We start from the raw sequence: 56,668 nt of genomic DNA on the forward strand, positions 1-56,668 counted from the left end.
TTGGCGGCCTGCGCCGTGAGATCCGCGGCGATCCTGCCGACGGCCCCGTCGGGGAGCGGCGCGACGGTGTGGGTGGCGTCGCCCTCCAGGGTCAGCCCGATGGGCAGTGCGGTGACGAGGTCGACGTAGCTGATGTTGGCGTAGAGCTGCTGGGGGTTGAAGGTGAACTCGCAGAACGACCAGGTGCGGCCGTAGTTGGGGTCCGCGGGGGTCGCGAAGGCGGGCTCGACGAGCGCGGGGCCGGGGTTGAGGAAGAAGTCCAGCTTGTCGTCGCGGACGAAGTAGACGCGTGCGCCGAACATCTGAGGGAGCGTCAGCACTCTGGGCGCCGAACCGGCGGCGCCGAGCGGGATGGCGCAGTCGACGGGCAGCGGGGTCTGCGGTGCCGAGGGCGATTCGGGGCGGTAGACCCCGCCGTCGGCCCGGAGCAGCAGCCAGCGGCCGGTGCCCTGCTCATGGCCGGTGACGTAGGCGCGCACCTGGCCCGGGAGCGACTTGTTCCGCAGGGCCAGCTCGCAGGTGGCGGGCGCGGCGTTGGCGCCCGCCCGGGCGTGCGGGCTGAGAGCGCTCCCCCAGAGGGGATAGGTGAGGGCGCCCGCGGCGCCGGCGGCGGTGGTCAGGAACGTTCGACGCGATATCACGGAAGTCTCCTGAGGGGTGTGGGGGCTTCGGAGGGGGCGGCTCCAAGGCGAGCGGGGGAGGGGAGCCACGGGGGATGTGGGGGGTGGTGCCCCACTGTCCCGATGAGTGATTGAGGCGTCAAGAGATGTGACTGAGAGCGCTCTCAGAAATGTCACTCCTTCAGGAAATGACAACAAGCGGATTGTCAGTGCCGGGTGCCAGACTCAAAGGAACGGCAGAGAGATACGACAAAGGAGTCGATCATGCTCAGTACCCGTTTCGTCCCGGGCGCTCCGGTCTGGGTGGACATGTGCGCCCCCGACCTCGACGGCGTCAGCGCCTTCTACCGCGAGCTGTTCGGCTGGGAGTTGCAGCAGGGCGGCCCGGACCTCGGGGGCTACAGCCAGTTCCAGATCTCCGGCAGGACCGCGGCGGGCGCGATGGCCATGCCGGCCGAGGAGGCCCCGCCGGCCTGGACGCTCTACTTCCGCGCGGCGGACGTCGACGCCACGGTCAAGTCGGTCGAGCAGGCGGGCGGCGGCACGCTCTTCGAACCGGTGGACGTCCGCGACCTGGGCCGCATGGCGGGCCTCACCGACTCGGCGGGCGTGCCGTTCTCGGTGTGGCAGCAGGGGGAGCTCAAGGGGCTCGATGTCCTGAACGAGCCGGGCGGCCTGGTCTGGACCGAGCTGTACACCCCGGACGTCTCCGCGGCCACCTCGTTCTACGGCTCGGTGTTCGGCTGGCAGACCACCGACATGACCTTCCCCGGCGGTTCGTACACGATGGTGAGCCCCGCCGAGGGCACCGAGGAGGACATGTTCGGCGGCATCGCGCCCCTGGAAAGCGACCCCGCGGAGCAGGGGGCGTACTGGCTGCCGTACTTCCAGGTGGACGACTGCGACGCCACGGTCGCGAAGGCCGAGCGGTCCGGCGGCGCGGTGCGGATGGAGACGGTGGAGATGGCGGGCGTGGGCCGCTTCGCCAAGCTCGCGGACCCGGCGGGCGCGCGGTTCGCCGTGCTCCAGCCGGCCCCTCCCGGAGAGCAGATGGAGGCGTAGCCGTCGAGCGGGCGGTTTCGGGACGGCCACCGAGGGGCAGCGCTTAGCGGGGCGCCGCGTCGGTCAGCGCGGCGGGGCGCCGGGCCGCGCGGGGCCGCGCCAGAACGCACGGGACCGCCCGCGCCGGACCGAGCCGGGGGCGCGAGCGGATAGGCGCGGAAAACGGCGCCCGGGAGGTCGTTGATCGTTCGTTGATCGGTTGTTTCGCGCGGCGGGGCAGTATCGGTGCCATGCAGATCGACATCACGGCTCAGCCCGAACTCGCCTGGCAGGAGCAGGCGCTGTGCGCGCAGACCGGAGCGGACTTCTTCTTCCCCGAGCCCGGCAGTTCGGTGCGCGAGGCGAAGGACATCTGCCGGATGTGCGCGATGCGCCCGGCCTGTCTGGAGTACGCACTCGCCAACGACGAGCGGTTCGGCGTCTGGGGCGGCCTCTCCGAGAAAGAGCGGTACGCCCTCAGACGCGTGCCGAACGGTTCACGGTGACGTACGCCTGAGCGCGTACGTCACCGTGAACCCCTGAGTCCCCACCGGGGCCCGACCGCGCAGGCCGGGGCCTGACCGCGCGGAAGGACGCTGCGGTCAGGCGCCCCGCGCCGCCATCCGCGCCTTGCGGGCCGCGAGCTTCTCGTCGAACTTGGACGCCTCCGCGTCCAGCCCGCTCATGTAGAAGCCCAGCTCCTCCTGGGCCTTGAGCCCGTCGGGGCCGAGGCCGTCGATCTCCAGCACCTTCAGGTGCCGCAGCACGGGCTGGAGCACGTCGTCGTGGTGGATGCGCATGTTGTAGACCTCGCCGATGGCCATCTGGGCGGCGGCCCGCTCGAAGCCGGGCATGCCGTGACCGGGCATCCGGAAGTTGACCACGACGTCCCGCACGGCCCCCATGGTGAGGTCGGGCGCCAGCTCGAAGGCGGCCTTCAGGAGGTTGCGGTAGAAGACCATGTGGAGGTTCTCGTCCGTGGCGATGCGCGCCAGCATGCGGTCACAGACCGGGTCGCCGGACTGGTGTCCCGTGTTGCGGTGCGAGATGCGGGTCGCCAGCTCCTGGAAGGCCACGTACGCGACCGAGTGCAGCATCGAGTGGCGGTTGTCCGACTCGAAGCCCTCGCTCATGTGGACCATCCGGAACTGCTCCAGCTGGTCGGGGTCGACGGCCCGCGAGGCGAGGAGGTAGTCACGCATCACGATGCCGTGCCGGCCCTCCTCGGCCGTCCAGCGGTGCACCCAGGTGCCCCAGGCGCCGTCGCGCCCGAAGAGGGAGGCGATCTCGTGGTGGTAGCTGGGGAGGTTGTCCTCGGTGAGCAGGTTGACCACCAGGGCGATGCGCCCGATGTCGGTGACCGGGGACTGGCCCTTCTCCCACGCCTCGCCGTCCTCGAAGAACCCGGGGAAGTTGCGGGCGTCGGAGAACGGGACGTACTCGTGGGGCATCCAGTCCTTGGCCACCTTCAGGTGGCGGTTCAGTTCCTGCTCGACCACTTCCTCCAGCGCGTAGAGCAGCCGGGCATCGGTCCAGCTGTCCGAGCTGCTGCCGAGGTGGGGAGAGGTGATCGTCACGTGGGCTCCATACGGGGACGGGGGGTGCTTACGGGCGGTGCGAGCGGTGCACTACCTACGGTCTCGTAGGTTACGTTGCCGTAGGTTAAACCCTCCGTAAAGAGGCTGTGAGACCGGCCCCCACCCGGGTCCCCGGCAACAAAGGCCTCATTACTGGTCAGGCGTACAGTTCACGGAGCCGGACTGAGAGGCACGTCACACAGCCTTCGAGCTTCTCGAACTCGCCGATGTCGACCGGAACGGGGTCGAAGCCGAGCCCGGCGAGGAGTTCCGTGCTCTTCGGGGCGCTCGCCGCCATCAGCAGCTTCGCGCCGCCGAGCAGCACCACGTGCGCACCGGCCTCCTCGGGGACGGCCAGGAAGCGCGGGAACAGCGAGGCACTGTCGACCAGCGGCTCGTAGCCGATCACCGTCCCGTCGGGCAGCGCCGTCACCGCGGACTTCAGATGCAGCACCTTGCTGACGGGGACGGCGACCACGCGCGCGCCGAGCGGTTCGAAGACGGCCCGCAGCTGCCGCACCCCCTCCGCGTTGGTCCTGCCGCCCCGCCCCACGTAGATCGTGTCGCCGATCTTGAGGACGTCACCGCCGTCGAGCGTGCCGGGCTCCCGGATCCGGTTCACCGAGCAGCCGAGCCGGGCCACCGCCTCCTCGACGGCCGGCGTCTCGCCCCGCCGGGCCTCGGCCCCCGGCCGGGCGATCAGCGCCACGTTCCGGAAGACGACCACCGCGTCCTCCACGAACACCGCGTCCGGGCAGTCGTCGGCGGGCTCCACCTCCAGCGTCTCCCAGCCGTGGGCGTCCAGCGCCGCGACGTACGCCTCCCACTGCCGCAGCGCCATCTCCACATCGACGGGGGTGCGCTCCAGGTGGGTGAGCAGGCCTTCGGCGAGGCGTGGGCCGGGGCGGCGGATCAGGGCCTTCTTGCTGGGCACGGCGTACTCCTCACGGGGCGGGGCACCGCCGCACGTCCTGTGGGGCGGTGCCGCACATCATGCAGCCCGTTCCCCGTCCAGGCCCAGGGCGCCCCGGAGGTGATCCGCCGTGAACGACCCCCGCGCGCGAAGGAGCAGCTCCGGGGTCCCCTCGAAGACGATCCGCCCGCCGTGCTTGCCGCCGTCGGGGCCGAGGTCGATGACCCAGTCCGCGTGCTTGACGACGTCCAGGTTGTGCTCGACGACGACTACCGTGTTCCCGGCGTCGACGAGCCGGTCGAGCAGCGCGAGCAGCCCGTCGACGTCCGCCATGTGCAGGCCGGTGGTCGGTTCGTCGAGTACGTACGTCGTCCCGGTCCGGTGCAGTTGCGTGGCGAGCTTGATGCGCTGCCGCTCGCCGCCGGACAGGGTGCTGAGCGGCTGCCCGAGCGTGAGGTAGGTGAGCCCCACGTCCCGCAGGGCGCCCAGGCGCCGGCGTACCGCCGGGTCGCCGAAGCGTGCGGTGAAGTCGAGGGCGTCCTCGGCCGTCATGGCCAGTACGTCCACGACGGAGTGGCCGTCGACCGTGAGGCGCAGCACCTCGTCCTTGAACCGCCGCCCCTCGCAGACCTCGCACGTCGTGGTCACCGGGTCCATGAACGCCAGGTCGCTGTAGATGACCCCGCGCCCCTGGCAACGCTCGCACGCGCCGTGGGAGTTGAAGCTGAACAGGCTCGCCTTCGCGCCCGTCTCCCGCGCGAAGAGCTTGCGCACGGTGTCCATGATCCCGAGGTACGTCGCCGGGGTGGAGCGGCCCGAGATGCCGATGGACGACTGGTCGACGACCACGGCGTCCGGGTGCGCCGCGGTGAACGCCTTCGACACCAGCGTGCTCTTGCCGGAGCCCGCGACTCCGGTGACCGCGGTGAGCACCCCGGTCGGCACCCGCACGCTGACGTTCTTGAGGTTGTGCAGGTCGGCGCCCTTGATCCAGTGTCCGCCCGTCGCCTCGCGCGGCTTCTCCTTGACGCCCCGGACGCGGCGCAGGTGGCGGCCGGTGAGGGTGTCCGCCCGCCGCAGCTCGTCCGGCGTGCCCTCGAAGACGACCAGGCCGCCGTCGGTGCCGGCCGCCGGGCCCATGTCGACGACGTGGTCGGCGACCGCGATCACGTCCGGGTCGTGCTCGACGACCAGCACGGTGTTGCCCTTGTCGCGCAGCCGCAGCAGCAGGTCGTTGAGGCGGCCCACGTCGCGCGGGTGCAGGCCGACGCTCGGCTCGTCGAAGATGTACGTCATGCCGGTGAGGCTGGAGCCGAGATGGCGCACCATCTTCAGCCGCTGGCCCTCGCCGCCGGAGAGGGTCGACGTCTCACGGTCCAGGCTGAGGTAGCCGAGGCCGATCGCCTCGATCCGCTCTAGGGCCGCCATGGCGGCCGCGGCGATCGGTCCCGCCACCGGGTCGTCGACACGGGCCAACTCCTTGATGAGGTCGGTCACTTCCATCCGGGTGCAGTCGGCGATGGTCAGGCCGTTGATGCGGGTGGCGAGCGCCGCCTCGTTGAGCCGCGCCCCCTGGCAGGAGGGGCAGGCGCCCTCGATGAGGAAGCCCTGCACCATGTCGCGGGTCTTCTGGGCGAGCGCGGACAGATCGCGGTTGAGGTACAGGCGCTCGAAGCGGTCGGCGAGGCCTTCGTAGTCGATGTCCCGTGCCCCGCCGGTGTTGTCGACGCTGACCTTCCGCCTGCCGCGCCCGCCGCGCAGCAGGAAGTGCCGCTCGGTCTCGGTGAAGCGGCCGACCGGCTTGTGCGTGTCGAGGTCGGGCGTGTTCGTGTACGTCTGGCCCTGCCAGGTCCCCGCGGCGAACGGCGGGAAGAGGATCGCGCCGTCCGCCAGGGACTTGTCGGGGTCCAGGATGCGGTCGTAGTCGGGCCGCACGGTACGGCCGAGGCCGTCACACCGCGGGCACATGCCCGAGGGGTCGTTGAAGGAGTACGCCGTCGCGGGGCCCGCGCTCGGCGTGCCGTGCCGGGAGAAGAGCACCCTGATCACGGAGTAGACGTCCGTCATGGTGCCGACGGTGGAGCGGGAGTGGCCGCCGATCGGCTTCTGGTCGACGACGATCGCGGGCGAGAGATCCTCGATGGCGTCCGCGTGCGGCCGCTCGTGCTTCGGCAGCCTGTTGCGCACGAACCAGGTGAAGGTCTCGTTCAGCTGGCGCTGGCTCTCGACCGCGATCGTGTCGAAGACGACCGACGACTTTCCCGACCCCGACACCCCGGTGAAGACCGTGAGACGGCCTTTCGGGATGCTCAGGCTGACCTCCTTGAGGTTGTTCTCACGGGCTCCGGTGATGATGATGCGGTCGTGTGTGTCCTGGTGCATGCACCGGACGCTAGTCCTCATACCAGACAGCTTCTGTCTTCTTTTCCTGGGTGATTTCCTTCAGATCCCCGTCCAGGAGCAGCCAGCGCGTGATGCCGATGGACTCCAGGAACGGCAGGTCGTGACTGGCCACGATCAGCGCGCCCTTGTACGACTCCAGGGCCGACGACAGCTGCCTCACGCTCGCCATGTCGAGGTTGTTCGTCGGCTCGTCGAGCATGAGCAGCTGCGGCGCGGGCTCGGCGAGGAGCAGCGCCGCGAGCGCCGCACGGAACCGCTCGCCGCCCGAGAGGGTCGCCGCCTGCTGGTCGGCCTTGGCGCCCTTGAACAGGAAGCGGGCCAGGCGCGCCCGGATACGGTTGTTGGTCGCGTCCGGGGCGTACGCCGCCACGTTCTCGACGATGCTCAGCCCGTCGTCGAGCACATCGAGCCGCTGGGGCAGGAACCGCAGCGGCACATGGGCCAGCGCCTCGCCGGAGACCGGCTCCAGCTCCCCGGCGATGGTGCGCAGCAGCGTCGTCTTGCCCGCGCCGTTGCGGCCGATCAGCGCGACCCGCTCGGGGCCGCGCAGCTCGAACTCGCGCAGGACACGGGTGCCGTAGCGCAGCCCGAGGCCGCTCAGGGTCAGGACGTCGCGCCCCGGGTGCACCAGGGTCCGCGGGAGGTCGACGCGGATCACGTCGTCGTCCCGCACCGCCTCCACGGCGTCGTCGAGGCGCTCCTTGGCCTCGGCGAGCTTCTCCTCGTGCATGACGCGGTGCTTGCCCGCCGACTCCTGTGCGGCCCGTTTGCGGGCGCCCATCAAGATCTTCGGCTGGCTCCTGCTGTCCTGGATCTTCTGGCCGTAGCGCTTGCGGCGGGCCAACTTGACCTGAGCGTCGGCCAGATCGCGCTTCTGCCTGCGCAGATCGGACTCGGCGACGCGCACCATGCGCTCGGCCGCCTCCTGTTCGGTGGCGAGGACCGCCTCGTACGCGCTGAAGTTGCCGCCGTACCAACTGACCTCGCCCTCGTGCAGATCGGCGATCTGGTCGACGAGGTCGAGGAGTTCACGGTCGTGACTGACCACGACGAGGACACCGGACCATGCCTCGACGGCCGCGTACAGGCGCCGACGGGCGTACAGATCGAGGTTGTTGGTCGGTTCGTCGAGCAGCAGGATGTCGGGCCGGCGCAGGAGCAGCGCGGCGAGGCGCAGCAGCACGGACTCGCCGCCGGAGACCTCGCCGGTGGTGCGGTCGAGGCCGATGTGGCCGAGCCCGAGCTGGTCGAGGGTGGTGAGGGCGCGCTCCTCGACGTCCCAGTCGTCGCCGACGGCCGCGAAGTGCTCCTCGCGCACGTCGCCCGCCTCGATGGCGTGCAGCGCGGCGCGCGTCGCGGCGATGCCGAGCACCTCGTCGACGCGCAGCGCGGTGTCCAGGGTGACGTTCTGCGGGAGATAACCGACCTCGCCGACGATCTTGACGGCGCCTTCGGTGGGCGACAGCTCTCCGGCGAGCAGCTTCAACAGGGTTGATTTCCCTGAGCCGTTGACGCCGATGAGTCCGGTCCTGCCGGGGCCGAAGGCCACCTGGAGAGCGTCGAAGACGCTGGTCCCGTCGGGCCAGGCGAAGGTGAGCGACGTGCAGGTGAGAGAGGTGGGGGAGTGTGACATACAGGCCTCGCGGTCGCGTGGTGTGGAGCGCGGTCAGGGACAACGCGTTCGAGACACCGCGGCGGGGTGAGGCCGGAAAGGGAAAAGGCCTGCGCCGGGGGACGGGACGGCTCGTATGCCGAGGTCGCACGCGACGTACACGGCAGCGCGAGAGCTGCGTGACGCGGTGTCTCATGACCTCAGACGAGCAACGTCCTTCTCCTATCGACGGCAACAGAACCGCTGTCGACGTTAGGAGGCTCCCGTGGGCCCTGTCAACGCTTTATCGCGCCGCCGCTCGGCGGGGTAGGCGGGATGGGCGGGACGGGGCGTTCGAAGAAGGTCTCCAGGGAGACCGTCGCCTGGGTCCCGCTCACGCCGTCGATCGCGTACAGCCTGCGCAGTACGTCCTGGAGCTGCTCCGTCGTCGCGGCGCGCACCTTCACGAGGACCGCGGCGCTGCCCGCGATGACATGCGCCTCCTGGATCTCCGGGATCGCCGCGAAGGCCTCGGCCGAATCCCCCATCCAGGCGTTCGAGTCGACCATCACGAAGGCCAGGACGCCGCGGCCGAGCGCCGCCGGGTCCACGTCGATGGTGGTACGCCGGATGACGCCCCGCTCGCGCAGCTTGCGCACCCGCTCATGGGCGGCGCCCGCCGACAGGCCGACCGCCTTGCCGAGCGCGGCGTACGCGGTGGTCGCGTCCTGCTGGAGGACCGCGATCAGCTTGCGGTCGATGTCGTCCACGTCATTCACCATCCCCATGGCGTCACCATATACGGTTCTGGCATAGTCCATCTCGGCTGTACGAGATTCAGTCCGTGACCACTTGGGGGTAAGCATGTCCGGTTCCGACGACACCGCGCTGTACGAGATCCTGGACGACCGGTTCCGCACCGGCCGGTGCGCCAACGGAGACAGCCGCCTGGAGAAGCTGTACGGCGACTGCCGCTGGGCCGAAGGTCCCCTCTACCTCCCCGCCTGGCGCCAGCTGATCTGGAGCGACATCCCCAACGACCGGATGCTGCGCTGGGACGAGGCGACCGGAGCGGTCTCCGTCTTCCGCTCCCCGGCCGGATACAGCAACGGCAACACGCTCGACCGCGAGGGCCGGCTGATCTCCTGCGAGCAGGGCAACCGCCGCGTCACCCGCACCGAGCCGGACGGCACGATCACCGTGCTCGCCGACCGCCATGAGTGCAAGCGGCTCAACAGCCCGAACGACGCGGTCGTACGCTCCGACGGCTCGGTGTGGTTCTCCGACCCCGACTTCGGGATCACCAGCGACTACGAGGGCTTCCGCGCGGAGCGCGAGCAGGACGGCCTCCACGTCTACCGGATCGACCCGGCCACGGGTGAGGTGCGCCGGGTCGCGGACTGCTTCGGGGCGCCGAACGGGCTGGTCTTCTCCCCCGACGAGCGGCAGCTGTACGTCTCGGACACGCGCGACCGCGTCATCCGCGTCTTCGACGTGCGCGACGACGGGACGCTCTCCGACGGGGAGGTGTTCACCAAGGCCACGGACGACGTCAGCCGCTTCGACAACCTCCGGTTCGACGACGGAGGACGGCTGTGGGCGGCGGCCATCGACGGCGGAGTGCACTGCTACGACCCGGACGGCACCCTGATCGGCCGTCTGAACATCCCCGAACCGGTCTCCAACATCGCCTTCGGAGGCCCCAAGAACAACCGCCTGTTCATCACCGCGTCGACCTCGCTGTACTCGCTCGTGATGGGAATCACCGGGCTGCCGCGCGTGCGGAGCTGACCCGCGGGCACCCTTCCCCACCCGACCAGGATCTCTCCACCCCGAACCAGGATCTCTCTCCACCCCGACCAGGATCTGCAAGCAGGAGTGACCATGAACGACCGCGCGTCCCTCTCCGTCCAGCAGGAGATCGCCCGGGCCCTCCAGGTGAGCGAGGACTTCGACGTACGTACGGAGATCGAGCGCCGAGTGGCCTTCCTCGCCGACCAGTTGACCTCCAACGGCCTGCGCTCCCTGGTGCTCGGCATCAGCGGCGGCGTGGACTCCACGACCGCGGGGCGGCTCTGCCAGCTCGCGGTCGAGCGGGCCCGGGCCACCGGGAGCGAGGCGGTGTTCTTCGCGATGCGGCTGCCGTACGGCGCCCAGGCCGACGAGAAGGACGCACGGTCGGCGCTGGACTTCATCCGGCCAGACAAGGTCCTGACCGTCGACGTGAAGCCCGCGGCCGACGCCGCGCTGGCGGCGGTGGCGGCGGGCGGCGCGCTCTTCCGCGACGCGCACCACCAGGACTTCGTCCTCGGCAACATCAAGGCCAGGCAGCGCATGATCGCCCAGTACGCGGTGGCGGGGGCGCACGACGGCCTGGTGGTGGGCACCGACCAGGCGGCGGAGGCGGCCTCCGGCTTCTTCACCAAGTTCGGCGACGGCGCGGCGGACGTCGTCCCGCTCACCGGCCTCACCAAGCGGCGGGTCCGGGCCCTGGCGCAGGAGCTGGGCGCACCGCCCGCGCTGGTCCAGAAGGTGCCGACGGCGGATCTGGAGTCGCTGAACCCCGGTCTGTCCGACGAGGAGGCGCTCGGCGTCACCTACGACGAGATCGACGACTTCCTGGAGGGCAAGCCGGTCGCCGAGGCGGCCCGCGCCGCCATCGTGGAGCGCTACCACCGGACCGCGCACAAGCGGGAGCTGCCGATCGCCCCCTGACGCGCCGAGCCGTCCGGTCCGGGCGTCAGCGGCTCAGCACGCGTCCCGCATCAGCTCCGCGAGATCCTGGTCCAGGTCGACGTGGCGGTGCTCCTGGCCGACCGGCACGAGCGCCGTCGTGCGGAGCAGGAAGCGGCGCAGCTCCCCGGTGCGGATGTGGACGATCGCGGTGCCCTCGGGCGCGTGGAACTCCACGACCGTGCGGTCGAAACCGTACGGCCGCACCCGCACGTCGCCGTCGCCCACCGCGCGCTCCACGCCGACGGTGAGCAGTTCGCGGGCGAAGGTCCAGTAGACCTCGACGCCCTCCAGCGTCGCGGGGGCGGGAAAGCTCATCCGTACGGCGAAGGGGTCCCGCCGGTCGTAGTGGAGCGTTGCGGGGATGGTCGGCATCCGCGGCGCGGCGGCGACCAGGCGGGCCTCTACGGCTTGCTCGATGACGGTGGACAACGCCTGCTCCCTCACTGACTGCTGGACGACTGGGGTCGGCACTTGAATAGACGACGGAAAGACGGGATCCGTGCACACCCGAGGTGGGTGGGACCGAGTGACCTCTGTCACCGAGAGACCGTGGAGGCGCCCGCGGTTCCCGGCGCCCGTCTTCCGGGGGAGCCCTTCCGGCCATCTGGACGAGGCCCGGCGCGTCGGCTAGCTTCGCCCGCCATGAGGGCCATGGGGAAGTCGAAGACGGTGGGGCGAGCGGTACTGGCGGGCCTGTGCGGGGCGGCACTCGCCGGAGCCGTCCTCGCGGCGCCCGCGCACGCCCGGCCGGACGGGCGGGACCACACCCCTGGCCGGGCCCTGAGCTGGCAGCTCAAGGAGAGCGGCACCGACGCCCGCTTCCGCGGCCTCGCCGCCGTCAGCCGGGACACGGCGTGGGTGGCCGGGTCGAAGGGGACCGTGCTGCGTACGTCGGACGGCGGCAGGAGCTGGCGCGATATCTCCCCACCGGGAGGCGGCTCTCTCGAACTGCGGGACGTGGAGGCCTTCGACGGCCGGCGCGCGGTGGTCCTCGCCATCGGCGAGGGCGAGGCCTCCCGGATCTTGCGCACCGACGACGGCGGCAAGACCTGGACGGAGTCCTTCCGCAACACCGACGCCCGGGCCTTCTACGACTGCGTGACCTTCTTCGACCGCCGCCACGGCCTGGCGATGAGCGACCCGGTCGACGGCAAGTACCGCATCCTGTCCACAGCCGACGGCGGCCGCTCCTGGAAGGTCCTGCCGAGCGCCGGCATGCCCGCGGCGCAGGAGGGCGAGGCGGGATTCGCGGCGAGCGGCCAGTGCCTGGTCGCCTCCGGCCCGCGCGATGTGTGGCTGGCGACCGGGGGAGCGGCACGCGCGCGTGTCCTGCACTCCGCCGACCGCGGCCTGACCTGGACGGCCACCGACGCACCGATCCCCGCGGGCGACCCGGCCCGCGGGGTCTTCGGCCTCGCCTTCCGCGACCGTACGCACGGCATCGCGGTCGGCGGCGACTACCGGGCCGGCCAGGCTTCACCGAAGGCGGCGGCCGTCACCGGGAACGGCGGCCGCACCTGGACCCCGGCCGGACAGCCGCCGCCCGCCTACCGCTCGGGCGTGACGTGGTTCCCGCACAGCCGCGCCACGGCCCTCGCCGTCGGCCCGACGGGCACCGACGTCACCACGGACGGCGGGCGGACCTGGCGGACGGTCGACACGGGCTCGTACGACACCGTGGACTGCGCCCCCGACCGGGGCTGCTGGGCGGCGGGCGAGAAGGGGCGGATCGCCCGCCTGGAGCTCTGAGGGCGCCGGTCCCGGGGTTACGCGGGCAGCTGCTCGCGGTACGCGGCGAGCGTCGGGACCGTCTTCGTCGCGTAGAACTCGGTGATCCGGTACTCGCAGACCCCGGCCAGGACGAACGGGTCCGCCGCGGTGATCTCCTCGATCCGCGCGCGGTCCCGGGCCACGGCGATGATCACTCCGCCGTCGCGCGGGTTCTTGCGCCCGGAGGCGAGGAAGACCCCGGCCTCGTACTGCTCGTCGAGCCAGGCCACATGGGCCGCCAGCTGCTCGTCGACGGCGGAGACGGGCGCGGTGTAGGTCAATTCGAGAAGGAACATGACCGCGAGGCTACTAGGCGGTCAGTCGGTGACATCCATGCGGCCGTTCGCCGGGACGGGCGCCGGGGAGGGCGCCGGAGAGGGCGTCTTGCCTCCGGTGATGCCCTTGAGGAGTTCGGCGAGGTCGACTCCCGTGGTGGAGCTGAGGAGTTCGACGCCCTGGGCGACGTTGTCGGCGACCGTGCGGGAGAGCTGGCTCGCCCCGTCCGTGGAGATCACCGTCATCTTGTCCACCGCGCTGAGCGGCTCGGACGCCTTCGCGACCACGCTCGGCAGGACCTCGACGAGCATCTGCAGGACCGCCGCGTCGCCGTAGCGCGCGAACGCGTCGGCCTTCTTGTGCATCGCCTCCGCCTCCGCGGCGCCCTTCGCGCCGATCGCGGCGGCCTCGGCCTCGCCCTCGAGGCGTACGGCGTCGGCGAGCGCGGCGCGGTGCGCCTTCTCGCCCTCACCGGTGAGGCGGGCCCGCTCGGCGTCGGCCTCCGCCTGCTTGACCAGGCCGATCCTGCGGGCCTCCGCCTCCTGCTCTGCCTGGTAGCGCGCGGCGTCGGCGGGCTTGCGGACCTTCGTGTCCAACTCCCGGTCGGTCAGCGCGGCCTGGCGCTGGGCGACCTTCTCCTGCTCGGACAGGACATCCTGCTGCCGGGCGGCCTCGGCGAGCGGACCCGCGGCGGCGGCGCGGGCCGACGCCTCGTCCGTCTCGGCCTTGATCTCGGCCTGCTTGAGCGCGAACGTCCGCTGGGCGATCGCGATCTCCTCCTCGGCCTTCAGCCGCGCCTGCTCGGCGGCGCGGCGCGCCACGGCCTCGGCGATGTCCGCCTCCTGCTTGGCGCGGGCGGCCTCGGGGCGCCCGAGGTCCTCCAGGTAGGAGCCCTCGGTGGTGATGTCCTGGATCTGGAAGGCGTCGAGCACCAGGCCCTGCCCGGAGAGGCTGGCCTCGGCCTCCTCGGCGACCTGCCCGGCGAACGCGGCGCGGTCCCGGATGATGTCCTCCACCGACATCCGCCCCACGATGGAGCGCAGCGCTCCGGAGAGCACCTCCTGGGTGAAGCCGACGATCCCGTCCTGCTGCATGAGGAAGCGCTGCGCGGCGGCGCGTATGGAGTCCTCGGTGCCGCCAACCTTCACGATGGCCACGCCTTCGAGGTTGGCCTTCACGCCCCGCAGGGTGACGGCGCCGCGCACCGCGATCGGGATGTGCCGCGAGGACAGGTCGAGCGTGAACTTCTGCTGCACGAACGGCACGACGAAGACGCCACCGCCGACCACGACCTTCTGGCCGCTGTTGTCGGTCATCACGCGGCCGGTCTCCGGATCGGTGGACCTCTTGCCGCGCCGCCCAGTCACGATGAAGGCCTCACTGGGCCCGGCGACCTTGTAGCGGGTGATGACGACGAGCGCCAGCAGGACGAGGAGTACGACGACTCCGATGACGGCGGTCAGGACTGGACTCATGGCGCTTTTCCCCCCTGCCGCCCGGGGACGGCAGATCGGTTACGTGTGGGTGGTGAGGTGGGTGTGGTGAGGTGGGTGTGGCTCGGCCGGCACGCGCGCGGGGTCAGCGCTCCACGGGCCGTACCGCCACCGAGGTCGGCGTAAGGGCCGCGTCGACCCAGATCTCGGTGCCCCGCGCCACGGCGGCGGAGCTGCGGGCCGCGAACTTCACGCGCTGGCCCGCGAGGTGCAGCAGCACCTCGCCGTAGCCGTCGGCCGGGATCGCGGTGACGACGGAACCCGCCGTGCCGACGAGGTCGTCGCCGCGCGGTGTGGCCGTGGTCTGGTCGCGCATCAGCGCGCGGGTCACCTTCCACGTGAGCCAGCCCGCCCCGAGCCCGGCGCAGGCGCCCGCGATGGTGGCGGGGCCCGCGCCGAGACCGGTCGTGCCGAGCACGATGGCTCCCCCGAAGCCGAGCATGGACACGAACCCGGCGACGACCGGCAGTGAAAGGAGCCCGTCGAAGAGCCCGTCCAGCACGCCCGCGCCCCCGAAGAGCCCTTCGAGCACTCCGTCGAGGACGAGCGAGAGCACCAGCAGCACGATCCCCGCGATGCCGAGACCCAGAAAGACCGTCATCGGATCACTTCCCCCGTCATGCCGTTCACCTCGGTACGGGAAGATCATGACATGCCGGTACGACACGCCACATTGCTTGCTTCCGGCAATCTTTACGCGCCCTTGATGCCGGTCGGCGCCGGGCGGGGACGGCGGCCCGGGCGCGATTCAAGGTTTTCCGCAGGTTTCCCCTTGGCGGCACCGACACGGTCGATACCACCAGGCCCAGACACCCGGCGGGACTGGCACGACCGACTCACCAATGGAGGCAACGGTGCTCACTGCGAAACGCACGGCAACGGCGACGATCGTGTCCCTGGCGGTCGCCACCGGCTTCTTCACGGCGTCTGCCACCGCCTCGACGGCCCCGAGCGCGCCTGCCGGGACCGACTCGTCCAAAGCCCAGGCCCTTCCGGCGAGGATCACGGCGCTGACCTGGAACATATGCGGTGCCATCAAGGAGTGCCCGGAAGCGGAAGCGACACCCGAGAAGAAGATCGACGAGATCATGCGGCAGGTGAACGCGGACCGCTCCATCGGCGTGATCATGATCCAAGAGGCCTGCAAGAGCCTTCATTCGGACAGGCTCGCCGACCGGCTGGGCTCCGACTGGATCGTGCGTCACCGCACCGGCAAGACAGTCGGCACGAACAACCTGATCGAGTGCCCGAGCAGCACGGCGGTCCCCAAGACCAAGGACGCCGGAACCGCCGTCGCCGTGAAGAAGATCCCCGGCACCACACCGATGGCGTGGGATGTCACTTTCCCCGGCACCAGAGGTCTGGAGCACGTCGAAGGGAAAGGCGACAAGCCGCGGACCAACCACACGACTCAAGGAATGGCGTGCGCGGGGCTCCGGTCGAGCAACGCCGCGAACCGTCTGGTGGCGTGCAGCAGCCACTTCGTCCACCGGGGGGTCCACAACCAGGAGCGCATACGCGCCGTTTCGGCAAGGGACATGGCGGCCTGGGGGCGGCTGTGGCAGCGCCAGGGTTTCCGTACCGTGCTCGGCGGAGACCTCAACACCCTTCCCGGGGGCGGCGGTCGTCTCAAGCCCTTGTACGACATGAGCTTCGAGGGCGACTGGAACGACGAGTGCGACACCACCGGGTATCCGTGGCTCACGGGCTGCTCGGCGGTAGCCGGGAGCAAGTTCGACTACCTGTTCTTCGGTGACCGGGGTCTGCGCTACGTCGGCGGCGACGTGGTGAACGGCGCGGACCCGGTCGCGTCCGACGCGTACAAGAGCGCGGATCTGAGCGATCACTGGATGCTCAAGGCCACGGTCAGGCCGGTGCCCATGCGCTAGGGGGAGGCGCCCGCAGCACCGGTCGAGCGCCCGCGGACGGGGGACCGCGGGCGCTTCGGCATGCGCGAAGGGCACTCCGCGCCGCCAACTAGGCTGGCCCGCACCATGATCAGCTACCCACTGCCGCCCGACTGGCCCACCGACGAGAAGGCGGCCCGCGCCGTTCAGGACGAACTGCGCGCCCGCGTCGTACTCGACGAGACGGGGCCGCCGCCCGGCACCGGACACGTGACCGGGGTGGACGTCGCCTACGACGACGAGCGGGATGTCGTCGCCGCGGCCGTCGTCGTGCTCGACGCGGCCACGCTCGACGTGATCGAGGAGTCCACGGCCGTCGGCACCGTGGCGTTCCCCTACGTGCCGGGCCTGCTCGCCTTCCGGGAGATCCCGGCCGTCCTCTCCGCGCTCTCCCGGCTCGACGCCGACCCGGGCCTCGTGGTCTGCGACGGCTACGGCGTCGCGCACCCGCGCCGCTTCGGCCTCGCGAGCCACCTCGGCGTCCTGACGGGGCTGGCGACGATGGGCGTGGCGAAGAACCCCTTCACCTTCGCGTACGAGGCTCCGGCCGCGCCCCGCGGCAGCGCCTCGCCCCTGCTGGACGGCGCCGAGGAGGTGGGCCGCGCGCTGCGCACCCGCGAGGGCGTGAAGCCGGTCTTCGTCTCGGCCGGCCACCGGGTGACGCTCGACAACGCCTGCGCGCACGCGCTGCGCCTCACACCCCGCTACCGCCTGCCCGAATCCACGCGCCGCGCGGACGCGCTGTGCCGGGCCGCCCTGCGGGAAGCGGCCAGGTGAGGGGCGTGGAGCCGCCGGGTGAGGACCGGTATGCGGCCGGGTGAACGATCAAAAGAAGAGCGGGTTAGCATATGAGCGCCGCCTAGCTCGAAAGAGAAACCTGTGACTGTCAACGACGACTCGTTCACCAACTGGAAGCACCGCGAGGAGATCGCGGAGTCGATGATCCCGATCATCGGGAAGCTGCACCGCGAGCGGGACGTGACGGTCCTGCTGCACAGCCGCTCCTTGGTGAACAAGTCGGTGGTCAGCATCCTCAAGACCCACCGGTTCGCCCGCCAGATCGCCGGCGAGGAACTGTCGGTCACCGAGACGCTGCCCTTCCTCCAGGCTCTCGCCGCGCTCGACCTCGGCCCGTCGCAGATCGACATCGGCATGCTCGCCGCGACCTACCGCGGCGACGAGCGCGGCCTCTCGGTCTCCGAGTTCACCGCCGAGGCCGTCGCGGGCGCCACGGGCGCCAACAAGATCGAGTGCCGCGAGGGCCGCGACGTCGTCCTCTACGGCTTCGGCCGCATCGGCCGCCTCGTCGCCCGCCTGCTCATCGAGAAGGCCGGCTCCGGCAACGGCCTGCGGCTGCGCGCCATCGTCGTACGCGGGGGAGGGGAGCGGGCCGCCGAGGACATCGTCAAGCGGGCCTCGCTGCTGCGCCGCGACTCCATCCACGGCCAGTTCCAGGGCACCATCACCGTCGACGAGGCGAACAGCAAGATCATCGCCAACGGCAACGAGATCAAGGTCATCTACGCGAACGACCCCTCGGAGGTCGACTACACCGCGTACGGCATCAAGAACGCCATCCTCATCGACAACACCGGCAAGTGGCGCGACCGCGAGGGCCTCTCCAAGCACCTGCGCCCCGGTGTCGACAAGGTTGTCCTGACCGCCCCGGGCAAGGGCGACGTGCCCAACATCGTGCACGGCGTCAACCACGACACGATCAAGCCGGACGAGCGGATCCTGTCCTGCGCCTCCTGCACCACCAACGCGATCGTCCCGCCGCTGAAGGCGATGGCGGACGAGTACGGCGTGCTGCGCGGCCACGTGGAGACCATCCACTCGTTCACCAACGACCAGAACCTCCTGGACAACTACCACAAGGCCGACCGCCGCGGCCGCTCCGCGCCGCTCAACATGGTGATCACCGAGACCGGCGCCGCCTCCGCCGTCGCCAAGGCGCTGCCGGACCTGAAGGCGCCGATCACCGGCAGCTCGATCCGCGTCCCCGTGCCGGACGTCTCGATCGCGATCCTCAGCCTGACGCTCGGCCGCGAGGCCACCCGCGAGGAGGTCCTCGACTACCTCCGCAACGTCTCGCTGACCTCGCCGCTCAAGCGCCAGATCGACTTCACCAGCGCCCCCGACGCGGTCTCGAACGACTTCATCGGCTCGCGCCACGCCTCGATCGTCGACGCGGGCGCCACCAAGGTCGACGGCGACAACGCGATCCTCTACCTCTGGTACGACAACGAGTTCGGCTACTCCTGCCAGGTCATCCGCGTCGTCCAGCACGTCTCCGGGGTGGAGTACCCGACGTACCCCGTGCCGGTCGCCTGATTTCCCTCCGCGGTCCGCGCGCCGCCCGTTCTCCGTACCGGCCTGGCATGGCAGTACGGAGGGCGGGCGGCTACTGCCGATGGGCGGCCAGTACTGCCGCGAGGCCGTCGCGCAGATCCTTGACGAAGTACTCGGGAACCTCCAGCGACGGGAAATGGCCCCCGGTTCCGGCCGTCCTCCAGCGGACGATCCGCCGGAACCGCTCCTGTGCCCAGGCGCGCGGACACTTCTCGATGTCGCGGGGGTACGTGGTGATCGCCGCCGGGACGTCGACCCGAAGGCCGGGGTCGAGCGAGTCGTGGCTCTCGTAGTAGATGCGGGCCGCCGACGCGCCGGTCCGGGTCAGCCAGTACAGGGTGACGTTGTCGAGAACCCTGTCCCGGGAGACCGTCTCGAACGGGCTGTCCTCGGTATCCGTCCACTCGGCGAACTTGTCGAGGATCCAGGCGAGCAGCCCGACCGGTGAGTCGACGAGCGAGTAGCCGATGGTCTGCGGCCGGGTCGCCTGTTGCCTTGCGTACGCCGCGCGGTGGCGCCAGAAATCGCGGGTCTCCTCGGTCCACTCGCGCTCGGCCGCCGTCAGCCCGTCCGTCGTCAACCCCGGCGGTGCCTGCGCCAGCGTCGTGTGGACGCCGAGCACGTGCTCGGGGAACCGGCCGCCGAGGATCGTGGTGATCACGCCTCCCCAGTCGCCGCCGTGGGCCGCGAACTTGTCGTAGCCGAGCCTTCCCATCAACTCCACCCACGCGGCCGCGATCCTCTCCGTCCCCCACCCGGTGGTGGCCGGCTTGTCGCTGTGACCGAAGCCCGGCAGCGACGGGACCACGACGTGGAACGCCGGCGCGTCCGCGTCCTTCGGATCCGCCAACTCGTCCACCACATCGATGAACTCGGCGACACTGCCCGGCCAGCCGTGCGTCAGGATCAGCGGAGTGGCATCCGCGCGCGCGGACCGGCGGTGCAGGAAGTGGATTCCCAGGCCGTCGACGGACGTGCGGAACTGGCCGATCCGATTGAGCCGCGCTTCGAACGACCGCCAGTCGTACCCGGTGCGCCAGTACTCCACCACGTCGACGAGGTCGGCGAGCGGAACGCCCTGCTCCCACCGGCGCGGGCCGGGTGCGGCGCGTTGGACCGTCTCGGCCTCCGGCAGCCGCGCCGCGGCCAGCCGCGCGCGCAGATCGTCGAGGTCGGCGTCGGTCGCGTGGGCTTCGAATGCGTGCACGTCGTCGGTCGGACGGGGCATGAGACCTCCTGGCCGTCGGGGAGCCGGCTGGGGACCACCGCGGACGACCGCGGTCTGCCGCGATCTACGGAGAACCGGCTAAGACGGTTCTACCGTGCCCTCGCGTCGGCATGCAACCGGCTAAGGTGGTTCCATGCGTGCTGAGTTCCCTGACTTCCGCCTCGGAAATGTGCTGGCGACCAGCTTCACGGGGACTCTGTCGGAGCGTCATGGCAACGCCGTGGAGCGCATTCCCACGCCGCACCGGCTCGTCGACTGGCTGGCGGTGAACGGCCTCGCCGTGGCGTCCTGCACCACGGCGCAGCTCGACCTCGCCCGGGAGCTGAGGGAGTCGATTCACGTCGCCGCGACAGCCGCCGCGGTCCAGGACGCACTCCCCGCGTCCGCTCTCCGCGTCATCAATGACCGCAGCGCTCAGGGGCGGGCCGCGGCCGTCCTGACGCCCGAGGGCGAGCGGCGATGGCTGCTCGGCTCGGCCTCCCCCGTGGAGGACGCCCTCGGCGTGATCGCCGCCGACGCGATCAGCGTCATCGCGGGCGAACGCGACGGAAAACTGGCCCTGTGCGCCTCGCCGACCTGTCGAGCCGCCTTCTTCGACACCAGCCGGAGCCGCACCCGCAAGTGGTGCGACATGAACACGTGTGGGAACCGTCAGAAGAAGGCGCGCTTCCACGCGAACCGACGCGCCGCCCCCGGATCGGCGGACTGAGCGGACGCGGCCCCCTCCCGAGGGGCTCTGCTCATACCCCTCGGGAGGGGGCCACCAGCCGCGGGCTCTAGCGCACCGCCGCCACCCGGAAGACGAGCCCCGCCGCCTCCAGCCGCGCCAGCAGCGCGTCGCCCATCGCCTGGGCCGTGGTCACCTGCCCGGCGGACGGCGGCAGCGTGTCCAGCGCCAGGCACAGCGCCGACTCCGCCAGCATCTTGGCCGTCTCGTCGTACCCGGGATCGCCGCCCGAGACCTCGGTGTAGACCCGCTTGCCGCCGCCCTCGCCGACGAACCGCACCGAGAACCACGTCTTGGCCCGCCGCTCCTGGCTCGGCCCGGCACCGGGCTCCAGCCGGCCCGAGAGCCACCGCCGCGCGGGCGCCCACTGCGCGGCCGCCAGCAGACCGCCGACGGCGAGCGTGCCGCCCAGAGCCATGGGCAGCGTCCGCACGGCCGCGTAGTGCCGGTAGCGGAAGTCGGGCCCGTACCGGTCGATGGCCCGCGCCGAGCGCTGCACCACCTGCGGGTCGATCGTCGGCAGCGGCAGCGCCCAGGCGCCGACCTCGCCCGCGTACCGCGGCGGACTCGGCGGCGCGTACGCCTTGCGGTCCGCCGGGCGGGGCTCGTGGCGCCGCCGTTCCTTGGCGGCGGCCAGCATCTGCGGGCCCCGGCCGAACTGGTTCAGCGCGGAGGCGAAAGTGCCGCCGGAGAACTGCCCGTTGGTCCGTACGAACCCGTCGACCCGCAGCGGTACACCTTCCGGCAGCCGCTTCACCGTGAAGTACACGCCCAGGTCGTGCGGGACCGAGTCGAAACCGCACGCGTGCACAAGCCGGGCGCCGGTCTCCCGCGCGCGGGCGTCGTGCCGCACATACATCAGGTCGACGAATTCCGGCTCGCCCGTCAGATCCACGTAGTCCGTGCCCGACTCCGCGCACGCGGCGACCAGTTCCTGCCCGTACGTCAGATAGGGGCCGACGGTCGTGGCGACCACGCGCGCGTGGGCGGCCATCTCCCGCAGCGACTCCGGGTCGGCCACATCGGCCCGCACCAGGGGGAGTTCGGCGCAGGCCGGGTCTATGGCGGCCAGGCGCTCACGCAGCTTCTCCAGCTTCGTGGTGTCGCGCCCCGCGAGCGCCCAGCGCACCTCCTTGGGCGCGTGCGCGGCCAGATACTCCGCGGTGAGCACCCCCACGAAGCCGGTCGCCCCGAAAAGCACGACGTCGTAGGGGCGACCCTTCTTCCCGCCGGTCGTGGTGTCGCCACTGGTCTCGCTCTGGTGAGTGTTCATGGCACCTCTCGCCGTACGTCCGTCCGGTCGTGGTGGCCGAGGCTAGCGCGCACCACCGGGGCCCGGCGCGTGTGCCCCCGGCGCGGAGCACGTCCGCCGAGCCGACCGGAGCCTCCGCGGTCCAAGATTGGCTAAGCGCTTGCTCGTCAGGGGCTTGTGCACAGTGGAACACGTTCTTAGCATCACTGGTGTTACATCAGTTGTGTCATAGCGGCTGGGGGCTCAATGGCAGTGCCGGACAGGGGCGTTAACGGGCCGCTCGCCGGGGTGCGCGTGGTGGAGCTGGCGGGTATCGGGCCCGGCCCGTTCGCGGCCATGCTCCTGGCCGACCTCGGAGCCGATGTCGTGCGCGTGGACCGCCCGGGCGGCGGCGGCCTCGCCATCGACCCGGCCCACGACATCACCAACCGCAACAAGCGCTCGGTGATCGTCGACCTGAAGGCCGACGGCGGCGCGGCACACGTCCTCGACCTGGCCGAGCGCGCCGACATCCTCATCGAGGGCTACCGCCCGGGCGTGGCCGAGCGCCTCGGCGTCGGCCCCGAGGCCTGCCACGCGCGCAATCCGCGGCTCGTCTACGGCCGGATGACCGGGTGGGGCCAGGAGGGGCCGCTCGCCCAGCGCGCCGGGCACGACATCGCGTACATCGCGATCACCGGCACCCTCGGCATGATCGGCAACCCCGGCGAGCCGCCCGCGGTCCCCGCGAACCTCGTCGGCGACTACGCGGGCGGCTCGCTCTACCTCGTCGTCGGCGTCCTCGCCGCGCTCACCCACGCGCGCGTGCACGGCGAGGGGCAGGTCGTGGACGCCGCGATCGTCGACGGCGCGGCCCACCTCTCCTCGATGATCCACGGCATGCTCGCGGCGGGCGGCTGGCAGGACCGGCGCGGCGCCAACCTCCTCGACGGCGGCTGCCCCTTCTACGGCAACTACGAGACCTCCGACGGCGGCCACATGGCCGTGGGCGCCCTGGAGCAGCAGTTCTACGACGAGTTCATCGCGCTGATCGGCCTCGCCGAGGTGGCGCCCGCCCGCAAGGACCTGGCCCGCTGGGGCGAGCTGCGCGAGGCCGTCGCCGCCCGCTTCAAGGAACGTACGCGCGAGGAGTGGACGGCCGTCTTCGAGGGCTCCGACGCGTGCGTGGCGCCGGTGCTGTCGCTGCGCGAGGCGCCCGCCCACCCCCACCTCGCCGCCCGCGGCACCTTCACCGACCACGGCGGCATCACCCAGCCCGCCCCCGCGCCCCGCTTCTCCGCGACCCCGACGCGCGTGCGCACCGGCCCCGCGCAGCCGGGCGCCGACACCGCCGACGTGGCCCGCGACTGGGACGTACCGGCCCTCGCACCGCCGTCGCAGCCAAGTTGACCGAAACCGCAAAGGGCTGGCCCTGAGATGGGGCCCCAGGAGGCCACGTACAGATGAAACGGCAGATCTTCTCCGCCGAGCACGACGCGTTCCGCGAGACCGTGCGCACCTTCCTCGCCAAGGAGGTGCTCCCGCACTACGAGCAGTGGGAGAAGGACGGCATCGTCTCCCGCGAGGCGTGGCTCGCGGCCGGCAGGCAGGGGCTGCTCGGGCTCGCCGTCCCGGAGGAGTACGGCGGTGGCGGCAACGACGACTTCCGTTACTCCGCCGTCCTCGCCGAGGAGTTCACGCGCGCGGGCGCCGCCGGGCTCGCGGTCGGCCTGCACAACGACATCATCGGCCCCTATCTGACCTCGCTCGCCACCGAGGAGCAGAAGCGCCGCTGGCTGCCGGGGTTCTGCACCGGCGAGACCATCACGGCCATCGCCATGACCGAGCCGGGCGCGGGCTCCGACCTCCAGGGCATCCGCACCACCGCCGAGGACCGCGGCGACCACTGGGTGCTCAACGGCTCCAAGACGTTCATCTCGAACGGCATCCTCGCCGACCTCGTCATCGTCGTCGCCAAGACCTCCCCCGAAGGCGGCGCGCACGGACTCTCCCTGCTGGTCGTCGAGCGGGGTATGGCGGGCTTCGAGCGGGGCCGCAACCTCGACAAGATCGGCCAGAAGGCCCAGGACACCGCCGAGCTGTTCTTCCACGACGTACGCGTCCCGAAGGAGAACCTCCTCGGTGAACTCAACGGCGCGTTCGTGCACCTGATGACGAACCTCGCCCAGGAGCGCATGGGCATCGCCGTCGCCGGGATCGCCGCCGCCGAGCACCTGCTGGAGATCACCACGACGTACGTCAAGGAGCGCGAGGCCTTCGGGCGGCCGCTGGCCAAGCTCCAGCACATCCGCTTCGAGATCGCCGAGATGGCCACCGAGTGCGCCGTCACCCGCACGTTCCTCGACCGGTGCATCGTCGATCACTCGAACGGGGAACTCGACGCGGTCCACGCCTCGATGGCGAAGTGGTGGGCCACCGAACTGCAGAAGCGGGTCGCCGACCGCTGTCTGCAACTGCACGGCGGATACGGCTATATGACGGAGTACCGCGTCGCGAAGGCCTTCACCGACGGACGCGTCCAGACCATCTACGGCGGCACGACCGAGATCATGAAGGAGATCATCGGTCGCTCGCTCCTCGGCTGACCTCTCAGGCCCCTGAACCCTCCCGGACACCCCCGAAAGGCACTCGCGTGACCACCGAAGCGTACGTATACGACGCGATCCGCACCCCGCGCGGACGCGGCAAGGCCAGTGGCGCCCTGCACGGCACCAAGCCGATCGACCTGGTCGTCGGCCTGATCCACGAGATCCAGGCCCGTTTCCCCGGCCTCGACCCGGCCGCCATCGACGACATCGTCCTCGGTGTGGTCGGACCCGTCGGCGACCAGGGCTCCGACATCGCGCGGATCGCCGCCATCGCCGCGGGCCTGCCCGACACGGTCGCGGGCGTCCAGGAGAACCGCTTCTGTGCCTCGGGCCTGGAGGCCGTCAACCTCGCCGCGATGAAGGTCCGTTCGGGCTGGGAGGACCTCGTCCTCGCGGGTGGCGTCGAGTCGATGTCCAGGGTGCCGATGGCCTCCGACGGCGGCGCCTGGTTCAACGACCCGATGACCAACTTCGAGACGAATTTCGCGCCGCAGGGCATCGGCGCCGACCTGATCGCCACTGTCGAGGGCTTCTCACGGCGTGACGTCGACGAGTACGCGGCGCTCTCCCAGGAGCGGGCCGCCGCGGCCTGGAAGGACGGCCGCTTCGAGAGGTCGGTCGTCCCGGTCAAGGACCGCAACGGCCTGGTCGTCCTCGACCACGACGAGCACATGCGCCCCGGCACCACCGCGGACTCCCTCGCGGGGCTCAAGCCGTCCTTCAAGGACATCGGCGACATGGGCGGCTTCGACGCGGTCGCGCTGCAGAAGTACCACTGGATCGAGGAGATCGACCACGTCCACCACGCGGGCAACTCCTCCGGCATCGTCGACGGCGCCTCGCTGGTCGCCGTCGGCACCAAGGAGGTCGGTGAGCGGTACGGCCTCGCGCCGCGAGCGCGGATCGTCTCCGCGGCCGTCTCCGGCTCCGAGCCGCTGATCATGCTGACCGGGCCCGCGCCCGCGACGCGCAAGGCTCTCGCCAAGGCGGGGCTCACCATCGACGACATCGACCTCGTCGAGATCAACGAGGCGTTCGCGGCGGTCGTGTTGCGCTTCGTGAAGGACATGGGGCTGTCTCTGGACAAGGTGAATGTCAACGGTGGGGCGATCGCGCTCGGTCACCCTCTGGGGGCGACCGGGGCGATGATCCTCGGGACGCTCGTGGACGAGCTGGAGCGCAGGGACCTCCGGTACGGGTTGGCCACGCTGTGCGTGGGGGGCGGGATGGGCATCGCCACGATCGTCGAGCGGCTGTAAGGGGTCGCGCCGCAGGGGTTCGGGTGCGTCGCCTGCCGCGGGTGCGTCGTGGTTGCTCGCGCAGTTCCCCGCGCCCCTGAAGACGTGCGGCTTCGCCGCGCCTTCCCCGGACGCGCCCCTGAGACGGCGCACGAAGTGCGCCTTTCAGGGGCGCGGGGAACTGCGCGACCAGCCCCCACCGGCGGTCAGCCGGCCGTGAACCCCAACCGCCCTCCCCAGACTCCGCCCCTCGTCCGACACAGACTTCACGGAGACACAGACATGACCGAAAGCACGACGATCCGCTGGGAACAGGACGACACAGGTGTCGTCACCCTCGTGCTCGACGACCCCAACCAGTCCGCCAACACCATGAACCAGGCGTTCAAGGACTCCATCGCGGCGATCGCCGACCGCGCGGAGGCCGAGAAGGAGTCGATCCGCGGCATCATCTACACCTCCGCCAAGAAGACCTTCTTCGCGGGCGGCGACCTCAAGGACATGATCAAGGTCGGCCCGGACAACGCCCAACAGGCGTTCGAGACGGGCAACGCCATCAAGCGCTCGCTGCGCCGCATCGAGACCCTCGGCAAGCCCGTCGTCGCCGCCATCAACGGCGCGGCCCTCGGCGGCGGCTACGAGATCGCCCTCGCCTCCCACCACCGCATCGCCCTCGACGCCCCCGGCTCCAAGATCGGCCTGCCCGAGGTCACCCTCGGCCTGCTGCCCGCGGGCGGCGGCGTCACCAGGACCGTACGCCTGATGGGCATCACGGACGCGCTCCTGAAGGTGCTCCTCCAGGGCACCCAGTACAACCCGAAGCGCGCCCTGGAGAACGGCCTCGTCCACGAAGTGGCCGCCACCCCCGAGGAGATGATCGAGAAGGCCCGCGCCTTCATCGACGCCCACCCCGAGTCGAAGCAGCCCTGGGACGAGCCGGGCTACCGCATCCCGGGCGGCACCCCCGCCCACCCGAAGTTCGCGGCGAACCTGCCCGCCTTCCCCGCCAACCTCAAGAAGCAGACGGCGGGCGCCCCCTACCCGGCCCCGCGCAACATCCTCGCGGCGGCCGTCGAGGGTTCCCAGGTCGACTTCGAGACCGCGCTGACCATCGAGGCCAGGTACTTCACCGAGCTGGTCACCGGCCAGGTCGCCAAGAACATGATCCAGGCGTTCTTCTTCGACCTCCAGGCCGTCAACTCCGGTGCGAACCGCCCCAAGGGCATCGAGCGCAGGACCGTACGCAAGGTCGCCGTGCTCGGCGCCGGGATGATGGGCGCGGGCATCGCGTACTCCTGCGCACGCGCGGGCATCGAGGTCGTCCTCAAGGACGTCTCGGCGGAGGCCGCGCAGAGGGGCAAGGCCTACTCCGAGAAGCTCTGCGCCAAGGCGGTGCAGCGGGGACGTACGACCCAGGAGAAGGCGGACGCGCTGCTCGCCCGCATCACGCCCACCGCCGACCCGCGGGCGCTTGCGGGCTGCGACGCCGTGATCGAGGCCGTGTTCGAGGACACCTCGCTGAAGCACAAGGTGTTCCAGGAGATCCAGGACGTCGTCGAGCCGGACGCGCTGCTCTGCTCCAACACCTCCACCCTGCCGATCACCCTGCTCGCCGAGGGCGTCGACCGCCCGGTCGACTTCATCGGGCTGCACTTCTTCTCGCCCGTCGACAAGATGCCGCTCGTCGAGATCATCAAGGGCGAGCGGACCGGCGACGAGGCGCTGGCCCGCGCCTTCGACCTCGTACGCCAGATCAACAAGACGCCCATCGTCGTCAACGACTCGCGCGGCTTCTTCACCTCGCGCGTCATCGGGCACTTCATCAACGAAGGCGTCGCGATGGTCGCCGAGGGCATCGAGCCGGCCTCCGTCGAACAGGCGGCGGCGCAGGCGGGCTACCCGGCGAAGGTGCTGTCCCTGATGGACGAGCTGACGCTCACCCTGCCCCGCAAGATCCGCGACGAGACGAAGAAGGCCGTCGAGGAGGCGGGCGGCACCTGGGCGGGCCACCCCTCGGACACCGTCATCGACCGCATGGTCGACGAGTTCGGGCGGCCCGGCAGGAGCGGGGGAGCGGGCTTCTACGAGTACGTGGACGGCAAGCGCGGCAGGCTCTGGCCGGGGCTGCGCGAGCACTTCACCAAGCCCGGACACGAGATCCCGTTCGAGGACATGCAGGAGCGCATGCTCTTCTCCGAGGCGCTCGACACCGTGCGCCTCCTGGAGGAGGGCGTCCTGACGTCGGTGGCCGACGCGAACATCGGCTCCATCCTCGGGATCGGCTTCCCCGGCTGGACGGGCGGCGTGCTCCAGTACATCAACGGCTACGAAGGCGGGCTGCCCGGCTTCGTGGCACGCGCGCGTGAGCTGGCCGAGCGCTACGGAGAGCGGTTCACGCCGCCCGCGCTGCTGGTCGAGAAGGCGGAGAAGGGCGAGAGGTTCAGCGACGCCTGAGCGGGACCGGGCGGGGGTGGCTCAGCTCTCCTTGAGCCACTCCCGCAGCTCCCCCTTGAGCGAGCGCTGGAACGCGGTCACCAGCGCCTGCACCACCATCGGCTGCATATGGGCCGAGAGCGACCGCATCGCCGCCACGTGCTCCGGGTCCGACTCGCCCTCGCGGCAGGCGCCCCACACCTCGTCACGGAAGAGCCGGGACAGCTCGTGCGCGGCCGAGCGGGTGTGCTCCATCAGGACAGTGCGCGCCGCCAGGATCGTCTCGTGCGCGATGGGTACGTCGAGCAGCCGCACCCCGAGCCGCAGCAGCCCCAGGTCCACGCGGTACGTCCCCGGGGTCTGCGTCCGGGCGACGACGCTCATCGCCGCGAGCCGGTCAAGGTCCTCCTCGCCCAGCGCGCGCCCCGCCCTGCGCTCCAGCTCCGCGAGCGGGAGGTCCTCGGTGGAGTCGGGGGCCCAGGAGGCCACCAGGGCGCGGTGGATGGCCAGATCGTGCGCGCTCAGGTCCGCGGGCAGCTGCTCCAGATACCGTTCGATCGCGGCGAGCGTCATGCCCTGGTGCTGCAACTCCTCGATCAGCGCGAGGCGGGACAGGTGGTCCTGGCCGTAGTGGCCGACGCGGCGCGGACCGATCACCGGTGGCGGGAGCAGGCCCTTGGTGCCGTAGAAGCGGATCGTGCGGACCGTCACGCCCGCGCGCGCGGCCAGCTCGTCGACCGTGAGCGTCGGCTCTTCGGCGTACGTCGGCACGCTCTCGGTGTCGGTCGTCATGCGGCGCCCTCCCTCCCCGGCCGGCACTTCGGACATCGCGCCGCCTGTGCGTCAATCCGGTCCAACAGTATTGCTGGCACACCAGTGTTGTGAAACCCTCCGGGCCAGCCGACGGCATCAGGAGGCGGTCATGACCACGATCCCGCGACTCCCCGAAGACCCCGCCGATCTCACGCTCCCCGCCCTGCTGCTCCGCAACGCCGAGGACCACGGGGACCTGCCCGCGCTCTCGTGGCGTACGGGGCGCCCCGGGCGTACGGACGAGGCAGAGGACACGGGCGGCACATGGTCGACGCTCACCTGGCGCGAGGCGCGGCGCAAGGTCGCCGTCCTCGCCGCCGGTTACGCCGCGCTCGGCGTCGAGCGTGGCGAGCACGTCCTGATAATGATGGGCAACCGCCCCGAGCACTGGCTGAGCGACCTCGCCCTGACGCACCTGGGCGCCGTCCCCGTCACCGTGTACGGCACCTCGGCGCCCGAGCAGGTCGCGCACATCGTCCGGCACAGCCGCGCCCGCTTCGCGATCGTCGAGGGCGCCGGCGAGCTGCCGCGCTGGGAGCCCCTGCTCGCCGACGCCACGGCCCCGCTGGAGCGCCTCGTCGTGGTGGAGGCCGCCGACGCGGGGGAGCACCGCACGTACGGCTCGCTGCACGCCACGGGCGGCCGCCTCTTCAACCCCGACACCTTCGAGAAGGCCTGGCGCGAGACCCGCCCGACCGACCCGCTCACCGTCGTCTACCCCTCGGGCACCACCGGCGACCCCAAGGGCGTGCGCCTCACCCACCGCAACGTCCTTCTGGGCGGTGTCGCCCTGGACGGCGTCATCGAGTTCCCCGAGCACGTCGGGCACATCTGCTACCTGCCCTTCGCACACATCGCGGAGCGGCTGCTCGGCATCTACCTGCCCGTGCTGCGCGCCGCCCACGTCTACCTGTGCGCGGACCCCGCCCAGGTGGCCGCCACCGCACGCGAGCTGCACCCCTTCCAGTTCTTCGGCGTCCCGCGCGTGTGGGAGAAGCTCGCCGCCTCCGTGAAGGCCGCGCTCGCCGGGCTGCCCGAGGAGCGGCGGCGCGCCATCGAGGCGGCGAACGAGACGGCCCGCGCGCACGTGGCCTGCCGCGAGCGCGGCGAGGAGCCGCCCGCCGAGCTGCGAGCCGCGTACGAGCAGGCGAAGGAGAAGGTGCTCGACCCGCTGCTCGCGCTCGCCGGGTTCGACCGTCTCGTGTGGACCGCGAGCGCGTCGGCGCCCATGCCGCTCGACGTCTCCCGCTTCTGGGCCGGCTTCGGCCTGGTGATCATGGACGCGTGGGGTCTCACCGAGACCTCCGGTGTGGTCACTACCAACACTCCGGACGCGTTCCGCCTCGGCTCGGTGGGCCGCCCCCTCGACGGCCTGGAGATCCGCACCGCCGACGACGGCGAGATCCTGGTCCGCGGCGCGACGGTCTTCGACGGCTATCTGCGGCCCGACGGCGGCGTCGACAGCGCGTGCGACGCGGACGGCTGGTTCGCCACGGGGGACATCGGGCGGATCGACGAGGACGGCTACCTCTGGCTCACCGACCGCAAGAAGGAAATGATCGTCACCTCGACCGGCAAGAACGTCTCGCCCGCCCTCGTGGAGAACGCGCTCAAGGAGCACCCGCTGATCGGCCAGGCCCTCGTGCACGGCGACGGCCGCTCCTATCTGGTGGCGCTGCTCGTCCTCGACGCGGAGCTGGCGCCCGTCTGGGCCGCCGCCCACGGGATCGAGGGCGATCTGTCCGTCGGTGGCCTGATCTCGCACCCGGCGGTACGCGAGGAGATCGACCGTGCCGTCGAGGCGGCCAACGCGCGCCTGAACCGCACCGAGCAGATCAAGCGCCACCGCCTCCTGGCCGAGGAGTGGGGCCCCGGGACCGGCGAGCTGACCCCGTCCCTGAAGCTGCGCCGCCGCGTCGTCCGCGAGAAGTACCAGCAGGTCATCGATGCTCTGTACACCCCCTGACCAGCATGTGAGAAGTCCCGCTATGTGACGTGTGCCACCGCGTGGTCGGCGATCCATAAGGGAAGGTGTCCCGTCGGTCCGCGCGCGTCAGGGGTGTCGTGGGCCGGAGCACCATCCGGACCCCGGAGCTCTTCCGGGCACCAGAGAGTAGATCCCCCACGTGAGCAAGGAAGCCGTAGATTCGGCCGCCCTGGACGCATCCCGCACAGATGCGTCGCAGGCCCCCGCGGACGCGGGCGACGCCGGTTACAGCAAGGACCTCAAGGCCCGTCACGTCAACATGATCGCCATTGGTGGCGCGATCGGCACAGGGCTCTTTCTCGGGGCGGGCGGCCGCCTCCACTCGGCGGGCCCCGCGCTCGCCCTCGCGTACCTCGTGTGCGGTGTCTTCGCGTTCTTCGTCGTGCGCGCCCTCGGCGAGATGGTGCTCTACCGTCCGTCGTCCGGTTCGTTCGTCAGCTACGCGCGTGAGTTCCTCGGCGAGAAGGGCGCCTACGTCGCCGGTTGGATGTACTTCCTCAACTGGTCGACCACCGGCATCGCCGACATCACCGCGATCGCGCTCTACACGCACTACTGGAGCTTCTTCACCGACATCCCGCAGTGGGTGCTCGCGCTGATAGCCCTCGCCGTCGTGCTGGTCATCAACCTCATCTCGGTGAAGATCTTCGGCGAGATGGAGTTCTGGTTCGCGATCATCAAGGTCGCGGCGCTCGTCGCGTTCATGCTCATCGGCATCTTCCTGCTGGTCACCCAGCACAAGGTCGGCGGCGAGTCACCCGGTCTGAACGTGATCACCGACAACGGCGGCTTCCTGCCGAACGGCATGATGCCGGTCGTGATCGTGATGCAGGGCGTCGTCTTCGCGTACGCCTCGCTGGAGCTGGTCGGTGTGGCCGCGGGCGAGACCGCCGAGCCCCACAAGATCGTCCCGCGCGCGGTGAACTCGATCATGTGGCGTGTGGGCCTCTTCTACGTCGGCTCGGTCGTCCTCCTGGCGCTGCTGCTCCCCGGATCCGTGTACTCGGCCGATCAGAGCCCCTTCGTGACGGTCCTCTCCAAGATCGGCGTCCCGGCGGCCGGTGACGTGATGAACCTGGTCGTCCTGACCGCGGCCATGTCCTCGCTCAACTCGGGCCTCTACTCCACGGGCCGCATCCTGCGCTCCATGGCGATGGCGGGCTCGGCGCCAAAGTTCACCGCGAAGATGAACAAGAGCCAGGTGCCCTACGGCGGCATCATGCTCACCGCGGGCGTCGGCGTCCTCGGCGTCGGCCTGAACAGCATCGTGCCGCACCAGGCCTTCGAGATCGTCCTCAACGTGGCGTCCCTCGGCATCATCAGCACGTGGGTGATCATCATGATCTGCCACCTGGCGTTCGTCCGCCGCTCCAAGGAGGGCGCCTTCGAACGGCCGAAGTTCCGCCTGCCCGGCAACCCGGTCACGGAGATCGTCACGATCGTCTTCCTGCTGGCGGTGCTCTGCCTGATGTGGAAGGACCCGGAGGTCGGCCGCAGGACGCTGTTCCTCATCCCGATCGTCGCCGCGGCGCTGGTCGTCGGCTGGTACGCGATCCGCCGCAAGGCCGATCGCGAGGCGGAGACCCTCTTGAAGTAGCGGCCCACCGCCACGCTCGCGTGGCCGCGCCCACGGTGGCGTCACTCCGGAGACACATGATCTCCGGGGTGGCGCCACCGCTTCGTCGCACCCGATGGGTTCCGGTCGCCGGGTGTACGATTCGGGCCCTCGTCGGGCGGCCCCCCTGGCGGCCGTGTCCGGGGCGCCGGAGACTCAAGGCATGGATGCCATGGTGTCGGTCAAGGACGGCGAAGTCTGGGCGCACGACTCGGGAGAACCGGACGGCGGAGGCCTGCCGCTGGTGCTCCTGCATCCGGGGGTCGGTGACTCCCGTGTCTGGGGGCCCGTCCTGCCGCGCCTCACCGAGCGGCACCGGGTGATCCATTACGACGCGCGCGGGTACGGCGGGTCGCCGGCGCCGACCGCTCCGTACTCGCTGGTCGAGGACCTGATCGCGGTCCTGGACCACTTCGGCGTCGCCCGGGCGGTCCTCGCGGGATCGAGCATGGGCGGCGCGACGGCCATCAGCCTCGCGCTCCGCGACCCCGCGCGGGTGGCGGGCCTCGCGCTGGTGGTCCCGGGCGTGACGGGCGCCGAGGACCTCGTCTCGCGGGAGTTCACCGCCGAGGTCGGTCGGCTCGCGGAGGCGGGTGACGTGGACGGCATCGTGGCGCTGGTGATGCGTACGTCGGCCGCCGCGGGGACCGGGGACGACGCCGAGGTGGAGGCGCACGTCAGGTCGGTGATCCCGGCCTGGTTCGCCGTCCACCCCCACCACGTGCCCGACCCGCCCGCCTACGACCGCCTCGGCGAACTCGACATGCCGTGCGTCCTCGTCCTCGGGGAGCGCGACCAGCCCGAGGTGATCCGTACGAACGAGACGATGGCGGAGCGCATCCCGGGCTGCCGCCTCATCCGCCTCGCGAACAGCGACCACTTCCCGACACTGCGCGAACCCTCCGCCGTGGCGGACGCCATCCTGGAGGCCCACGCGCTGGCACGGAGCCTCGCGGACGGAGGCGCTGACTAGGTGGTCCGAACCGGCACCGCCTGCGGGCGGCGATGTGGCCCGAAACCCGGCGTACCGATGGCTCGGGAAGGCAAGATCAGCATATGGAGAATCGGCTGAGAACCTTGCCCTCCGACCCTGTTCGACTGCGGGGGCAGAGAGTCCTGCTCCGGGAGTGGGATGAGGAAGACATACCCGCGTTGGTCGAGATCTACGACGATCCGGAGATCGACCGCTGGACTCCCGTGCCCTCGCTGTTCGACCCGGACGCTGCCCGCGAGTACCTCAGGAAAGCTCGCGAAGGCCGGGCTGAAGGTCGTCGGATGCAGCTGGCTGTCACGACCGACGGTCTGGAGCCGAAGGGCGAAGTGCTGCTCTTCCAGGACGAGCTGGATGACAGAGATGTCGAGCTCGCCTACGGCATCGGAGCTCGATTCCGGCGTCAAGGCCTGGCCGCTGAAGCGGTCGTGATCGCCACCGAATACGCCCTTCGCCACCTGGGCGCCAGGCGAGTCCTCCTGCGGATAGACGCTGCCAACGTCCCGAGCGCCGCTGTCGCAGCATCATCCGGGTTCCAGCTGACGGCGGACGAGCCCGTCGAGCGAAAGGCGAAGGGGCGACGCGTGCTGCTGCGGACCTGGTGCCGTCACAGCTGAGCACACGGTCGCATACTGGAACACGCACGAACCGGGTGTAGGCCCCGCGGGCCGGTAGCCCTCGGGTGGCCGGGCCCGGGTCCCGTACCGCCCAGGAGCACGTCGCATGCAGCCCGACCATCCCCGCGACGCCCACCGCCGACGCGCCGCCGATCCCGTCCCGCCCCCTCCCGGCGGCATCCTCTGGAGCATCGCGGGCGACATCCGCGTGCTCCTGATGCTGCCGTCCGCTCTCGTGCTCCAGGTCGCCCACCCGGCGGTCGGCGCCGGCGTCGACGGGCACTCGGTGTTCCGGACCGACCCATGGGGCCGGGGCGAGCGCTCGCTGCGCTCCACCCTGCTGTGGGTGTACGGCGGCGAGGAGGCGGCCGCCGAGGGCCGCAGACTCCGCGCGCTGCACCGCACCATCCAGGGCACCGACACCCGCGGCCGCCGCTACCACGCGCTGACGCCCGCCCACTACGCCTGGGTCCACGCCACCGGATTCCCCGTCTACCAGCACGCGCAGCGCTACCTGGGCCGCCCCTTCACCGAGGCACAGGAACGGCAGCTGTACGCGGAGTGGCTCCGGGTCGGGCGGATCCTCGGCATCCACGACCGGGACATGCCCCAGACGCCGGAGGAGTTCTGGCCGTACTACCGCAAGGTCCTCGCCGACGAACTCGAACTCACCGACGTGGCCGCGGAACTGACCGCCACCACCGCCCGCGTCCCACCCCCGGACCGCGGCCCGCGCCCCGTACGGATCCTGCTCCGGATCCTGTGGCCCCTCCTGCTGCCCCCACTCGCCCGCTTCCGCCGCTTCGTGGCCATCGGCCTCATGCCGCCGGACGCCCGGCAGGCGCTCGGCCTCCCCTGGACACCGCGCCAGGAACGCGCCCTGCGCCGCTTCGGCAGGGCGCTGCGCACGATCGTCCCGCTGCTGCCCGAGCGGCTGCGCTACCTGCCCCTCGCGCGGCGGGCCCGCGCACGGCACCGCGCCGCCCGTCGTTGAGACCGGGCGGCGCGGCTCACCACGGCGTCAGTGCTTGTGGCCGTGCTTGTGGCCGTGGTCGTGCACGTCGTTCGTCTCCGCTATCTGCTTCCACGACTTCGGCTTGGCCGGCACCACGGCGGAGCGGGCGAACCCGGCCTCCCGCGCGGTGGGCGCGTCCGGCCGCGACGGCTGGTACAGCCAGGTGTCGAAGAGGCTCGCGAGCGGCTTGCCCGAGATCCTCTCGGCGTACTTCACGAAGTCGCCGACCTTGGCGTTGCCGTACTTGTACTGCTGCGGCCAGCCCTTGAGGACGGCGAAGAACGCGTCGTCGCCGATCTCGTTCCGCAGCGCCTGCAGAGCGAGCGCGCCCCGGTCGTAGACGGCGATGTGGAACTGCTTGTCGGGGCCCGGGTCACCCGGCTTGACGGTCCAGAACGGGTCGTCGGGGGAGCGCTGGGCGTACACGTAGTCCGCCAGCTCCTGGGCCGTCCCCTCGCCCTCCTTCTCCGACCACAGCCACTGGCTGTAGCGGGCGAAGCCCTCGTTGACCCAGATGTCCTTCCAGTGGTGCACCGAGACGCTGTCGCCGTACCACTGGTGGGCCAGCTCATGGACGACGATGGACGCGTTGGAGCCGTTCGCGAACGCGGCGGGGCTGTAGAAGGGCCGCGTCTGCGTCTCCAGGGCGTAACTGGTCTTCACGTTCGGGACGTATCCGCCGAGCGCGTTGAAGGGGTACTTCCCGAAGACCGTCTCCAGCCACTCCGCGACCTCGGTGGTCCGCTCGATGCTGGCACGCGCCGCACCCGCGTTGTCACCGAGGTCCTTGCTGTAGGCGTTGAGGACCGGCAGGCCGCTCTCGGTCTTGTCGGTCGTGATGTCGAACTTGCCGACCGCGAGCGTGGCGAGATAGCTCGCCTGCGGCTTGTTGGACCGCCAGTTGAAGCGGGTCCAGCCGAGCCGTGAACTCTGCGACTGCAACACGCCGTTGGATATGGCCTGGCTGCCGTCCGGCACGGAGACCGACACGTCGTACGTCGCCTTGTCCAGCGGGTGGTCGTTGGAGGGGAACCACCACGCGGCGGCCTCCGGCTCCTGCGCCGCCACACCGCCGTCCGGCGTCCGGTGCCAGGCCGTGTAACCGTCGATCTTCAGCTCGGACGGCTTGCCCGCGTACCGCACGACGACGGTGATCGGCGTGCCCTTGGCGAGCCCGGCGACCGGGGTGATCTCCAGCTCCTGCTCGCCGGTCTTCGCGAACTTCGCCTTCTTGCCGTTGACGCGGACCTCGGAGACCTTCAGCCCGAAGTCCAGGTTGAAGCGCGAAAGGTTCTGCGTGGTACGGGCGTTGATCGTGGCGGTGCCTTCGAGCAGGTCGGTCACCGGCTGGTACTTCAGCCGCAGGTCGTAGTGGGAGACGTCGTATCCGCCGTTGCCACTTGCCGGGTAGTAGGGGTCGCCGATGCCCGGGGCCCCGGGGGAGAAGTCCGCGGCCGATGCCGGGATCGCCAGCAGGAGAGAGGCCGCGAGCGCGCCCGGGGCGATGAGTCTGCGGTGCACGTCAAGCTCCAAGTCGTAGGGGCTCAAGATCTGTTCGTCTGGTCGACGACCCTATTCAGCACTTGCCGCACACGTCATGTCCATGGCCCCGGACGTCACACGATCGCCATTCGGCCGACATGTACCTGGTTGTCCCACGGACCTTTCGAGGAATGCCCGGCCCTCTGTCGCACGGGAGTTCCCCGGTGTACCTTCCGCGCCATGCCGATACGTGCGCGACGCACCCGCCTCCTCTGGAGATCGCTGCTGACGGTGGCCCTGGCCGCCCTGATGGCCACACTCATGTCCCCCGGCGCGGCGCGCTCGGCCGCCGAGAGCCCGCGCGCGCCGAGCGAGGCCCCCCGGGCCCCGGGGGAGAGCAGGCCCACGTACTCGTACAAGGACGCGATACGCGAATCCATATGGGTCGACACCAGGATCGACGGCGACGCGGACGGCAGGACCGACCGCGTCGCCGTCGACATAGTCCGCCCCCGCGAACTCGACCGCACCGGCCGCCGCATACCGGTCATCATGGACGCGAGCCCGTACTACGCCTGCTGCGGACGCGGCAACGAGAGCCAGAAGAAGACGTACGACGAGAACGGCGACCCCGTACGCCTCCCGCTCTACTACGACAACTACTTCGTGCCCCGCGGCTACGGCTACGTCGCCGTCGACCTCACCGGAACGAGCCGCTCCGACGGTTGTGTCGACGTCGGGGGCCGCTCCGACGTCCACTCCGCCAAGGCCGTCGTCGACTGGCTGAACGGCCGCGCCCGCGGCTACACGAGCCGCACCGGCGACGAACGCGCCCGTGCCTCCTGGAGCAACGGCAGGACCGGCATGATCGGCAAGAGCTACGACGGCACCATCGCGCAGGGCGTGGCCGCCACCGGAGTGCGAGGCCTCAAGACCATCGTGCCGATCGGCGCCATCTCCTCCTGGTACGACTACTACTTCGCCAAGGGAGCCCCGCTCTTCGGCAGCGGCCCCGCCGGCCTCGCGAACGCCGTGCAGAGCCCCGAGGCCCGCGCCCGCTGCGGCGCCGTGCAGCGGCGCCTGATCGACGGGGCGCCCCGCAGCGGCGACTGGACGCCCCTGTGGAGCGAGCGCGACCACGTCCCCGACGCCGACAAAGTGCGGGCCAGCGTCTTCGTCGTCCACGGCATGCAGGACCTGAACGTACGCACCAAGCACTTCGGCCAGTGGTGGGACGCCCTCGCCGAGAACGGCGTCGAGCGCAAGATCTGGCTCGGCCAGGCGGGCCACGTCGACCCCTTCGACTTCCGCCGCGCGCACTGGGTACGCACCCTGCACCGCTGGTTCGACCACGAACTCCTCGGCTACGACAACGGCATCGACCGCGAACCGATGGCCGACATCGAGCGCGCCCCCGACCGCTGGACCACCGACCGCGTCTGGCCCCCGCGCACCACGGACACCGTCGAGCTCCGCCCCGCCAAGGGCACCTCACCCGGCGTCGGCACCCTCGGCACACGCCCCGGCAAGGGCACCGAGACCTTCACCGACGACCGGCGGCTGAGCGAGACCGACTGGGCCGAGCGCATCCACACCTCCACGCCCGCCAAGGCCGGCTTCGTCACCCGGCCGCTCGCCCGCGACCTGCGCCTCTCCGGCTCCTCGAAGGTCACGGTCACCGCGACCCCGACCACCCGCACCGCCCACCTCTCCGCGGTCCTCGTCGACCTCGGACCCGACACGATCCGCGACTACGCCCACGACGACGAGGGCATCGTCACGCTCCCCGACCGCGACTGCTGGGGCGCGAGCACCACGGGCGACAGCGCCTGCTTCAAGAAGACGAGGGCGAAGACCACCGCCGTCGACTACACGATCTTCAGCCGCGGCTGGGCCGACCTCGGCAACTGGGCCGACGCCGAGCGCGGCCGCCCGCTCACCCCGGGCAAGCCCCACACCATCACCCTCGATCTCGCCGCGAGCGACCACGTCGTACCCAAGGGCCACCGCCTCGCGCTGATCGTCGCGGGCACCGACAAGGGCCTCGTCGAACCGCCCGCCGACACCCCGACGCTCACCCTCGACCTGGCCCGCACCTACGCGAAGGTGCCGCTGGTCGGCGGCGCGAAGGCGTTCACCACCTCCACCACCGTCACCCCCCGCGCACCCCGTCTCGACGGCGTGGCCCCGCCGCGTCCGCTCAACCCCCTCCCGGGAGGCAGCACTTCATGACCCCGCGCATCCGCACCCTGGCGCTGGCCTGCGCCACCGCCGCGCTCGCCGCGCCACTCCTGACGGCGCCCGCCCAGGCGACGCCGACCCCGCCGCGTACCGGATTCGAGGAGACCGACGGCGCCCGCTGGACCACCCAGGCCGAGGAGCACGAGCTCCTGTCCACCGTGGACAAGGCGAGCGCGCGGATCTCCGTCTCCCGCGTCGGCACCACCAAGCAGGACCGCCCCCTGCGCCTCGTCCGCGTCGCGGAACGCCCCACGAAGAACACCGTGCTGCTGATCTGCAGCCAGCACGGCGACGAACCGTCGGGCCGCGAGGCCTGCCTGTCGACGGTCCGGGACCTCGCGTACGCCAAGGACAGGAAGACCCAGCGGTTCCTGCGGCGGACCACGCTCCTCGTCGTCCCCACGGCCAACCCGGACGGCCGCGCCGCCGACACCCGGGGCAACTCCGACGGCGTCGACATCAACCGCGACCACATCGCCCTCAAGACCGCCGAGGGCCGCGCCCTTGCCGCCGTGATCCGCGATCACAGGCCGGACGTCATCTACGACCTGCACGAGTACGGCTCGACCCCCAAGTACTACGACAAGGACCTCTTCGACCTCTGGCCGCGCAACCTCAACACCGACGAGGCGGTGCACGAGGAGGCCAGGACCCTGTCGAAGGCGTACGTACGCCCGGCCGCCGAGGCCGACGGGTACACCACGGGCACCTACGGCATCTGGACCGACCCCGTCACCGGCGAGCCCATCAAGCAGACCGCGGGGGACGGCCAGGAACGCATCCTGCGCAACGTCTCCGGCATCAAGCACGCGGCGGGCCTGCTCATAGAGAGCCGCGTCGACCCCCTCACCGAGGCGGAGAGGAAGGACGAGGCGCTCAACGACCGCCGCCGCGTGAAGTCCCAGGCCTCCGCGCTGGAAGGCCTCTTCACGTACGCGGACGAACGGCGCGAGCGCCTGGAGCGCGCCACCGCCGCGGCCCGCGCCGAGGGCCACCGCGACCGCGGCCCGGTCTACCTCGGCGGCGCCGACAACGACCCCGCCGAGCCGAACGAAATCATCGAGAACCCGCCCTGCCGCTACCGCCTGGACGCCGCCCAGTACGCCGACATCAAGGACGAACTGGCGCTGCACGGAGTGACGGTGAAGCGCCACAAGTCCGGCGCGTACGTCCCGCTGCGGCAGTCCGCACGGGCCCTCATACCGCTCCTGCTCGACGAACGTGCGCCGTATCACATGGTCACAGCTCGACCCGACATGGACTGTTGAGGGCCTGAGATGCGCGTCACATGTGGTAGGGGGTAGCGGAGAACAAAGTCTCGACGTAATCGACCCCTTGAAAGGTGTCACCTGTGACGCAGGATCAGCGACAAGCGGACGACGGGGGAGGGTCGCGGGAAATCATGGCGCCCGCCCCCGGCGGCCGGTCCCCGAGCACGGACCGGGTGGTGTTCGGCGTGACCGCCGGGCTCACCCTGGCGTTCGTGGTCTGGGGCGCGGTGGCGACGGACTCGCTCAAAGATATCTCCACGGACATGCTCAACGGCCTGATGCACAACGGCGGTTGGTTCTTCATGCTGACCGCCAGCGGGTTCGTGGTCTTCGCGCTCTGGCTGGCCGTCAGCCGGTACGGGAAGATCACCCTCGGAAAGGAGGGTGAGGAACCGGAGTTCCGCACCGTCTCCTGGGTCGCCATGATGTTCAGCGCCGGTATGGGCATCGGCCTGATGTTCTACGGAGTGAGCGAGCCCCTGGCCCACTTCACCTCGCCGCCGCCGGGCACCGACCCGGCCGACTCGGCCGCGGCGATGGAGACGTCCATGGCCACCACCCTCTTCCACTGGACGCTCCACCCGTGGGCGATCTACGCGGTCGTGGGTCTCGCCATCGCGTACAGCACCTTCCGGCGCAACCGGCGCCAGACCATCAGCGCCGTCTTCGAGCCGCTCATCGGCAAGAAGCACGCGCGCGGCACCTGGGGCCGGGTCATCGACATCCTGGCCATCTTCGCCACTCTCTTCGGCTCGGCCGCCTCGCTGGGCCTCGGCGCCCTGCAGATCGGCAGCGGCATCGAGGTGCTCGACTGGATGGAGGACGCCGGCACCGGTCTGCTCGTCGTGATCATCGGCGTACTGACCCTGGCCTTCGTGGCATCCGCCGTCTCCGGGGTGGAGAAGGGCGTCCAGTGGCTGTCCAACATCAACATGGTGCTCGCGCTGCTCCTTGTCGTGTTCGTCTTCATCGCGGGCCCCACCGTCATCATGCTCGACATGCTGCCGACGTCGATCGGCGCCTACCTCAACGACCTGCCGCAGCTCATCGGCCGCACCGAGGCCTCCAGCGGCAAGGGCGTCGCGGAGTGGCTGAGCGGCTGGACGGTCTTCTACTGGGCCTGGTGGATCTCCTGGACGCCCTTCGTCGGCATGTTCATCGCGCGGATCAGCCGCGGCCGTACGATCCGTCAGTTCGTCGGCGGCGTCATGCTGGTGCCGAGCACGGTCAGCCTCATCTGGTTCGCGGTGTTCGGCGGCAGCGCCATGACCGTCGCGGACCGGGGCGGCCTCAAGGGCGAGACGACCCCGGAGGCGCAGCTCTTCGGCCTGCTCCACGAGTACCCGATCGCCACGGTCACCAGCCTCCTCGTGATGATCCTCGTGGGCATCTTCTTCGTCTCGGGCGCCGACGCCGCGTCGATCGTCATGGGCACGCTCTCCCAGCGGGGCGCACTCGAACCGGGCAGGTTCGTCGTGATCTTCTGGGGCATCGTGACCGGCGCCGTGGCGGCGATCATGCTGCTGATCGGCGACGGGTCGGACGACGCGCTCACGGGTCTGCGCAACCTCACCATCCTGGTCGCGGCGCCCTTCACGCTCGTGATGATCGGCATGTGCGTCTCCCTCATGCGGGACCTGCGCCACGACCCGCTGATCGTCCGCGGCGAGCACGGCACGGAAGCCGTCGAGAAAGCCGTGATCGCGGGCCACGAGCAGTACGACGGTGACTTCGAGATCCGTATCGGCCCCGCCCAGGACGACGACGGTGACGGCGGCGGCGACGGCCCGGAAAGGGACAACGACCCGGTCAAGACCGGCTGAGGCTCCCCGCAGGACCCGGAGGGCGGCGCGCTCGGCAGGCGCGCCGCCCTCCGCGCGTTCCCACCCGCCCGGCGGGTCCCGCCCGTCCAGCCGGCTCTGCACGGGTACGCCCTCGACCGCGCGTACGCAGCGACACGCGTCCGGGGCCGTGGCGGGCACACCGGCCGGGAGCGCACGCGGCGAAATGTGTCATGCCGTGCTCACATCACCCCTCCGCTGGGGATACTCACAGCATGTCTGCCGAGTACGCGACCTTCGGTCTGGCACCGGCCATGCGAGCCGGTGGAGTTCTCGCCAACGGTGACTTCCAAGTCCACCGCGATTTCGTCGACTTCATCGTGAACGGGCGCCCCCTCCTCTTCCAGCTCTGCGACCTCGACGCCGTGTCGCCGCTGGCCGCCGACATCCCGCCCGCCATCTTCACGGCACACGTCCGCAGGCTCCTCCTGGAGGCCCGGGCACCGCTGCGCGACGGGCGGTACGTCATCTACGGCTGCCCCGAGTGCGAGGCCCTGGAGTGCGGCGCGGTCACGGCGGTGATCGAGAAGGCGACCGACGGCGGTGACGACTTCATCTGGCGCGACTTCGCCTGGCAGACGGCGGAACCCGCCGACCTGGAACTCAACGGCTACCACGGCATAGGGCCGTTCCGCTTCCGCGGCGCCCAATACCGCGAGGCGCTCGGCCGGTTGCTCGCCACCGACGCGTCGCAGGCCCGCCGCCGGGTCCTGCTGATCGGCGCCCGCGTCGCGCTCCTCGCCAAGCTGGCGGCGGCCCTGCGCACGATCGGCATCGGCGCGGAGATCGCCGCCGACGCGGCGGGGGTGCCGCCTGATGAGCTGCGTACGTACGGAGCCGTCGCGTTCGGCCGCGCGGTCCCCGAGGAGACCCGGCGCTCCGTGCGCGCGGCGTTCGAGGGTGCCGGGATCGAGGTCGCCTACGTGGACGGCCTCGCGCCGATAGTCCCGCTCCTGGTCGCCCAGATCGAGTACGCGCTGGACCGCAGCCCGCGGGAGCAGCGCCGCCTCACCCACCTCGCCGCGTGCCGGGACGCGGCGCGGCTCCAGGTCACCTCGACGTGCCGGGTCCAGCTGATCACGTACCGGGTGGACCGCCTCTCCCGCGCCCACGTCCACGAGGTCTTCGACGAGGTCCTGGAGGCGGGGGAGCACCGGGTGCCACTGGCGGGGAAGGTGACGAAGGGTGACTCGTACGTGGTGGCCCGAACGGCCACGAGCGTCCTCGTCACGCCCACGACCCCTTCCCCGCCGCTGTAGCGACCCGGCCTGCGGCCCGGCGGGCGGAACGCTTCAGCTCCTTCTCCCCGCCGTCGGGGCGGCCCTGTCCCGCCGCTCCGCGGCGGATGCTCCCCCACCCGGTACCGGGTGGTGTGCCGTAGGGGCATCTCGCGCACCGGCCGAGTGCCGTACGGGTGGGGGCGGGTGGGTGGGGAACTCCCCCGCAATACAGGGGGACGGGCACGCCCGGCGGGTCACTCCCACCGGCCCGCGGCCGCGCACACACCGGAGGGGACGTGGGGGTATGTGCGAGCGCAGCACAGTGGACCCCAGTAACCGAGCCGAAGCAACAGACGCCCACACCGAGATGGCGAGCACGCACATACCCCCGCGGCCCCGCCCTCCAGACGAAGCCAAGGCGAGACCGAGCCCAAGGCGCCCCCGCCGCCCAAGGCGAGCCCCGCCCAAGGCGCCCCCGCCAGCCAAGGCGCCCCCCACCCGTAGAATGACCCCCCTGATGACCGCAACCCTCGTCGCCAAAGCCCTCACCGCCGCCCACGGCGACCGCACCCTCTTCGAAGCCCTGGACCTCGTCGTCGCCCCCGGCGACGTCATCGGCCTGGTGGGCGCCAACGGCGCCGGCAAGTCCACCCTCCTGCGGCTGCTCGCCGGCCTGGACACCCCCGAGGGGGGAGAGCTGAGGCTGTCGCCCCCGGGCGCCTCCGTGGGCCACCTGCCCCAGGAGCCCGACCGCCACCCGGGCGAGACGATCCGCGCGTTCCTGGCCCGCCGCACCGGCGTCGCGGAGGCCCAGCGGATCATGGACGAGGCCACCCAGGGGCTCGTGGACGGAGCCCCCGGCGCGGACGACGCGTACGCGGACAGTCTGGAGCGCTGGCTGGCCCTCGGCGGCGCCGACCTCGACGAGCGCGCCGAGGAGGTCACGGCCTCCCTCGGCCTGACCGTCGGCCTCGACCAGGAGATGACCTCGCTCTCCGGAGGCCAGGCGGCCCGCGCCGGCCTCGCTTCCCTCCTGCTCTCCCGCTACGACGTGTTCCTCCTGGACGAGCCGACCAACGACCTCGACCTGGCGGGCCTGGACCGCCTGGAGAGCTTCGTGAAGGGCCTGCGCGCGGGCACGGTCGTCGTCAGCCACGACCGCGAGTTCCTCAGCCGCACCGTCACCAAGGTCCTCGAACTCGACCTGGTCCAGCAGCAGATCAACCTCTACGGCGGCGGCTACGACGCGTATCTGGAGGAGCGCGAGGTGGCCCGCCGCCACGCCCGGGACGAGTTCGAGGAGTACGCCGACAAGAAGTCGGCGCTCCAGGGCCGCGCCCAGATGCAGCGCTCCTGGGCGGACAAGGGCGTCAAGAACGCCCGCCGCAAGGCCGCCAAGGCGGGCGGCGGCGACAACGACAAGATCGGCCGCAACTTCCGCGCCGACGCCAGCGAGAAGCAGGCCGCCAAGGCCCGCCAGACGCAGCGCATGATCGAGCGCCTGGACGTCGTCGAGGAGCCCCGCAAGGAGTGGGAGCTGCGCATGGAGATCGCGGCGGCGCCCCGCTCGGGCGCGGTCGTGGCGAGCCTGCGCGACGCGGAGGTGCGCCGGGGCGACTTCACCCTGGGCCCCGTCACGCTCCAGATCGACTGGGCGGACCGCGTCGCGATCACCGGCGCGAACGGCTCGGGCAAGTCGACCCTGCTCGGCGCCCTCCTTGGCCGTGTCCCCCTGGACGCGGGCCACGCGACCCTCGGCTCGGGTGTGCTCGTCGGCGAAGTCGACCAGGCCCGCGCCCTGTTCCACGGTGAGGAGTCCCTGCTCGACGCGTTCTGCGCGGCCGTGCCGGAGACCGAGCCGGCGGAAGTCCGCACGCTGCTCGCCAAGTTCGGCCTGAAGGCGGAGCACGTGCTGCGCTCCGCGGCGACGCTCTCCCCCGGAGAACGCACCCGCGCCGCCCTCGCCCTGCTCCAGGGCAGGGGCGTCAACCTCCTGGTCCTCGACGAGCCGACGAACCACCTCGACCTGCCCGCGATCGAGCAGTTGGAGGCGGCCTTGGATTCCTACGAGGGCACGCTGCTCCTTGTCACGCACGACCGCCGGATGCTGGACGCGGTCAGCGTGACGCGCCGCCTGGAGGTGACGGAGGGCAGAGTGACCGAGCTGTCACTCTGACCTCCGCCGCCCCGACGGCTCAGCGCTGCTTCGGGTCGACCAGACCGGCCCTGCGCAGCGCCTCGGCCATCACGTCGTTGGCGGGCGGCGGCCCCTGCCGCTGCGGCTTCTGCCCACGCTGCCCCTGACCGGCACCACCGCGCTGTCCCTGAGCAGCACCGCCGCGCTGCCCTTGGCCACCGCGCTGCCCCTGGCCGCCCTGCCCCTGGCGCCGCTGCTGAGGCGGACGCCCACCTCGCTTCGGCTGCTCCCCGCCGGCCTCACCCGAAGGGCTCACCTCGTCGTCCAGACGCAGCGTCAGCGAGATCCGCTTGCGCGGGATGTCGACCTCCATGACCTTCACCTTGACGATGTCGCCCGGCTTGACCACGTCCCGCGGGTCCTTGACGAACGTCTTGGACATCGCGGAGACATGCACCAGGCCGTCCTGGTGGACGCCCACGTCCACGAAGGCCCCGAACGCGGCCACGTTCGTGACGACACCTTCGAGCACCATCCCCGTGGCCAGGTCGGAGATCTTCTCGACGCCGTCCTTGAAGGTCGCCGTCTTGAAGGCCGGTCGCGGGTCGCGCCCGGGCTTCTCCAGCTCCTTGAGGATGTCGGTGACGGTGGGCAGACCGAAGGCATCGTCCACGAACTCGTCCGGCTTCAGCGCGCGCAGCGCCGCCGTGTTGCCGATCAGCGAGGAGACCTCGCCGCCCACCGACTTCACCATCTTGCGCACCACCGGATAGGCCTCCGGGTGCACGCTGGAGGCGTCCAGCGGGTCGTCACCGCCACGGATGCGCAGGAAGCCCGCGCACTGCTCGTACGCCTTGGGGCCGAGCCGCGACACGTCCTTGAGACCCTTGCGGCTCTTGAACGGGCCGTTCGCGTCGCGGTGCGCCACGATGTTCTCCGCGAGGCCCGCGCCAATGCCGGAGACCCGGGCGAGCAGCGGGGCGGACGCGGTGTTCACGTCCACGCCCACGCCGTTCACACAGTCCTCCACGACCGCGTCCAGCGAGCGCGACAGCTTCACTTCCGACAGGTCGTGCTGGTACTGGCCGACGCCGATCGACTTGGGGTCGATCTTCACCAGCTCGGCGAGCGGGTCCTGGAGCCGCCGCGCGATGGAGACCGCGCCGCGGATCGAGACATCGAGGTCCGGCAGCTCCTGCGAGGCGAACGCCGACGCGGAGTACACGGAGGCGCCCGCCTCGGAGACCATCACCTTCGTGAGGTTCAACTCCGGGTGCTTCGTGATGAGTTCGGCCGCGAGCTTGTCGGTCTCGCGGGACGCCGTGCCGTTGCCGATCGCGATCAGATCGACCGCGTGCTCCTTGGCGAGCCTCGCGAGCGTGGCGAGGGACTGGTCCCACTTGTTGGCGGGGACGTGCGGGTGGATCGTGTCGGTCGCCACGACCTTGCCGGTGGCGTCGACGACGGCGACCTTCACACCCGTACGGAAACCGGGGTCGAGGCCGAGCGTCGCGCGCGTGCCCGCGGGCGCCGCGAGGAGCAGGTCGCGCAGGTTCGACGCGAAGACCCGCACCGCCTCGTCCTCGGCGGCCGTACGCAGCCGCAGCCGCAGGTCGATGCCGAGGTGGACGAGGATGCGGGTCCGCCAGGACCAGCGCACCGTGTCCTTGAGCCACTTGTCGCCCGGGCGGCCCCGGTCGGAGATGCCGAAGCGCTGGGCGACGATCCCCTCGTACGAAGACGGGCCTTCCGTGGCCTCCTCGGGCTCCAGGACGAGGTCGAGGACCTCCTCCTTCTCGCCGCGCAGCATGGCGAGGACGCGGTGCGAGGGCAGCTCCTTGAAGGGCTCGGCGAAGTCGAAGTAGTCGGCGAACTTGGCGCCCGCCTCCTCCTTGCCCTCGCGGACCTTCGCGGCGAGCCGGCCGCGCGTCCACATGCGCTCGCGCAGCTCGCCGATGAGGTCGGCGTCCTCCGAGAACCGCTCGGCGAGGATGGCGCGCGCCCCGTCCAGGGCGGCCTGCGGGTCCGCGACGCCCTTGTCGGCGTCCACGAACGCGGCCGCGGCGGCGTGCGGGTCCACGCTCGGGTCGCAGAGCAGCCCGTCCGCCAGCGGTTCGAGGCCCGCCTCGCGGGCGATCTGCGCCTTGGTGCGCCGCTTCGGCTTGAACGGCAGGTAGATGTCCTCCAGGCGGGCCTTGGTGTCGGCCTCGCGGATCCGCGCCTCGAGGTCGTCGGTGAGCTTGCCCTGCTCACGGACCGAGTCGAGGATCGCGGCGCGCCGCTCCTCCAGCTCCCGCAGATAGCGCAGCCGCTCCTCGAGCGTGCGCAGCTGCGCGTCGTCGAGCATCTCGGTCGCTTCCTTGCGGTAGCGCGCGATGAAGGGCACCGTCGAACCGCCGTCGAGCAGGTCGACGGCGGCCTTCACCTGCCGCTCCCGCACGCCGAGTTCCTCGGCGATCCTGCCTTCGATGGACGAGGGAGTGGACGTCTTCAAAGCTGCCACGTTCCGGTACCGCCTTCTCGCTGGGGTTGCCGGGCAATTGTGGCAGGTGGCACCGGCAGCGGCGGATCAGACCCGGCGGGCCCGCCCCGCCCGGCCGGAACGCCGGCCGGAGCCCCGGCCGCCCCGCCTCGCGGAACTGGAGGCTCCGCCGAACAGCCGGGCGAGCGCCCGGAACGGCAGGGTGACGACGGTGGCGAGGGCGCCGCCGATCTGACGCAGGATGTCCGCGATGGCACGGAACATAGGGATTCCCCTTTCGTCTCCCGGCGCTGCCATGACGGCGGCCAGGAGACGGACGGGTACCTCGGAGCGGCGCTGCCATGCCGAAAGCCGCCCTCAGCTTTGCCGGGCGCACTGGCCGCAGCCGCCCTCAGCCTTGCCGAGCAGGCCGGCCGAACCGCCCTCAGCCCTTGCCGAGCAGATCCGCCGGGAACGCCCCCGCCTGCAACGCCGCCCCGATGAACACGGTGCCCAGCTCCGTCAGGCGCTCGACGCCCGCCGCGCCCAGATGTTCGTAGGGCGCCCGGTCCAGACGGTCCGTGCGCGCCTCGATGTCCCGGCGCAGTGCCACCCCGTCCTCGGTCAACTCGCCCTCGCCGTCGAGCAGTCCGCGCCCGCGCAGCCGCTCCTCGGCGGCGTCCCACTCCTGCTGGGTCCAGCCGCGGGTGGAGAAGACCCACTTCGGGGCGATGCCCTTGCCGGTGGCCGTGTGGGTCACCAGCGCTTCCAGACCGTCGAGCCCGGCGTCGAGCAGCACGGTCAGGTGTCCGTCGCCGCGGTGCTCGCGCAGCAGCGTGGCCGCGTGCCAGTACGCGAGGTGCGGCTCCTCGGGGACCGGCAGGTCGGCGTGGGCCGAGTACAGGGGGCGCGCGGTACGGGTACAGGCCTCGGCGGCGCGCAGCGCGAGCCCCGCTGCTTCCGCCATCTCCGCGCAGGCCACGGCCTCCTCCCCGAGCACCCGGCGCAACGTCGCGTCGACGGCGCGCAGGCGTGCGCCGAGGACCTCCTCGGGGCCCGCGATGTTCCACACCTCGGGCACATGCGCGGCGACCAGGTCGTGCTTGTAGTTGTAGAAGGCGGCGGTCACGACACCGGCGCCGACGGGGCCCATCGCGGCCGCGCGCACGGCGAAGTTGACGGCACTGGGGTGGGTGATCCCCAGCTGGGCCATCTCCCGCGTCACATCCGACGAGAAGTAGTGCGTCGAGTGCAGGGAGTTGAGCACGCTGTGACAGCGGCGTCCCGCGCGCGGGTGCAGCGCGGAGTCCGAGGGCGAGGTCGTCGAAGAGGTCATGGGGGCACGATACCTACTGGTTGGTATGGCGTCTGCGGGGCGACCGCACGCCAAGACGCCAGGACCCCATATCCAGACCCCCATGGCAGAAAAGGTGGGGCGCTCGTCATTGCGGCCATCCCCCCGGGAGCCAAGAATCGAGGGCATGGAGCAGCGAACCGTCCTGGTCGTCCTCTTCGAAGGCGTTCAGAGCCTCGACGTCACGGGCCCCGTGGAGGTCTTCACGGGCGCGACGCACTGCCTTCCCGACCCCGCCGACGGATACCTCGTCCGCACCGCCTCCATGGACGGGAAGCCCGTACGGACGTCCAGCGGCCTCACCCTCGTCCCGGACCACGCGATGCCCGACGCCCCCGTCCCGCACACCCTGCTCGTCCCGGGCGGCATCGGCACCCGCCCGCCGGACCCGGAGCTGATCGACTGGCTGCGCACCCACGGCCCCCGGGCACGGCGCCTGGTCTCGGTCTGCACCGGCGCCATCCGCCTCGCCGAGGCGGGCCTGCTGGAGGGCCGCCGGGCGACGACGCACTGGGCGTACTGTGCCAAGCTCGCCCAGGACCACCCGGGCGTCGAGGTCGACCCGGACCCGATCTACGTACGCGACGGCCATGTCGCCACGTCCGCCGGGGTCACCGCCGGGATCGACCTCGCCCTGGCTCTCGTGGAGGAGGACCTGGGCCGCGACGTGGCACTCACCGTCGCCCGCTACCTGGTCGTCTTTCTGCGACGGCCGGGCAACCAGGCGCAGTTCAGCGTCCAGCTCGCCGCGCAGACCGCGCGGCGCGAGCCCCTGCGCGAGGTCCAGCAGTGGATCACCGAGCACCCGGCCGACGACCTGTCGGTCGAGACGCTCGCCGCCCGCGCCCGCCTCTCACCCCGCCACTTCGCCCGCGCCTTCCAGGCCGAGACCGGCCTGACACCGGGCAAGTACGTCGAGCGCGTCCGCGTCGAGCACGCGCGCCGCCTCCTGGAGGACACCTCCGACGGGGTGGAGGAGGTCTCGCGCGCCTGCGGCTACGGCACACCGGAGACCATGCGCCGCGCCTTCATCAGGGCGCTCGGCGCGGCGCCCGCGGAGTACCGCCGCCGCTTCCACCCCGCCCCCGCGCCCCCTCCGAAGAACAGCGCACCCACCACTCACGCCCACCGGTAACCGATAGGGGACACCATGCAGATCGCCATCGCCCTGTACGAGCGCTTCACCGTCCTGGACGCGATAGGGCCGTACCAGACGCTGTACGGCCTGCCCGGCGCCGAGACCGTCTTCGTGGCCGAGAAGGCGGGCCCCGTGCGCGACGACGGCGGCAACCTCTCCCTCCTCGCCGAGAAGACCTTCGACGAGGTCCGGCGCCCGGACATCGTGGTCGTCCCCGGCGGTCCCGGCCAGAGCGACCAGATGGAGAACGAGGCGCTCCTCGGCTGGCTCCGCGCCGTCGACGCCACCACGACCTGGACGACCTCGGTGTGCACCGGTTCGCTGGCGCTTGCCGCCGCGGGTCTCCTCAAGGGCCGCCGCGCCACCTCGCACTGGCTCGCCCTGACCGAACTGGACCGCCTCGGCGTCCGTTCGACGGGGGAGCGGGTCGTCTTCGACGGCAAGTACGTCACGGCGGCGGGCGTCTCCGCGGGCATCGACATGGGGCTCACCCTGGCCGGCAAGATCGCGGGCGACGAGCACGCGCAGACCGTACAGCTCCTGACGGAGTACGACCCGCAGCCGCCCTACGACGCCGGGTCCCCGGAGAAGGCGCCCGCGCACATCGTGGCGAGGTTCCGCGACGGCAGCCGCTTCGATCAGTAGCGGCCGCCCGGCCCGGGCGGGCGCTGCGCTCGCAGGTTCACCCGGCGGGGGCGCTCCACGTGAAGCGCGGCTGCCTGCGCTCCAGGAACGCGGCGACGCCCTCCGCGGTGTCGCCGTCGACGCGGGCCTGCTCGGCCGCCCAGTACGCGTCCCGGTCGGTGCGCCCCGCGGTGAACTCCTTGGCCGCCGCCTGCGTCAGCTGTGAGCGCGACGCGAGGACGCGGGTGAACTCCGCCACCCGCTTGTCGAGGCCGTCCGCGGGCAGCACCTCGTCCACGAGGCCGGTCCGCAGCGCCCGCTCCGCGCCGATCAACTCACCCGAGAAGAGGAGGTACTTGGCGGTGGCGGGGCCCACCAGCGACACCAGGCGCCGGGTGGACGACGCCGGATAGACGATCCCGAGCTTCGCGGGCGTGACCCCGAACGAGGCGTCCTCGTCCGCGAAGCGCAGATCGCACGCCCCGGCCAGCTGGCAGCCGCCGCCCACGCAGTAACCGCGCACCGCGGCGAGCGTCGGCTTGGGGAAGCCCGCGATCGCCTCCTCGGCCCGCACCGCCAGCTCCTGCGCCTCCTCGGGAGCCTGCCGCAGCGAGGAGATGTCCGCGCCCGCGCAGAACGTGCCGCCCTCCCCGGTGAGCACCACGGCGCGGACGGCCGGGTCGGCGGCGAGCCCCGCGAACAGCGTCGGCACCTGACGCCACATCCGCGCGGTCATGGCGTTGCGCTTGGCCGGATGGTCGATGACGACGGTGGCGACGCCGTCCGTGACGGTGTGCCTCAGCTGCGGCTCCATGCGCCGGATGCTATCCGCACCCCTCGAACGTACGATCAAGAAGGGGGCGATCCGCAAGACCTGACGAGCCCGCGAGGCCCGCAAGGTCTGAGAGCCCGCAAGGCCGCGAGGCCTGAGAGCACGGAGGCGCTGATGGCCAGACGCAGGGACGCCAAGGACGCCAGGGACGCGATGTCCGCCCGGTCCGCCGGGCCCGCGAGCGGCACCGCCGGGCCCCGGGGCGCCCGCCTCAGCCGCAGCTTCGGCTGGCTCGCGCTGCTGGGCGTGATCCTGGCGGTCGCCGGGATCGTCGGCCTCGTCTACGTGGGCGTGGCCACACTGACCTCGATGCTGCTGTTCGGCTGGCTCCTGCTGGTCGGCGGGCTCGTCGGCCTGCTGCACGCCGTCCAGTCGCGGGGCAGCAACTTCTTCTGGCTCGGCGTGGTGGTCGCGGCGCTCAATCTCGCCGCGGGCGTCGTGATCATCCGCAGGCCCGAGGTGGCGGCGGAGGCGCTGACCATGTTCGCGGCGCTGCTCTTCCTGACCGGCGGCGTGTTCCGCCTGGTCGGCAGTCTGGTGGTGCGCGGTCCGCAGTTCGCCCTGACGCTGCTGCAAGGCGCCTTCGGCCTGCTCATCGGCGTCCTGGTCCTCGCCGAGTGGCCCAGCAGCAGTCAGTACGTCATCGGCTGCTTCTTCTCCCTGGCACTGCTCTTCGACGGCCTCGGACTGATCGCCACCGGCATCGGCGGCCGCCGCATCGTGAGCCTCGTACAACCTGAAGAAGCCTCGGAAGCACCACGAGGCGGGCAGGACCAGTCGCACATCTGACGCTGTCATACGCCCGCGATCAAATTCCGCCGATAATCGCTGACTTCTGGTCAGTGGCGCGGTCCGAACCAGTGCGTTCCCAACACTCGATGTGTGGTGACAATCGAGCGCGAGGGCGGCGACCGGACGATGGCGAACGACGGGAGGGGGCCCGGCCCGCTCCCCAGGGGCGACGGACAGGCGCCGTACGAAGACGGGCAGGTGCCGTACGCGGGCCGACAGGCCCCGTATCAGGACCGACAGACGCCGTACGAAGTCGGACAGGCGCCGTACGAAGGGGTGTGGCGCTTCACCGCCCCCGCCGTCGACGCCTCCGTGCCCCAGGCACGGCACGCGGTGCGGGACCTGCTGGCCCGGCAGGGAGTACCGACGTCGGACGACCTCACCCAGGGGCTGCTGCTCATCGTCTCCGAGCTGGTGACCAACGCGGTGCGCCATGCCGCCCTGCTCTCGCCGATGCTCGCCGTGGAGGTCGCGGTCGGCGCCGAGTGGGTGCGGGTCTCCGTCGAGGACGACCATCCGTACCGCCCGACGGCGCTGGAGGCGGACCACGGGCAGACGGGCGGCCGCGGACTGCTCATCGTCCGCGAGATCACGCAGGAGGCGGGCGGCGCCTGCGACGTCGAGCACACCGCGAGCGGGGGCAAGGTCATCTGGGCGGCCCTGCCCCTGAAGCCCACCTCCGGATAGAGGCTCCTACCAGCCGGCCGAGGGCCCGGTCAGCTCCTTGATCGCGGGCCGCGCCGCGTCAAGGACGGTCATGAACCACGCGGAGAACGGCCCCTTCTCGTGCCGGGCCCTCAGCTCCTCGGCCGTCACGAACGCGGTCTCGCCGACCTCGGAGGCGTCCGGGCGCAGCGGCGACTGGACCATCCCGACGAAGAGGTGGTTGAACTCCTGCTCCACCAGGCCCGACTCCGGGTCCGGGTGGTTGTAGCGCACGGTGCCCGCCTCGGCGAGCAGTGAGGGGGAGACCCCCAGCTCCTCGTACGTGCGCCGGGCGGCCGCGGCGAACGGCGCCTCGCCCGGGTAGGGGTGGCCGCAGCAGGTGTTCGACCAGACGCCGGGGGAGTGGTACTTGCCGAGCGCGCGCTGCTGGAGCAGCAGCCGGCCCTGCTCGTCGAAGAGGAAAACGGAGAACGCCCGGTGCAGCTGCCCGGGCGCCTGATGCGCGGAGAGTTTCTCCGCTGTGCCGATCGTCCTGCCGTCCTCGTCGACGAGTTCCAGCAAGATCGCTTCTCCGGTGCCGTTCGACGAGCTGTTCGCCGCGGTGGCAGGTGTGATCGGCATACCCATCCTTCGCTTTGGTTCGAGCCTCAAGTCTGCCGTACGTTCCGGGCACTCCAGGTACTCCGGGACCCGCATGTCCCGGCGCGCGGAAGCACGACGGGACTCGATCAGGAGCTTGCGGGCCGCAGCACGTAACCCGTGTAACCGAACTCCGAGCCGTGCTCGCGGCGCATCGCGATCTCCTCGCGCGTGGCGGCGAGCGCCTCGGCCATCCCGGGCGCGTCGGGGTCCGCGGCGTCCGCGCGGGCGGCCAGCGGGCCGTAGTACTCGTCCCAGTCGGACTCGGGCTGGGGGTACACGCCGAGCACGGAGTATCCGGCGCCGGTGGCGGCCCGCACGTTCTCCTCGCTCGTACGCAGTGTGTAGTGCTGCTCCCAGAAGGCGCGCGCGGCGGCGGACGGCTCGGCGGTCGTCCACTCGCACTCGGTGACCACGAGCGCCCCGCCGGGCGCGAGCAGGCGCCGCCAGGTGCGCAGGGCGGTGTCGAAGCCGATGCTGTAGGCCGAGCTTTCCGCCCAGACGAGGTCGAACGAACCGTCCGGACAGGGGAGTTCGGCCATGTCGGCCTTGACCGTGGTGATCGATCCGGCGAGCCCGCGCGCGTCGGCGGACGCACGCAGCTCGTCGAGGAACGGCTCGTGCAGATCGACCGCGGTCACCTCCGCGCCGGTCTCGGCGGCGAGCAGGAGCGCGGCACGGCCGGGCCCGCAGCCCAGGTCGAGCACGCGCGGCCGCTCGGGCAGCCCGCCCGCGAGCGAGAGCAGCCGGCGGGTGGTGTCGTCGGAGCCGGGGCCCTGCCGCGGCAGGCCGTGGTGCAGGGCGAAGAAGGCGTCAGCGACGGAGGAGGAGTTGTCGGTCAACGTGGGAAACCTTTGGGTCGGAAGTGGGAGTGAACCGTTCAGTGGCAGAGCTTCGCCTCGTGCTCCGCGTGCCCGCTCGGTTCCAGCTGGAACGTGCAGTGCTCCACGTCGAAGTGGTCGCCGAGGCAGCCCTGGAGCTCGTGCAGCATCTTCTCGTGGCCGATCGAGTCGAGGGTGTCGGAGCCCACGACGACGTGGGCGGAGAGCACGGGCATGCCCGAGGTGATCGTCCAGGCGTGCAGGTCGTGGACCTCCTCGACGCCCGGCAGGGCGAGTATGTGGGCCCGCACCTCCGCCATGTCAACGCCCTTGGGGGCCGACTCCAGCAGGACGTTCAGGGTCTCCTTCAGGAGTTTGACCGTACGCGGCACGATCATGACGCCGATGATGAGCGAGGCGATCGGGTCCGCGGCCTGCCAGCCGGTGAGCATGATCACGGTCGCCGAGACGATGACCGTCACCGAGCCCAGGGTGTCCGCCACCACCTCCAGGAACGCGCCCCGCACATTGAGGCTCTCCTTCTGGCCGCGCATCAGCAGCGACAGCGAGATCATGTTCGCGACCAGACCGAAGGCGCCGAAGAAGACGGCGAGGCCGCCCTGGGTGTCGGCGGGGGTGATGAACCGCTCGACGGCTTCGTAGAGGACGTAGCCGCCCACGCCGAGCAGCAGCAGGCAGTTGGCGAGCGCCGCGAGTATCTCGGCGCGGGCGTAACCGAAGGTGCGGTTCTCGGTGGGCGGCCTGTTCGCGAAGTGGATGGCGAGCAGGGCCATGCCGAGCCCCAGCGCGTCCGTCGCCATGTGCGTCGCGTCCGCGATGAGCGCCAGCGAATCCGCCATGATGCCGCCCACGATCTGGGCGAACATCACGGTGATCGTGATGGCGAGCGCCACCCGGAGCCGCCCCTTGTAGGCGTTGGCCGCCGTACCCGTGGCCGGTGCCCCGTGCGTGTGTCCGTGATCGTGCCCAGCCCCCATGGAGCCCGCCTCCCGCGTCGGTCGTCGTTCTGCTGTTCGGTCGTCGCGCGACCACAGTGAACTACGGGTGGGGGGTACCTGGCAACGCGGCACTGAACACCGTTGTCATCTGCTCTGACCTGCGAAAATGGCAATGATTGCCGACTGGGGAAGCGGTGCAGGTCAGCGCCTCGCGACGATCACCGACGCCCCGCGCCGGGGTGGTGCAGACACCATCCCGCCCACGCCGACTCGACCATCTCGCGCACCCCGCGCCGCGCCGTCCAGCCCAGCTCGTCGGCGGCCAGCCGAGCGTCGGCCACGGCACGCGGCGCGTCACCGGCGCGCGCGGGCTCGACGAGCGCCGGGCGGCGGTCACCGCTCACCTCGCCGATCAGCTCGATCAGTTCGCGCACGGAAACACCCTCCCCCCGGCCGATGTTCACCGTCAGATCGCCCTCGGCGCCGCCCGCGAGCCGCCGGGCCGCCGCCAGGTGTGCCTCCGCGAGGTCGGACACGTGGATGTAGTCGCGTACGCAGGTGCCGTCCGGAGTGGGGTGGGTGTCGCCGAAGATGCGGGGCGCCTCGTCGCGGGTGAGGCGGTCGAAGACCATCGGGATCACGTTGAAGACGCCGGTGTCCGCCAGCTCGGGGGCCGCGGCGCCCGCCACGTTGAAGTAGCGCAGGCACACCGTCGCGATGCCGTGCGCCCGCCCGGCCGCCCGCACCAGCCACTCCCCGGCGAGCTTCGTCTCGCCGTAGGGGCTGACCGGCGCGCAGGGAGTGTCCTCCCCGACGAGCTCCACATCGGGCGGGTTGCCGTACACCGCGGCCGACGACGAGAACACGAACCGCCGCACGCCCGCCTCGGCCACCGCTTCGAGCAGTGTCGTCAGGCCGCCCACGTTCTCCCGGTAGTAGCGCGACGGCTGCTCCACCGACTCGCCGACCTGCTTGCGCGCCGCGAGGTGGACCACGCCCGTGACCTC

General features: G+C 71.2%; 48 protein-coding genes and 1 pseudogene (2 of these 49 running past the window's edge). 27 read left to right on the forward strand and 22 right to left on the reverse strand.

Annotation, left to right across the window (positions count from 1 at the left end):
* On the reverse strand, positions 1-641 hold the 5' portion of the coding sequence (locus tag DMA15_RS32960; RefSeq protein WP_125516336.1) for a glycoside hydrolase family 64 protein. The gene continues 598 nt to the left of window position 1, outside the view; only the first 641 of its 1,239 coding nucleotides appear in the window; its start codon is at positions 639-641; its stop codon lies beyond the left edge, outside the window.
* A 243-nt stretch (positions 642-884) separates the two neighbouring features.
* Between DMA15_RS32960 and DMA15_RS32965 the strand changes: the two genes are divergently transcribed.
* Together DMA15_RS32965 and DMA15_RS32970 are read left to right on the forward strand one after the other, a co-directional pair.
* The gene (locus tag DMA15_RS32965; protein WP_125516337.1) at positions 885-1,682 is read left to right on the forward strand and encodes a VOC family protein; all 798 of its coding nucleotides are present in this window, start codon (positions 885-887) and stop codon (positions 1,680-1,682) included.
* 230 nt (positions 1,683-1,912) lie between these two features.
* A complete protein-coding gene (locus DMA15_RS32970; protein WP_206302888.1) occupies positions 1,913-2,167 on the forward strand; it encodes a WhiB family transcriptional regulator in 255 nt (84 codons plus the stop codon).
* Positions 2,168-2,263: 96 nt separating this feature from the next.
* Here DMA15_RS32970 and DMA15_RS32975 read toward each other — a convergent pair whose 3' ends face one another.
* The 5 genes from DMA15_RS32975 to DMA15_RS33000 all read right to left on the reverse strand — a co-directional run bounded on the left by DMA15_RS32975 (position 2,264) and on the right by DMA15_RS33000 (position 8,915).
* Positions 2,264-3,238 (reverse strand): acyl-ACP desaturase, encoded by a 975-nt coding sequence (locus DMA15_RS32975; RefSeq protein ID WP_125516339.1) that lies wholly within the window; start codon positions 3,236-3,238, stop codon positions 2,264-2,266.
* A 157-nt stretch (positions 3,239-3,395) separates the two neighbouring features.
* Positions 3,396-4,172, reverse strand: a complete 777-nt coding sequence (gene ddaH / locus DMA15_RS32980) for a dimethylargininase (RefSeq protein WP_125516340.1) — start codon at positions 4,170-4,172, stop codon at positions 3,396-3,398.
* A gap of 57 nt (positions 4,173-4,229) precedes the next feature.
* On the reverse strand, positions 4,230-6,533 hold the full coding sequence (locus DMA15_RS32985) for an excinuclease ABC subunit UvrA (RefSeq protein ID WP_125516341.1): 2,304 nt from the start codon (positions 6,531-6,533) through the stop codon (positions 4,230-4,232).
* A 10-nt stretch (positions 6,534-6,543) separates the two neighbouring features.
* Positions 6,544-8,187, reverse strand: a complete 1,644-nt coding sequence (locus tag DMA15_RS32990; RefSeq protein ID WP_125516342.1) for an ABC-F family ATP-binding cassette domain-containing protein — start codon at positions 8,185-8,187, stop codon at positions 6,544-6,546.
* A 254-nt stretch (positions 8,188-8,441) separates the two neighbouring features.
* Complete coding sequence (locus DMA15_RS33000; protein ID WP_125518162.1) at positions 8,442-8,915, reverse strand: Lrp/AsnC family transcriptional regulator; 474 nt, start codon at positions 8,913-8,915, stop codon at positions 8,442-8,444.
* A 94-nt stretch (positions 8,916-9,009) separates the two neighbouring features.
* Here DMA15_RS33000 and DMA15_RS33005 point away from each other — a divergent pair, with 94 nt between their 5' ends.
* Both DMA15_RS33005 and nadE read left to right on the forward strand, forming a co-directional pair.
* Complete coding sequence (locus tag DMA15_RS33005; protein WP_125516343.1) at positions 9,010-9,936, forward strand: SMP-30/gluconolactonase/LRE family protein; 927 nt, start codon at positions 9,010-9,012, stop codon at positions 9,934-9,936.
* Positions 9,937-10,029: 93 nt separating this feature from the next.
* Complete coding sequence (gene nadE, locus DMA15_RS33010; RefSeq protein ID WP_125516344.1) at positions 10,030-10,860, forward strand: ammonia-dependent NAD(+) synthetase; 831 nt, start codon at positions 10,030-10,032, stop codon at positions 10,858-10,860.
* A 33-nt stretch (positions 10,861-10,893) separates the two neighbouring features.
* Here nadE and DMA15_RS33015 read toward each other — a convergent pair whose 3' ends face one another.
* Positions 10,894-11,310, reverse strand: coding sequence for an SsgA family sporulation/cell division regulator (locus tag DMA15_RS33015; protein WP_125516345.1), 417 nt, complete (start codon positions 11,308-11,310; stop codon positions 10,894-10,896).
* A gap of 213 nt (positions 11,311-11,523) precedes the next feature.
* Here DMA15_RS33015 and DMA15_RS33020 point away from each other — a divergent pair, with 213 nt between their 5' ends.
* The gene (locus DMA15_RS33020; protein WP_125516346.1) at positions 11,524-12,630 is read left to right on the forward strand and encodes an oxidoreductase; all 1,107 of its coding nucleotides are present in this window, start codon (positions 11,524-11,526) and stop codon (positions 12,628-12,630) included.
* A gap of 17 nt (positions 12,631-12,647) precedes the next feature.
* Here DMA15_RS33020 and DMA15_RS33025 read toward each other — a convergent pair whose 3' ends face one another.
* The 3 genes from DMA15_RS33025 to DMA15_RS33035 all read right to left on the reverse strand — a co-directional run bounded on the left by DMA15_RS33025 (position 12,648) and on the right by DMA15_RS33035 (position 15,021).
* Entirely contained in the window at positions 12,648-12,947 is a 300-nt protein-coding gene (locus DMA15_RS33025) for a YciI family protein (protein WP_125516347.1), read from the reverse strand.
* A gap of 21 nt (positions 12,948-12,968) precedes the next feature.
* The gene (locus tag DMA15_RS33030; protein ID WP_125516348.1) at positions 12,969-14,402 is read right to left on the reverse strand and encodes a flotillin family protein; all 1,434 of its coding nucleotides are present in this window, start codon (positions 14,400-14,402) and stop codon (positions 12,969-12,971) included.
* A 103-nt stretch (positions 14,403-14,505) separates the two neighbouring features.
* Positions 14,506-15,021, reverse strand: a complete 516-nt coding sequence (locus tag DMA15_RS33035; RefSeq protein WP_125516349.1) for a hypothetical protein — start codon at positions 15,019-15,021, stop codon at positions 14,506-14,508.
* 253 nt (positions 15,022-15,274) lie between these two features.
* On the opposite strand from DMA15_RS33035, the gene DMA15_RS33040 reads away from it, so the two are divergent.
* From DMA15_RS33040 to DMA15_RS33050, 3 genes are all read left to right on the forward strand, one after another.
* On the forward strand, positions 15,275-16,309 hold the full coding sequence (locus DMA15_RS33040) for an endonuclease/exonuclease/phosphatase family protein (protein ID WP_125516350.1): 1,035 nt from the start codon (positions 15,275-15,277) through the stop codon (positions 16,307-16,309).
* Positions 16,310-16,414: 105 nt separating this feature from the next.
* Complete coding sequence (locus DMA15_RS33045; RefSeq protein WP_125516351.1) at positions 16,415-17,104, forward strand: endonuclease V; 690 nt, start codon at positions 16,415-16,417, stop codon at positions 17,102-17,104.
* A 102-nt stretch (positions 17,105-17,206) separates the two neighbouring features.
* Positions 17,207-18,661, forward strand: coding sequence for a glyceraldehyde-3-phosphate dehydrogenase (locus tag DMA15_RS33050; RefSeq protein WP_125516352.1), 1,455 nt, complete (start codon positions 17,207-17,209; stop codon positions 18,659-18,661).
* A 70-nt stretch (positions 18,662-18,731) separates the two neighbouring features.
* Here the strand turns inward: DMA15_RS33050 and DMA15_RS33055 are convergent, their stop codons facing one another.
* Positions 18,732-19,907 (reverse strand): epoxide hydrolase, encoded by a 1,176-nt coding sequence (locus DMA15_RS33055; RefSeq protein WP_125516353.1) that lies wholly within the window; start codon positions 19,905-19,907, stop codon positions 18,732-18,734.
* 133 nt (positions 19,908-20,040) lie between these two features.
* On the opposite strand from DMA15_RS33055, the gene DMA15_RS33060 reads away from it, so the two are divergent.
* Positions 20,041-20,616, forward strand: coding sequence for a CGNR zinc finger domain-containing protein (locus tag DMA15_RS33060; RefSeq protein WP_125516354.1), 576 nt, complete (start codon positions 20,041-20,043; stop codon positions 20,614-20,616).
* A 67-nt stretch (positions 20,617-20,683) separates the two neighbouring features.
* Here the strand turns inward: DMA15_RS33060 and DMA15_RS33065 are convergent, their stop codons facing one another.
* Entirely contained in the window at positions 20,684-21,907 is a 1,224-nt protein-coding gene (locus DMA15_RS33065) for a saccharopine dehydrogenase NADP-binding domain-containing protein (protein WP_125516355.1), read from the reverse strand.
* Positions 21,908-22,132: 225 nt separating this feature from the next.
* On the opposite strand from DMA15_RS33065, the gene DMA15_RS33070 reads away from it, so the two are divergent.
* From DMA15_RS33070 to DMA15_RS33085, 4 genes are all read left to right on the forward strand, one after another.
* Entirely contained in the window at positions 22,133-23,275 is a 1,143-nt protein-coding gene (locus tag DMA15_RS33070; RefSeq protein WP_125516356.1) for a CaiB/BaiF CoA-transferase family protein, read from the forward strand.
* 53 nt (positions 23,276-23,328) lie between these two features.
* Positions 23,329-24,471 carry an acyl-CoA dehydrogenase family protein gene (locus tag DMA15_RS33075; RefSeq protein ID WP_125516357.1) on the forward strand — a complete coding sequence of 381 codons (1,143 nt, stop codon included), beginning with the start codon at positions 23,329-23,331 and terminating at the stop codon, positions 24,469-24,471.
* A gap of 47 nt (positions 24,472-24,518) precedes the next feature.
* The gene (locus DMA15_RS33080; RefSeq protein ID WP_125516358.1) at positions 24,519-25,733 is read left to right on the forward strand and encodes an acetyl-CoA C-acetyltransferase; all 1,215 of its coding nucleotides are present in this window, start codon (positions 24,519-24,521) and stop codon (positions 25,731-25,733) included.
* A gap of 261 nt (positions 25,734-25,994) precedes the next feature.
* Entirely contained in the window at positions 25,995-28,166 is a 2,172-nt protein-coding gene (locus tag DMA15_RS33085; protein WP_125516359.1) for a 3-hydroxyacyl-CoA dehydrogenase NAD-binding domain-containing protein, read from the forward strand.
* 21 nt (positions 28,167-28,187) lie between these two features.
* Here DMA15_RS33085 and DMA15_RS33090 read toward each other — a convergent pair whose 3' ends face one another.
* Positions 28,188-28,916, reverse strand: coding sequence for a MerR family transcriptional regulator (locus tag DMA15_RS33090; protein WP_125518163.1), 729 nt, complete (start codon positions 28,914-28,916; stop codon positions 28,188-28,190).
* A 151-nt stretch (positions 28,917-29,067) separates the two neighbouring features.
* Between DMA15_RS33090 and DMA15_RS33095 the strand changes: the two genes are divergently transcribed.
* The 5 genes from DMA15_RS33095 (at position 29,068) to DMA15_RS33115 (ending at position 35,162) form a co-directional block, all read left to right on the forward strand.
* Entirely contained in the window at positions 29,068-30,924 is a 1,857-nt protein-coding gene (locus tag DMA15_RS33095) for an AMP-dependent synthetase/ligase (RefSeq protein WP_125516360.1), read from the forward strand.
* A gap of 160 nt (positions 30,925-31,084) precedes the next feature.
* Positions 31,085-32,542, forward strand: a complete 1,458-nt coding sequence (locus tag DMA15_RS33100; RefSeq protein WP_125516361.1) for an amino acid permease — start codon at positions 31,085-31,087, stop codon at positions 32,540-32,542.
* Positions 32,543-32,723: 181 nt separating this feature from the next.
* Positions 32,724-33,533 carry an alpha/beta hydrolase gene (locus tag DMA15_RS33105; protein WP_125516362.1) on the forward strand — a complete coding sequence of 270 codons (810 nt, stop codon included), beginning with the start codon at positions 32,724-32,726 and terminating at the stop codon, positions 33,531-33,533.
* A gap of 83 nt (positions 33,534-33,616) precedes the next feature.
* Positions 33,617-34,168: a GNAT family N-acetyltransferase gene (locus DMA15_RS33110; protein ID WP_125516363.1), complete on the forward strand. Its 552-nt coding sequence runs from the start codon at positions 33,617-33,619 to the stop codon at positions 34,166-34,168.
* A 106-nt stretch (positions 34,169-34,274) separates the two neighbouring features.
* On the forward strand, positions 34,275-35,162 hold the full coding sequence (locus DMA15_RS33115; protein WP_125516364.1) for an oxygenase MpaB family protein: 888 nt from the start codon (positions 34,275-34,277) through the stop codon (positions 35,160-35,162).
* Between the two features lie 27 nt (positions 35,163-35,189).
* Here the strand turns inward: DMA15_RS33115 and DMA15_RS33120 are convergent, their stop codons facing one another.
* Positions 35,190-36,704 (reverse strand): M1 family metallopeptidase, encoded by a 1,515-nt coding sequence (locus DMA15_RS33120; RefSeq protein WP_125518164.1) that lies wholly within the window; start codon positions 36,702-36,704, stop codon positions 35,190-35,192.
* 201 nt (positions 36,705-36,905) lie between these two features.
* Here DMA15_RS33120 and DMA15_RS33125 point away from each other — a divergent pair, with 201 nt between their 5' ends.
* From DMA15_RS33125 to DMA15_RS33145, 5 genes are all read left to right on the forward strand, one after another.
* A complete protein-coding gene (locus DMA15_RS33125; protein WP_125516365.1) occupies positions 36,906-38,897 on the forward strand; it encodes a Xaa-Pro dipeptidyl-peptidase in 1,992 nt (663 codons plus the stop codon).
* Complete coding sequence (locus DMA15_RS33130; protein WP_125516366.1) at positions 38,894-40,174, forward strand: M14 family metallocarboxypeptidase; 1,281 nt, start codon at positions 38,894-38,896, stop codon at positions 40,172-40,174. Before DMA15_RS33125 ends, DMA15_RS33130 begins: the two co-directional genes overlap by 4 nt.
* A gap of 134 nt (positions 40,175-40,308) precedes the next feature.
* Positions 40,309-42,000, forward strand: a complete 1,692-nt coding sequence (locus tag DMA15_RS33135; RefSeq protein WP_125518165.1) for a BCCT family transporter — start codon at positions 40,309-40,311, stop codon at positions 41,998-42,000.
* 233 nt (positions 42,001-42,233) lie between these two features.
* Positions 42,234-43,277: an oxidoreductase gene (locus DMA15_RS33140; protein ID WP_125516367.1), complete on the forward strand. Its 1,044-nt coding sequence runs from the start codon at positions 42,234-42,236 to the stop codon at positions 43,275-43,277.
* A gap of 478 nt (positions 43,278-43,755) precedes the next feature.
* Entirely contained in the window at positions 43,756-45,414 is a 1,659-nt protein-coding gene (locus DMA15_RS33145; protein WP_125516368.1) for an ABC-F family ATP-binding cassette domain-containing protein, read from the forward strand.
* A gap of 19 nt (positions 45,415-45,433) precedes the next feature.
* Here the strand turns inward: DMA15_RS33145 and DMA15_RS33150 are convergent, their stop codons facing one another.
* From DMA15_RS33150 to DMA15_RS33155, 3 genes are all read right to left on the reverse strand, one after another.
* Entirely contained in the window at positions 45,434-47,878 is a 2,445-nt protein-coding gene (locus DMA15_RS33150; RefSeq protein WP_125516369.1) for a Tex family protein, read from the reverse strand.
* A gap of 66 nt (positions 47,879-47,944) precedes the next feature.
* Positions 47,945-48,121 carry an LPFR motif small protein gene (locus tag DMA15_RS36870; RefSeq protein ID WP_164551878.1) on the reverse strand — a complete coding sequence of 59 codons (177 nt, stop codon included), beginning with the start codon at positions 48,119-48,121 and terminating at the stop codon, positions 47,945-47,947.
* A 160-nt stretch (positions 48,122-48,281) separates the two neighbouring features.
* Positions 48,282-49,172 (reverse strand): hypothetical protein, encoded by an 891-nt coding sequence (locus tag DMA15_RS33155; protein WP_125516370.1) that lies wholly within the window; start codon positions 49,170-49,172, stop codon positions 48,282-48,284.
* A gap of 145 nt (positions 49,173-49,317) precedes the next feature.
* Between DMA15_RS33155 and DMA15_RS33160 the strand changes: the two genes are divergently transcribed.
* Positions 49,318-50,325: a GlxA family transcriptional regulator gene (locus tag DMA15_RS33160; protein WP_125516371.1), complete on the forward strand. Its 1,008-nt coding sequence runs from the start codon at positions 49,318-49,320 to the stop codon at positions 50,323-50,325.
* Positions 50,326-50,340: 15 nt separating this feature from the next.
* On the forward strand, positions 50,341-50,973 hold the full coding sequence (locus tag DMA15_RS33165) for a DJ-1/PfpI family protein (RefSeq protein WP_125516372.1): 633 nt from the start codon (positions 50,341-50,343) through the stop codon (positions 50,971-50,973).
* 37 nt (positions 50,974-51,010) lie between these two features.
* Here DMA15_RS33165 and DMA15_RS33170 read toward each other — a convergent pair whose 3' ends face one another.
* A complete protein-coding gene (locus tag DMA15_RS33170; protein WP_125516373.1) occupies positions 51,011-51,766 on the reverse strand; it encodes an enoyl-CoA hydratase-related protein in 756 nt (251 codons plus the stop codon).
* Between the two features lie 171 nt (positions 51,767-51,937).
* On the opposite strand from DMA15_RS33170, the gene DMA15_RS33175 reads away from it, so the two are divergent.
* Entirely contained in the window at positions 51,938-52,573 is a 636-nt protein-coding gene (locus tag DMA15_RS33175; RefSeq protein ID WP_125518166.1) for a DUF308 domain-containing protein, read from the forward strand.
* A 129-nt stretch (positions 52,574-52,702) separates the two neighbouring features.
* Entirely contained in the window at positions 52,703-53,263 is a 561-nt protein-coding gene (locus DMA15_RS33180; protein ID WP_125518167.1) for an ATP-binding protein, read from the forward strand.
* A 6-nt stretch (positions 53,264-53,269) separates the two neighbouring features.
* Here DMA15_RS33180 and idi read toward each other — a convergent pair whose 3' ends face one another.
* The 4 genes and pseudogenes from idi to galE all read right to left on the reverse strand — a co-directional run.
* Complete coding sequence (gene idi, locus DMA15_RS33185; protein WP_125516374.1) at positions 53,270-53,863, reverse strand: isopentenyl-diphosphate Delta-isomerase; 594 nt, start codon at positions 53,861-53,863, stop codon at positions 53,270-53,272.
* A gap of 116 nt (positions 53,864-53,979) precedes the next feature.
* Positions 53,980-54,723: pseudogene (locus DMA15_RS33190) on the reverse strand (class I SAM-dependent methyltransferase); the annotation flags it as partial.
* Between the two features lie 38 nt (positions 54,724-54,761).
* Complete coding sequence (locus DMA15_RS33195; protein ID WP_125516376.1) at positions 54,762-55,700, reverse strand: cation diffusion facilitator family transporter; 939 nt, start codon at positions 55,698-55,700, stop codon at positions 54,762-54,764.
* A 179-nt stretch (positions 55,701-55,879) separates the two neighbouring features.
* Positions 55,880-56,668: the 3' portion of a UDP-glucose 4-epimerase GalE gene (gene galE, locus DMA15_RS33200; RefSeq protein WP_125516377.1), read on the reverse strand. The gene runs 195 nt beyond the window's last position; 789 of the gene's 984 nt are visible here — the last part of the coding sequence; the start codon falls outside the window, past its right edge; the stop codon is at positions 55,880-55,882.

Origin of the sequence: Streptomyces sp. WAC 01529, from assembly GCF_003945545.1 — a bacterium.
GTDB lineage: Bacteria > Actinomycetota > Actinomycetes > Streptomycetales > Streptomycetaceae > Streptomyces > Streptomyces anatolicus.

Excerpts from the sequence above, each read along its gene's own strand:
- DMA15_RS36870 (WP_164551878.1), bottom strand. The coding sequence starts at position 48,121 with ATGTTCCGTGCCATCGCGGACATCCTGCGTCAGATCGGCGGCGCCCTC.
- DMA15_RS33140 (WP_125516367.1), top strand. The coding sequence starts at position 42,234 with ATGTCTGCCGAGTACGCGACCTTCGGTCTGGCACCGGCCATGCGAGCC.
- idi (WP_125516374.1), bottom strand. The coding sequence starts at position 53,863 with ATGCCGATCACACCTGCCACCGCGGCGAACAGCTCGTCGAACGGCACC.
- DMA15_RS33005 (WP_125516343.1), top strand. The coding sequence starts at position 9,010 with ATGTCCGGTTCCGACGACACCGCGCTGTACGAGATCCTGGACGACCGG.
- DMA15_RS33030 (WP_125516348.1), bottom strand. The coding sequence starts at position 14,402 with ATGAGTCCAGTCCTGACCGCCGTCATCGGAGTCGTCGTACTCCTCGTC.
- DMA15_RS33055 (WP_125516353.1), bottom strand. The coding sequence starts at position 19,907 with ATGCCCCGTCCGACCGACGACGTGCACGCATTCGAAGCCCACGCGACC.
- DMA15_RS33110 (WP_125516363.1), top strand. The coding sequence starts at position 33,617 with ATGGAGAATCGGCTGAGAACCTTGCCCTCCGACCCTGTTCGACTGCGG.
- DMA15_RS32965 (WP_125516337.1), top strand. The coding sequence starts at position 885 with ATGCTCAGTACCCGTTTCGTCCCGGGCGCTCCGGTCTGGGTGGACATG.
- DMA15_RS32985 (WP_125516341.1), bottom strand. The coding sequence starts at position 6,533 with ATGCACCAGGACACACACGACCGCATCATCATCACCGGAGCCCGTGAG.
- DMA15_RS33060 (WP_125516354.1), top strand. The coding sequence starts at position 20,041 with ATGCGTGCTGAGTTCCCTGACTTCCGCCTCGGAAATGTGCTGGCGACC.
- DMA15_RS33115 (WP_125516364.1), top strand. The coding sequence starts at position 34,275 with ATGCAGCCCGACCATCCCCGCGACGCCCACCGCCGACGCGCCGCCGAT.
- DMA15_RS33085 (WP_125516359.1), top strand. The coding sequence starts at position 25,995 with ATGACCGAAAGCACGACGATCCGCTGGGAACAGGACGACACAGGTGTC.
- DMA15_RS33160 (WP_125516371.1), top strand. The coding sequence starts at position 49,318 with ATGGAGCAGCGAACCGTCCTGGTCGTCCTCTTCGAAGGCGTTCAGAGC.
- nadE (WP_125516344.1), top strand. The coding sequence starts at position 10,030 with ATGAACGACCGCGCGTCCCTCTCCGTCCAGCAGGAGATCGCCCGGGCC.
- DMA15_RS33165 (WP_125516372.1), top strand. The coding sequence starts at position 50,341 with ATGCAGATCGCCATCGCCCTGTACGAGCGCTTCACCGTCCTGGACGCG.
- DMA15_RS33125 (WP_125516365.1), top strand. The coding sequence starts at position 36,906 with ATGCCGATACGTGCGCGACGCACCCGCCTCCTCTGGAGATCGCTGCTG.
- DMA15_RS33155 (WP_125516370.1), bottom strand. The coding sequence starts at position 49,172 with ATGACCTCTTCGACGACCTCGCCCTCGGACTCCGCGCTGCACCCGCGC.
- DMA15_RS32970 (WP_206302888.1), top strand. The coding sequence starts at position 1,913 with ATGCAGATCGACATCACGGCTCAGCCCGAACTCGCCTGGCAGGAGCAG.
- DMA15_RS33020 (WP_125516346.1), top strand. The coding sequence starts at position 11,524 with ATGAGGGCCATGGGGAAGTCGAAGACGGTGGGGCGAGCGGTACTGGCG.
- DMA15_RS33130 (WP_125516366.1), top strand. The coding sequence starts at position 38,894 with ATGACCCCGCGCATCCGCACCCTGGCGCTGGCCTGCGCCACCGCCGCG.
- DMA15_RS33025 (WP_125516347.1), bottom strand. The coding sequence starts at position 12,947 with ATGTTCCTTCTCGAATTGACCTACACCGCGCCCGTCTCCGCCGTCGAC.
- DMA15_RS33175 (WP_125518166.1), top strand. The coding sequence starts at position 51,938 with ATGTCCGCCCGGTCCGCCGGGCCCGCGAGCGGCACCGCCGGGCCCCGG.
- DMA15_RS33170 (WP_125516373.1), bottom strand. The coding sequence starts at position 51,766 with ATGGAGCCGCAGCTGAGGCACACCGTCACGGACGGCGTCGCCACCGTC.
- DMA15_RS33095 (WP_125516360.1), top strand. The coding sequence starts at position 29,068 with ATGACCACGATCCCGCGACTCCCCGAAGACCCCGCCGATCTCACGCTC.
- DMA15_RS33105 (WP_125516362.1), top strand. The coding sequence starts at position 32,724 with ATGGATGCCATGGTGTCGGTCAAGGACGGCGAAGTCTGGGCGCACGAC.
- DMA15_RS33065 (WP_125516355.1), bottom strand. The coding sequence starts at position 21,907 with ATGAACACTCACCAGAGCGAGACCAGTGGCGACACCACGACCGGCGGG.
- DMA15_RS32990 (WP_125516342.1), bottom strand. The coding sequence starts at position 8,187 with ATGTCACACTCCCCCACCTCTCTCACCTGCACGTCGCTCACCTTCGCC.
- DMA15_RS33180 (WP_125518167.1), top strand. The coding sequence starts at position 52,703 with ATGGCGAACGACGGGAGGGGGCCCGGCCCGCTCCCCAGGGGCGACGGA.
- DMA15_RS33035 (WP_125516349.1), bottom strand. The coding sequence starts at position 15,021 with ATGACGGTCTTTCTGGGTCTCGGCATCGCGGGGATCGTGCTGCTGGTG.
- DMA15_RS33145 (WP_125516368.1), top strand. The coding sequence starts at position 43,756 with ATGACCGCAACCCTCGTCGCCAAAGCCCTCACCGCCGCCCACGGCGAC.
- DMA15_RS33195 (WP_125516376.1), bottom strand. The coding sequence starts at position 55,700 with ATGGGGGCTGGGCACGATCACGGACACACGCACGGGGCACCGGCCACG.
- DMA15_RS33135 (WP_125518165.1), top strand. The coding sequence starts at position 40,309 with ATGGCGCCCGCCCCCGGCGGCCGGTCCCCGAGCACGGACCGGGTGGTG.
- DMA15_RS33075 (WP_125516357.1), top strand. The coding sequence starts at position 23,329 with ATGAAACGGCAGATCTTCTCCGCCGAGCACGACGCGTTCCGCGAGACC.
- DMA15_RS33045 (WP_125516351.1), top strand. The coding sequence starts at position 16,415 with ATGATCAGCTACCCACTGCCGCCCGACTGGCCCACCGACGAGAAGGCG.
- DMA15_RS33070 (WP_125516356.1), top strand. The coding sequence starts at position 22,133 with ATGGCAGTGCCGGACAGGGGCGTTAACGGGCCGCTCGCCGGGGTGCGC.